This window comes from Acidobacteriota bacterium, from assembly GCA_012729555.1.
Lineage (GTDB): Bacteria > Acidobacteriota > UBA6911 > UBA6911 > UBA6911 > UBA6911.
Map to the genome: position 1 here is coordinate 1 of JAAYCX010000021.1, position 57,671 is coordinate 57,671.

Here is a 57,671-nt window from a genome sequence, read left to right on the forward strand (position 1 = left end):
GCAGGGTCTCCGAAAGGCGCAGCCGGGCCGCGGCCTGCTCGGAGGGGTCGAAGACGCTGAGAATCCGGTTGATGGTGCGCGGGGCGTCGGTGGTGTGGACCGTCGACAGCACCAGGTGCCCGGTCTCGGCCGCCTTGATGGCGATGTCGATCGTCTCCCGGTCCCGCATCTCCCCGACCAGGATGATGTCCGGGTCCTGGCGCAGAGCGGCGCGCAGCGCCTTGGCGAAGTTCTCGGTGTCGGACCCGCACTCGCGCTGGGCGATGCTGGCCAGCTCGTCCCGGTAGAGGAACTCGATCGGGTCCTCGATGGTGATGATCTTGCAACGCTTCTTGTGGTTGATCAGGTTGATCATGGCCGCCAGGGTGGTCGATTTGCCGCTCCCGGTGATCCCGGTGACCAGGACCAGTCCCCGCTCCGTCAGGGCGATGTCGCCGAGCACCGGGGGGAGCTTGAGGTCCTCGATGGTGGGGAGCACGTAGGGGATGTGGCGCAGCACCAGCGCGAGCGAACGGCGCTGGCTCGAGATGTTCACCCGGAAGCGGCCGTGCCCCTGCAGCGAGTAGGAGCAGTCGTAGTCGGTGAGGTTTTCGACGAACTCCATCACGTTTTCCCGGGTGCACTTGCGCCCGGCCATCAGGATCCCCCCCGCGATGGAGGCGATCTCGCCGGGGGCCAGGGGGTCGGGGTCGGAAGAGGGGACCAGTTCCCCCAGCATGCGGATCCGGAATCCGCTCCCGACCGTGGCATGGAGGTCGCTCCCCCCCTTTTCGATCATGTCCTTGAGGACGTTGTTGAAGCGCTCGAACGCGCTGGTCTTGATCCTGGGCCTGGGTTCCATCTGCAGGAGGTCGTTCGTCATGGCGAACACGTTATCGGCCGACGGGTCCCGGCCGTATACCCCCGGGGGCCCTTTTTTTAAGGATTTCGCCGATTTTCCCGCCCGGGCGGGCGTGTGCTATAGTTTGCGTGTCCCTCTTCGCCCATGTTTTCACAGGAATGAAGCCATGATGGACCTGCTGGCCCAGAACCCGCTGTTGCTCCTCTTCACCGTCATCGGGGTCGGATACCTCGTCGGCAACATCAACCTGTTCGGCCTCAAGCTGGGGGTGGCCGCCGTGCTCTTCGCGGGCATGTTCTTCGGGGCCCTCGACCGGCGCCTCAGCCTCCCCGAGCACATCCACGTCATCGGGTCGGTCCTGTTCCTGTACGCCATCGGCCTGCAGGCGGGGCCGGTCTTTTTCGCCTCCTTCCGCAAGCGCGGCCTCCGCTTCAGCATGATGGCCCTGGGAATCCTCGCGCTCGGGGCCGCGGGGGCGTTCGCGGTCGCCCGCCTCCTCGAGCTGCCCGAGGCGGGGGTGGCGGGCCTCTTCTGCGGGGCGCTGACCAACACGCCGGCGCTGGCGGCGGCGGTGGAGACGACGCGCAACCTCTCGGGGGGCCTCACCGGGGCGACGCGCGACCTCTACCTCGACGGGCCGGTGATCGCCTACGGCCTGACTTACCCCTTCGGCGTGTTCGGCGTCATCCTCGCCTTCGTCCTCTGCAACAAGGTTTTCAAACTCGGCCGGAACGCACGGGCGATGGAGGCGGAGGACGAGTACGCCCCGGAGCCGATCTTCAGCCGGACCTTCCGGATCACCAACCCCGCCCTGGCGGGCCGGAAGGTGGGGGAGGCGTTCGCGGCGCTGAAGGACCACGGATTCGTGCTCAGCCGGATCCGCAAGGGGGACCGGGTCGACGTCGTGACCTCCGAGACCGTCCTCGACCCGGGCGATCACGTGGTGGCCGTCGGGGGGGCGCAGGCGATGGAGCGGGCGCTTTTGATCTTCGGCGCCGCGGCCGCGGAACACCTGACCCCGGGGCAGGGGGGGGTCGGCTACCGCCGGATCTTCGTCTCCAACAAGGAGGTGGCGGGCAAGTCGATCCGCGAACTCCACCTGCTGCGCGACCTGCACGCCGTCATCACCCGGCTGCGGCGCGGGGACGTGGACATCGTCCCGCGCCCCGACACGGTCCTGGAGATGGGGGACCGCATCCGCGTGATCACCCAGCGCGACAACATGGACCGGGTGACCCGGTATTTCGGGGATTCCATCAAATCGATTTCCGAGACCGATTTCCTTTCCCTCTCCCTGGGGATCGTGCTGGGGGTCTTCCTGGGGATGATCCCGATCCCCCTGGGGCACGGGATCCGGTTCCAGCTCGGGTTCGCCGGGGGGGCGCTGGTCATGGGCCTCGTCCTCGGGCGGCTGGAGCGGACCGGCCCGGTCACCTGGGACATGCCGTTTCACGCCAACCTGGTGCTGCGCCAGGTCGGCCTGGTCTTCTTCCTGGCGGCGATCGGGACCCGGGCGGGGCAGGGGTTCGGGACTCTCTTCGAGGCGGGGGGGTGGCGCATGATCGCGGCCGGGGCGCTCCTGACCACCTTCGTCACGGCCTGCAGCATCCTGGTCGGGATCCGGTTCCTCAAGCTGCCGATGCAGGCGGTGATGGGGCTGGTCTCGGGGATCCAGACCCAGTCGGCCTGCCTGGCCTGGGCCAACCAGCAGACCGAGAGCGACCTCCCGAACATCTGGTACACGACCGTCTACCCGTCGTCGATCGTGATCAAGATCGTGCTGTCGCAGCTGATCGTGTCGGTCGTGATGATGCGGTGAGGCCCGGGAGGGGCCGGCGCCCCGGGATCCCCGGGACGCCGGCGGCGGCCGGCCCTATCGGGCCGGTTTGACCGGGCGCAGGTAGGCGCCCCAGTAGCTCATGCCGACGAAGACGGTTCCCCCGATGATGTTGCCGATGGTGACCGGCAGCAGGTTCTTCCAGAGGAAAGAGCCCCAGTTGAGCAGGCCGAGGTCGATCCCCGGGATCGCGGGGAGCGGGGCGAAATGGCCCAGCAGGATCCCGGCGGGGATGAAGTACATGTTGGCGATGCAGTGTTCGAACCCCATCGCGACGAAGGCCATGATGGGGAAGAAGATGGCGAAGATCTTGCCGATCGTCTGGCGCGCCGAAAGCGCCATCCAGACGGCGAGGCAGACCAGCCAGTTGCAGCCGATGGCCCGGACGATGGCCTCCGTGAAGGAGAGGTTGACCTTGGCGTAGGCGACCTTGACCGCCGCCATGCCGAGGGCGCCGTCCCCCGTCTTCCAGAGTCCCGAGTAGTAGAAGAGGACGACGATGAGGAGCGAGCCGACGAAGTTGGCGAGGAAGACCAGGCCCCACCGCTTCATCATGGTCGAGAAGGAGATCTCGCGCGACATGACGCTCGACACCATCAGGTTGTTGCCGGTGAAGAGCTCGGCCCCGGCGATGACGACCAGCATCAGGCCGACGCTGAACACCGCGCCGCCGAGGAATTTGCTCACCCCGGTCCCCAGCGCGGCCGCCGCGTCGAAGGTGACGGTGGTGGAGAGCAGCCCCCCGAACCCGATGTAGGCCCCGGCCAGGATCCCCAGGACCGTGACGGCGAACCAGGGGGAGGTCGCCTTGGCCACCACCACGGTCTGCGCCACCGTCTCGGCGATGTTCTTGGGCGCCTTGTCCTCGAGGGTGGGGACGGGGAACTGCAGCGACTTCAGCATCTTCTCGAAGCGCCCGACCGCCTTCGACTCCTCGGCCACCTTGCGCCGGACCGCCTTCTTGACGACGGCCGTGATCTCCTCGGGCTTGAACGGCTTGGGGAGGTAGTCCATCGCCCCCCGCTTCATCGCCTCGGTCGCGCGCCCCACCGAGGGGTGGCCGCTGATCATCACCAGCGCCGAGTTGGGCGAGCGCCGGTCGATCTCCTCCACCACGTCCATGCCGTCGAATCCCGGCATCATCCAGTCCACCAGGACGACGTCGAACGATTTTTCGGAGACCAGGTTGAGCCCCTCCTGCGGGTTCGCCGTGGTCGCCACCTCGAAGCCCTCGGCCTCGAAGATTTTCCTGCACGATTTCAGGATGATTTCGTCATCATCGATAATCAGCATTTTCTCTGCCATGATCCATTCCCTTCTTTGGTTCGGATTGTGCGAATCCCCGGCCTGGCGCGTGCGCAGGTCAGGAAAGACTGTTGGCCGCTCCCCCCGTCATCCGCTGAATCAGTTTCATCAGCTCATCGGGCCGGAACGGTTTGGCGATGAAACGGGTGGCGCCGCAATCGAAGGCGCCGGCGATCGTGCCGGGGGTCGAGTAGCCGCTCATGACGATGGCCGGCAGGGCGGGGTGGAGGCGCCGCACCTCGCGCAGGAGCGAGAAGCCGTCCCGGCGCGGCATCAGGACGTCGAGCAGGAGCAGGTCGAACTCCTCCCTCCCGAGCGCCTCCATCGCCTCGTCGGCCCCCGCCACGGCGGTGACTTCGAAGCTGTGCGACGCCAGGATGCGCGAACAGCTCCGGGCCACCATCACGTCATCGTCCACGACCAGTACCTTCATTCGACGCTCTCCGCTTCCCGTGCCGGCTCGACGGGGAGCCAGACGGTGAAGCTGCTCCCCTTCCCCGCCTTGCTCCGGACGTGGATGCTCCCGCCGTGGCGCTCGACGACGCCGTAGGAGACCGACAAGCCCAGCCCGGTTCCCTGCCCCACGTCCTTGGTTGTGAAAAAGGGGTCGAAAATCCTGTCCAGGTGCTCCGGGGGGATGCCGCAGCCGGTGTCGCTGCAGACGATCGAGACTCCCTTGCGGCGGGGGCTGCCGGCCGACATCCCGATCCCGGCCGAAAGGGAGACCTCCCCCCCCGGCTCCGTCGCGTCGAGCGCGTTGAGGATCAGGTTCAGGAGCACGCCCTGCATCTGGTTCCGGTCCAGGGTGACGGGCGGCAGTCCCTCCCCCGGCTCGAAACCGAGGCGCACCCCCTTGATGAGGGCCTGGTTCTCCACCAGGGCCAGGGTGGAGCGGCAGAGGCCGTTTACGTCGGTCGGTTCCGGCTCGATCTCGGTCTGGCGGGAGAAGTCGAGCAGCCCCTTGACGATCCTGCGCACCCGTTCCGTCTCCCGGGCGACGAGCTCGAGGTCGGCGCGGATTTCGGGGTCGAGGTCCTCCCGGCGGAGCAGCATGTGGGTGAAGGTGAAGATCCCCGTCAGGGGGTTGTTGATTTCGTGGGCCACCCCGCCGGCCAGCTTCCCGATGCTGGCCTGTTTCTCGAACTCGAGGAGCCGGGTCTCGCTCTCCGCCTTCCGGGCCTGGTCACGCCGCTCGAGCGACTCGAGCATCTCCCGGAAAGTCCTCTGGAGCACCCCGATCTCGCTCCTGGACAACGGCCCGATGTCGGGGGCCAGGTTCCCCCGGGAGACCTCCGCGCTCGCCTCGATCAGCCGGTGCACCGGGCGGCTGATCCGGCCGGCGATGACGGTGCCGAGCGCGAGCGCCAGGAGCATGCCCGCCGCGGTGACGCCGGTGAAGACCCGGAGCGCCTTGCGCCGCACGTCGGCGTACCTGGCCTCCAGGACCCCCGCGTAGAGCATCCCCACCCTGCGGCCGAAGATGTCCTCGATCGGCTCGTAGGCGGTGATGTACCAGTCGTTGACCACGAAGGCGCGGTCGGTCCAGCGTTGCCCCCCGGCCAGCACGGCGCGGGAGACCTCGCCCGACGCGGCGGTCCCGAGCGCCCGGCTCCCGTCGGGGCCGAGCACGTTGGTCGCGATGCGGATGTCGTCGAGAAAGATGGTGGAGGCGCCGACGCTGCGCCCGCGGTAGACCTCGTGCTGGAAAACCGTGTCGCGCACCCGGTCGACGATCTCCCGGTTCCCGTTCAGAAGCACCCCCCCGTAGAGGACGCCCGCCAGGCGGCCCGCCGCGAAGATCGGGACGGCGGCGCCGAGCGCCATGCCGGAGGCGATCACCCTGCCTTCCTCCCCGCCGGCGCCCCCGGGCTCGACGCCCAGCCTCGCCCGCCGGGCCAGGTCGGGGTTCTCCCGGAAGAGGGCCTCTGCATCGAGCACCACGGTGCCGGCCACGGCCGACCGCTTCTCCAGCGCCAGGCGGGCCAGCGGGTTCGGGCGCTCCCCGGCGGCGGGGAGGGAATGGGGCCCCAGCCGGCAGAGGATCCGGCCGTCTCCGGCGACGACGCCCATGAAGTCGAGTTCGGCCTCGGCGGCGACGTCCCCGAGGCGGGCGAGCACGGCCTCGAGGTCCCTGCCGCGGATGGCCGACTGCAGGACCGGGCCGGTGGAGGCCAGCGCGCAGGCGCTCCTGACGACGCGGACGCGGGAGTCGTAGATCTCGCGCGCGGCGTTGAGGTCCATGCGCACCCGGTTCGAGGCCTCGTGCATGAACGCCTGGTACAGCATCCGCCCCCCGACGGCGAGCGCGACGCCGCAGACCACGAGCGCCACGGCCAGGAAGCCGAGGATCAGCTTGGATCGGGTTGAATACAGCAGCAAGGACACCGGCCCGTCACCCCCGAACGCGGCCGAAAGAGAAGGCCCGCGAAAACCCCCAATTATAGCCTACGGCGCGCCCCGGTGTAAGGTCTCCCGCTGCGCGCGGCGCCCGGCCGGGGGGAAGGGAATTTCGGCTTGATTATTGGGGGCGGGCGCCTATAGGATGCGCGTTGCACCCAATAACCCATCATCAGGAGGAGGATTCCATGAATACCGCGTTCGAGTTTCTGAAGGCCAACCCCGTTTTCCACCTGGCCACCGTCGAGGGGGACGCCGCCCGGGTCCGCCCCTTCGGTTTCGTGATGGTGCGCAACGACGCCCTCTACTTCTGCACCAACCGGACCAAGGAGGTGTACCGGCAGTTGGAGGAGAAACCCGACGTCGAGATCTCGGGGATGGGGGCGGACGGCTCCTGGCTCCGCATCCGGGGGAAGGCCGTCGTCGACGACAGCCGCGAGGCCAAGGTCCAGGCGTTCCAGGAAGGCCCCATGCTGCTCGGGATCTACCCCAAGGGGGCCGAGGACGAGACCTTCGTCACCTTCTACCTTACCGGGGCCCGGGCGACGCTCTATTCCTTCACGGCCGCCCCGAAGGAGCTGCCCCTGGCCTGATTCCCGGGGCGCGGGTGAGGCGCTTTCCCGGCCGCGCGCGGAGCGCGGCCGGGCCGTGCTCCCGCTAGGGAAGGATTTCGCTGACCTGGAACTGGGGCTGGACATCGGTGAAGTGGACCATGTCGGCCGCCAGCTTCGGGTCGTGCTCGGCGAGCCCCCGCTCCATTTCCCCGGCCGAACGGAACACCAGGTGGCCGACGGCCATGAAGGGGGAGTCCCCCACCCCCTTGTCCACCTCCGACCGGACCAGCCCGAAGGGGTCGAGCAGCTGGTGCACCAGCTGCATGTGCCGGGTGGCGTAGTAGTCGAAGTCGAATTTCCCCCCCCGGGGGTAGAGCACACTCACGCGAATCATGGGCCGCCTCCTTTTCCGTAACGACGGCGGCGATTCTATACCGAACCGCGGCGCGTTGTCTCCCCGATTTTTCCGGATACCGTTGGCACGCGCTCCCCGGGCTGCTATAGTGCTGAATTGATTTCCGGGGGTCAGGCTATGAAGATGGTGGTTGCCGGGGGATCGGGCTTCATCGGGTCCCACGTGGTGGACGCGCTCCTCCTGGAGGGGCACGAGGTCGTCATCTACGACCTGGACGCCCCGCGTTACGATCAGCCCTGCGCCTTCGTCCGGGGGGACGTGCGCGACATCGACCGGATGACGCGGGCGCTCGGCGGCGCCGACATCGTCTACGTGCTGGCGGCGGAGGCGAACGTCAACCGTTTCTACGAAAGCCCCGTCTTCTCCAACGACATCACGGCCGTCGGCACGCTGTCGGTGCTCGAATCCGCCCGCCGGGCGTCGGTGGCGCGCGTGATCCTGGCCTCCACCGAGTGGGTGTACGGCTCCCTCCCCGAGGCGGGGGAGGAGAACATCACCGAGGAGACCCCCTACGCCGCCGACCCGGACCACCTCTACACCTCCAGCAAGATCGCGGCCGAGCTCTACTGCCGCAACTACCGGAGCCTCTACGGGGTCAACTACACGATCATGCGCTACGGCATCCCCTTCGGCGAGCGGGCGCGGCCGGAGACCGTCACCCCCATCTTCATCGGCCGGATCCTGCGGGGCGAGCCGATCACCATCCACGGGGACGGCAGCCAGACGCGGCAGTTCATCTACGTCAGGGACCTGGCGCGCGGCAACGCCGCCTGCGCCCGGCCCGAGGCGGAAAACCAGGTCTTCAACCTCAACGGGACGCGCAAGGTCAGCGTGCTGGAAATCGTCCGGACGCTCGAGGGGATCCTGGGGCGGAAGGCGGAGCTCGACTTCGTCGAGGACCGCAAGGGGAACTTCAAGGGGCGCTTCATCTCCTCGGAGAAGGCGCGCCGGCTGCTCGGGTGGGCGCCGGAACACGACTACGAGGGGGCCATGCGGCAGTACGTATCGGGGATCCTGGCCCGCGGGTGCGGCGCATGAAGTACCCCGTCCCCTGCCTGGACCGCCGGACCTCCATCCAGGAGGCGATCCGGACGATCGAGCGGACCTCCTTCGACCGGGCCTTCGTCGTCGACCCCGGGGGGGTGTACCTGGGGTGCGTCACCATTTCCGACCTGCGCCGGCTCCTCATCAGCGGCGCCCACGGCGGGGAGCCGGTCGACGGGTACCCCCTCAGGCACGGGCAGAAGCTGACGGCCCGGTCGTGCGAGGACCCGAAACTGGCCGAGCGGATGATGTCCGACATGGAACTGGAGGGGGTGCGCTACCTCCCCGTCGTCGACGACGGGGGGCGCATCGCCGACATCCTCTCCCTCGAGGACCTCGAGCGGCGGCACGGGCCCGGGCCCGCCGCGGCGGGGGACGGGCCGGGAAGAAGGGTGCTGGTGGTCGGCGGGGCCGGCTACCTCGGGAGCGTGCTCACCCGGAAGCTCCTCGGGCGCGGTTTCCGGGTCCGGGTGCTCGACAGCTTCCTCTACGGCCGCCGCTCGCTCGAGCCGCTGGCGGAGGCGAAGAACCTCGAAATCGTCGAGGGGGACCTGCGCCACATCCCCACCATGGTCGCCGCCCTGGCCGACGTCGACGCCGTGGTGCTCCTGGCTGCCATCGTGGGGGACCCGGCCTCCAGAATCCGCCCGATCGAAACGATCGAGACCAACGTGCTGGCGGCGCAGGCCCTGGCCTCGGCCGCGCGCCTGCAGCAGGTCGGCCGCTTCCTGTACGCTTCCACCTGCAGCGTCTACGGCGTGGGGAGCGCGCTGCTCGACGAGGAGGCCCCGCTCCACCCCGTTTCCCTCTACGCCCGGAGCAAGATCGAGTCGGAGAAGATCATCCTCGGCATGGGGGGGGAGTATTTCAGCCCCACCATCCTCAGGATGGGGACCCTGTACGGCCCCTCCCCCCGCATGCGGTTCGACCTGGTCGTCAACACCATGAGCATGAAGTCGTTCGTCGACGGCCGGATCCAGGTGTTCGGCGGAAGCCAGTGGCGCCCGCTGCTCGGGGTGGAGGACGCGGCCGAGGTCTACGCCCGCTGCCTGGAGGCGGATATCGGGAAGGTGGGCAACCAGGTGTTCAACGTCGGTTCCGACGGCCAGAATTACCGGATCGACGAGGTGGCCGGCATCATCAGCGGCGCGCTCGGGGGGGTCCCCATCCAGAGGGACCGGTCGAACCTGGACGCCCGCGACTACCGGGTTTCCTTTGCCAAGCTCGAGCAGACCCTCGGTTTCCGTCCCGGGCAGACGATCGCCGATGCCGCCGGCGCCATCGTCTCGAGCCTCCGCTCGGGCGCCATCCGCAACCCGGCCCAGAGGATCTACTACAATCACTTTTTCGATTCCACCGAGGAGTAAGGGCGGGCCGCCGGCGCCCGCCGTTTCTTTTTTCTCTGCATTTTCAAGCCTTTTTGCTGTAACATTTGGAAGAAGCGCCCGATCGGCCCGGGGAAAAATGCCCGACCGGGGCGCAGGAGCTCCAGATTTTCTGCTGAGGACTGTCAGGATATACGGCGCCAACCGATAACATGACCCCGAATCCATACGCATGGAACCACACCCACTCCTTCATTCAGGGAGACGCGCTGCCTGTGTTTTCCGGGGTTTTTAAAAGGGAGAACAATGTCTGTACGTTTGTTTGTAGGGAACCTTCCCTATGATGCCACCGAGGCGGACCTGAGAGGGTTCTTCGAACCTGCCGGAACCCTTTCCGCCGTGATCATTCCCGTGGATCGTGAAACCGGGAAGAAGCGGGGATTCGCCTTCGTCGAATTCGGCGACCCGGCCCAGGCCGCGGAAGCCACCCGCCGGTTCAACAACCAGCCGTTCATGGGCCGGAACATCACCATCAACGAGGCCCGCGCGCGGGGGGAGGGCCGGCCCGATTCCGGACCGCGCCCGCCGATGCGATCCCCCGGCGCTTTCCGGCCCGGTTTCACGCCGAGGCCCGCTCCCGGCGGCGATTTAGTCCCCGACTCCTCCGAGAGCGACCGTTCGGCGCGGGCCGAGAGGCGCAGCCGCAATTTCGGAGCCAACGCCAAGCCCGTCCGCAAGCGCAAACCCTCCTTTGGAAACCGGGGGGAAATGGGGGCCCGGAAAGGCCCGATCCGCGAGCGCGTCGGAGGCAGGGTCTACGGGACCCTGGAAGACGACGACCTCTTCGATGACGACCAGGACCTGGACCTCGATCTCGAGTCCATGGATTAGGCGTCATCGTCCCATCCTCATGCCCGGCGGCCGCAAGCGCCGGGTGCAGTCTTCCCGCCAGGTTTGCCGACGGCCGGCCGAAGGCCTGTCAGAATCCGGTTGGGGATCCCGCCCCCGCGCGCTATGATGGGGCGCCCATAAAACCAAATCACGGGCCAGGAGAAGCTCATGTCGAAAGTCATCACGGCGGAACAGGCGGCGGCCCTGATCGGGGACGGCGTCACCATCGGCGCCAGCACCCAGGGGATGTCGGGGTGGGCCGAGGAGGTGGCCATAGCGATCGAGAAGCGGTTTCTCGAGACCGGCCACCCCCGCGACATCACCCTGGTGCACAGCTGCACCTGCGGCGACTACAAGAAGCGAGGGACGACCCACCTCGGCCACGAGGGGCTGACCCGGCGCCTGGTGTGCGGACACACCCTCACCTCCCCGAACATGATCCGGCTGATCGAGGAGAACAAAATCGAGTGCTACCTCCTCCCGCAGGGGGTCATCTGCCAGCTCTGGCGGGCGATCGCCGGGAAGAAGGTGGGGGTCATCACCTCCGTGGGGCTCGGGACCTACGTCGACCCGCGCATCGACGGCGGGAAGGTCACCGCCGTCACGAGCGAGGACCTGGTCAAGCTCATCGAGGTCGAGGGGCGGGAGATGCTGCTGTACAAGCCCTTCCCCGTCCACGTGGCCCTGATCCGCGGGACGGTGGCCGACGAGAACGGCAACCTCAACATGGACAACGAGCCGGTGATCATGGAGGCCCTGCCGCTGGCCATGGCGGCCAAGAACAGCGGCGGCATCGTCATCGCGCAGGCCCACGACCTGGCCGAGGCCCACACGCTCCACCCCAAGAACGTCAAGGTCCCGGGCGCCCTCGTCGACTACGTGGTGATCGCCAGCCCGGAAAACCACCACCAGACCCAGGCGACCTACTACAGCCCCGCGCTCGCGGGGAACATCCGGATCCCGCTCCACGGCATCCCCCCCGTCCCGCTCGACGCCCGGAAGGTGATCGGGAGGCGGGCGGCCATGGAGCTCGCCGCCGGCGACATCATCAACCTCGGGGTGGGGATCCCCGCCTTCGTCGCCAGCACGGTGGCCGAGGAGGGGGTGAGCCAGCGCGTCACCGTCACCACGGAACTGGGGATCTTCGGCGGCGTGCCCGCGCTCGACCTCGATTTCGGCGGGGCCTACAACGCCGAAGCCATGATCGAGCACGCCTCCATGTTCGATTTCTACGACGGCGGCGGGCTGGACGCCACCTTCGTCGGGCTGGCCCAGGTCGACAGGAACGTCGACGTGAACGTGAGCCGTTTCGGCAACCGCGTGGCCGGGCCCGGAGGTTTCATCAACATCACCCAGAATTCGAAGAAGGTGGTCTTCTGCGGGATGTTCGCCATGGGGGCGGAATCGGTCGTGGAGGACGGCCGGCTGCGCATCACCCGGGAGGGGAAGGGGAAGAAGTTCATCGAGCGCGTGGAGCAGATCACCTTCAGCGGCGCCTACGCCACCGCCCGCGGGCTGCCGGTGCTCTTCGTCACCGAGCGGGGGGTGCTGCGGCTCTCCGAAGGGGAGCTCGAGCTGGTCGAGATCGCGCCGGGGGTCGACCTCGAGCGCGACATCCTGGGGATGATGGACTTCAGGCCCAGGATCTCCCCGGCGCTCAAGAAGATGGACGCCGCCCTGTTCCAGCCCGGCTGGGGGGGGCTCGAGGCGCTGCTCGAGGCCAGAAAACACTAGGAGCCTGTCCAGGAAGGGGAGTATCGTAGTCCCAATACCCAACCGCCATACCCTTGGGATAAGGAGGGAATGTGGACTCACAGCAATCAAGAAGGCAGTTTCTGCAGGCGGGGCTGGTCCTGCCGGCCGCCGGGCTCGCCTCGGCCGTCCCCGACAAGGCGCCCGCCCCCAAGGTGCCGGTCCCCCCGCCGGAGTACCGCACCCTGGGAAAAACGGGGCTCCGGGTCACGGGCGTCGGCTACGGCATCGGCTTCGTCCCGGTCCCCGAGGTCGTCGCGCGCGCCCTCGACATGGGGATCAACTACTACGACACCTCGCGCGACTACGGCGACAGCGAGAAGATCTTCTCCGGCGTCATCCGCGGGCGGCAGCGGGACCGGATCGTCATCGCCACCAAGTCCCCCTCGCGGCGCAAGGCCGACATCCTGAAGGACCTCGACACCAGCCTCGCGGCGCTCGGGACCGACTACGTCGACATCTGGCACCTGCACGCGCGCGACACCCCGGCCTCCATCCCGGACGAGGCGGTCGAGGCGATGCTCGAGTGCAAGAAGTCGGGGAAGGCGCGCTTCGTCGGCTTCAGCTGCCACGACCCCAACCGGATGGTCGATTTCGTGCTGGAGACCAGGGCGTTCGACGTCGTGCAGACCACCTACAGCTTCCCCATCGGCGGCCGCTTCCGCGACGGCGCGATCGAGCGCCTTGCCGAGGCGGGCGTCGGCGTCATCGCCATGAAGGTGGTGGTGGCCCTGACCGGGCTGAACCTGAGCTCCTTCGACAACGAACCCGCGCGCAAGGGGGACGGGCCGCTGGCCGGGATCAAGTGGGTGCTCTCGAACCCCGCCATAGGGACGACGGTGCCGTTCATGCAAACGATCCCGGAACTGGAGATGAATTTCCGGGCGATGTCGGAGCCCTACACCGCGGCCGACGAGAAGCTGCTGTACGTGCTCAACGAGCGGATCCGCCCCGATTACTGCCGGATGTGCTACGAGTGCAGCGGGAAGTGCCCCCAGGGGCTCCCGGTGACCGACATGCTCCGCTACCTGGCCTATCACGATTTCTGCGGCAACTACCACCAGGCCCGGATGCAGTTTGCCCTCCTCCCCCCGGACATCCGCTCCGTCCGGTGCGGCGACTGCGCCCGGTGCGTGATCGAGTGCCCGAGCGGCGTCCACGTCCGCGACCGCCTCGTCCGGGCGCAGGAACTGCTGGCCTGATTCCCCATGCGGCGGCCGGGCCCTTGGCGGCCCGGCCGCCCTCCCTGCCCGCCCCCTTTACCCTTTTGTGCGCGGGGCATTCACCGGTATAATATGGGCCGGTTTGGGTTGGACCGCATTTGAGAGTTCCGGGTCAGGGTTTTTCGCGCCCCACACGCACCGAGTCTCCCAATCAACAGACGCAAGAAAGGAACGAAGGTCGATGCTGAAGCCTGAAATAATCCATCGCCTGCAGGAGATTGTCGGCAAGGACGACGTCCTCTCGGCCCGGGAGGACCTGGCGACGTATTCCTACGACGGGACGACCAACTGGACCGGGACTCCCGAGGTGGTGGTCCTGCCGAGGACGACGGGGCAGATCTCCGAAATCATGAAGCTCGCCAGCCGGCACCGTATCGCCGTGACTCCCAGGGGTGCGGGGACGAACATCAGCGGCGGCTCGGTACCGACCCGCGGGGGCATCGTCCTGTGCACCGTGAAGATGAACCGGGTGCTCGACATCAACAAGACCAACCTCACGGCGGTGGTGGAGCCGGGGGTCGTGCTGCAGGACTTCAACAACATGCTCGCGAAGGAAAACCTCTTCTACCCCCCCGACCCGCAGAGCTTCCTGGGCTGCACGATGGGGGGGACGATCGCCGAGAACTCCGGCGGCCCCCTCTGCGTCAAGTACGGGGTGACCAAGCACTACGTTCTCGGGCTCGAGGTGGTGCTGCCCAGCGGCTACGTCATGAAGGTGGGCGGCTCCACCGTGAAAAACCGGACGGGGTACGACCTGGTCCCCCTCTTCACGGGGTCGGAGGGGACCCTGGGGGTGATCACCGGGATCACCCTGCGCCTCATCCCCAGGCCGGCCGCCCGCCGGACCCTGATGGCGATCTTCGACGACATGACGCTGGCGGGGGCGGTGGTCTCCAGCATCCTGGGCGCCGGGATCGTCCCGGCCAAAATCGAGTTCGTCGACAACTTTGTCATCCGGCGCATCGAGGAGAAGATGAAGATCGGGCTCCCGGTCGACGCCAAGACCATGCTCCTCATCGACGTCGACGGCTCCGAGGCCGCCGTCGAGAGCGAGGCCGACCGGATCCTCGAACTGCTCAAGGAGGGGGGGGCGCGGATCGCGCGCCGGGCGAAGGACGAGGCGGAGGCCGCCCTCTACTGGAAGGCGCGCAGCGCGGGATTCGCCGCCATCTACAGCGCCGCCCGCACCGTCATCGCCGAGGACGTCACCGTCCCGCGCGACCGGCTTTCGGAGTACATCCAGCGGCTGGACGAGATTTCGCGCAAATCGGGCTTCCCGATCGTACTTATCGGCCACGCGGGGGACGGCAACATCCACCCCAGCGTCTCCACCGACAGCACCGACAAGGAGGACCTGGAGCGGCTCGAGGACACCCTCACGGCCATCTTCGAGATGGCGCTGGAGCTGGGGGGCACCCTTTCGGGGGAGCACGGGATCGGGCTCGAGAAGAAGCGGCTCCTCAGCCGGGCGCTCGACCCCATGGCGATCGACGCGATGCGGAAGATCAAAACCATTTTCGATCCGGACAACATCATGAATCCGGATAAGATCTGGGAAAACGCATGAGCCGGACGGAATTCACGCAAGTCGGCAAGGTCGCCAGGGAGCTGGAGCAGTGCATGAAGTGCGGCTTCTGCGCCTATGTCTGTCCCGTCTACCAGGAGGAGAAGACCGAGGCGAGCCTGGCGCGCGGGAAGAACGAGCTGGTCAAGCTCCTGGTCTCCGGGGAGCTCGAAATCAACCGGGAGCTGGCCGACCGCCTCTACAAGTGCACCGGCTGCATGACGTGCACGGCCAACTGCCCGGCCCGCGCCGAGATCCCCCGCATCGTGGTGGCCGCGCGCGCCGACCTCGCCGGGGAGATGGGGATGCGCTTCCCCTACGGGCTGATCTACCGGCAGGTCCTGGCCAAGCGCGGCGTCATGGGGCTGGCCCTGGCCGCCGCTTCGCGCCTGCAGGGGGTCCTCATGCCCCGCACCAGCGGGACGTTGCGCCATATGCCCGATTTCCTCTCCGCCTTCGGCAAGGGGCGCCGGATCCCGTCGGTCGCCCGGAAGTTTCTCCGCCGCCAGCTGCCCGAAGTCACCGCGGCGGCCGGCCGCCGCACCCTGCGGGTGGGCTATTTCAGCGGCTGCATGAACGAATTCGTCTCCCCCGAGGTCGGCCGCCGCACCGTCGAGCTGCTCGCCCGGCGCGGGGTCGAGGTCGTCTTCCCCCGGGTCCAGGGGTGCTGCGGCGCGGCCGTTTTCCTCGGGGCGGGCGATTTCGAAACCGCCCGGAAGATGGCCGACCGCAACGCGGCCGCCTTCGAGGGGCTGGACTATGTCGTGACCGACTGCGCCACCTGCGCCTGCGCCCTGACCGAATACGCCCATTTCCTGGCCGACACCCCCGAAAGGGAGGAAGCGTACGCCCGTTTTTCGGGCAAGGTGCGGCACGTCGCCTCCTTCCTGGTCGACGTCCTCGAGGCCGCGGACTTCCGGGCCCCGGCCCTTTTCGACGGGAAGAAGGTCACCTGGCACGACCCGTGCCACCTGAACCGGCACCTGGGGGTCCGGGAGCAGCCGCGGCGGATCCTCGAGTCTCTGGGCGGGGTCCGCTACGTGGAGATGCCCGAGGCCGACCGCTGCTGCGGCATGGGGGGGCAGTTCAACCTCCTCCACTACGAGCTCTCGATGAAGATCGCGAAAAGGAAGAGCGAGAACATCGAGGCGGCGGACGCCGACGTCGTCGTCACCGCCTGCCCCGGCTGCCAGCTGCAGCTGGCCGATTCGGCCTCCCGGCTCGAGAAGCCGCAAAGGGTGGTGAGCCTCATGGACGTGATCGAGTAGCCCGCCCTCCCCGGGTCTCGTAGATCCCCCCCCGGGCCTGGAGCGCGGCCACGGCGCGCGCGAAGGCGCCCTCGACCGATCCGGGCGCCGCGCCCGCCATCGCCGTCTGCGGCAGCGGGGCGAACAGGTGCGGGTGCACCCTCCCCCCGAGGCGCACGATACGTTCCATGGCGCCAAGGCTCGCGCGCCGGTCCTCCTCTTCCTCCCCCGGAAGTCCGAAGATGAAGTCGACGATCACCTTGTACCCGCGCCGGCGCGCGAGCGCCACCGCGCCGAGCACGTCCTCCACGGTGTGCCCACGGCCGCACGCCTCGAGCACGCGCGGGCTCCCCGACTGGGCGCCGATGACGATCTCGTCGTTGTCGGCGAACTCCCGCAGCAGCGCGAGGGTCTCCTCCGTGACGTGCTCCGGGCGCGCTTCCGACGGGAAGTGGGCGAAGAGGATCTTCGCCCCCCTCCCGACGGCCGCCCGCAGCGCCGCGAGCAGTTCGCGGAGGGCCGCGAGGTCGACCCGCCGCCCGTCGGGGGAGCCGTAGGAGAAGGCGTTGGGGGAGAGGAGCCTGACGACCTTGCGGTCGATGGCCTGGAGGGTGAGCGCCTGCCCGACGATCCGGTCGACGGAGCGGTGGCGCAGCCGGGTGCCGAACAGGTGCGAGGTCTGGCAGTAGCCGCAGGCGAAGGCGCAGCCGCGCGTGATCTCGATCGGGCCGAACATCCCGCGCGCCGGGGAGATCGAGGCGGCCGCGTCGAGGTCGACCGGCGCCTCCCCGCGGAGGACGTCCCCCCCCGCGAAGGGTCCCGCCGCGCCGCCGGCCAGGATCGCCTCGAGGGCCTGGGGAAAGGTCCCTTCCGCCTCCCCGGCGAAGACCGCGTCCGCCCCGGCCCGGAGCACCTCTTCGGGCCGGGCCGAAGGGTGCGGGCCGCCGGCGAGGAGGAGGACGCGCTCCCCCCACCGGGCGCGCAGCCCGGCCATCAGCCGCGCCGATTCCTCGAACTGGCACGTCATCATCGACAGCGCCACGACGGCCCGGCGTGCGGTGCGGAGCCGCTCGGCGGTGACGGCGCAGAGCTCGGCCGGAGTGCGGGGGAGGTCGATCCGCAGCCGTTCGAAACCGGGGGCGGCATCGAGCGCCCCCGCGAGCGCGTTGAAGCTGTAGGTGTTCAGGCGGTGATAATGGAAGACCACGGCCGTGTCGTTCGGCATGATGGGCCTCGCCATCCCGGGCGGCAGGTCTAGACCCAGCCGCGCAGCTTGCACGCCTGAGCCACGCGCGCGACGGCCACGAGCATGGCCCCCAGCCTCGGGTGGATCCCCCGCTCCTCGGACGCGCCGTGGACCGCGTGGTAGGCCCGGGTCATGGTGTCGTCCAGGCGCGCCAGGACGGCCGGTTCGTCCCAGTAGTCGCCGTTGCGGTTCTGGACCATTTCCAGGTGGGACGCGGCCACCCCCCCGGCGTTGGCCAGGATGTCGGGGATGACGTGGATCCCCTTGGCGAACAGGACCTGGTCCGCCTGCGGGGTGGTGGGGCCGTTGGCCAGCTCGCACAGGACGCGGGCCCGCACCCGTTCGGCGTTCCCCACGTTGATGGCGTTCTCGAGCGCGGCCGGGTAAAGGACGGCCAGGTCGAGCTCGAGCACCTCCGCGGGGTCGATCGGCTCGGAGCCGCCGAAGCCCTTGACCGACCCGGTCCGGAGCTTGTGGTTGCGCAGCTCGATGGGGTTCATCCCTTCGCGGTTGTACACCGCGCCGCTCGAATCGGACGCGGCGACCAGCCGCCCGCCCCCCAGGATCTCCTGGTGCAGGATGGCCGCGCGCTGGCCGTTGCTGCCGAAGCCCTGGACGGCGTAGTCCCCGCGCGGGTCGATGCCGCAGGCGCGGCACGCCTCCCGCACCACGACCACCCCGCCGCGCGCGGTGGCGCTGCGCCGTCCCTCGCTCCCCCCGAGGGCCAGGGGCTTGTTGGACATGACGCCCGGCTGGTGCCGGTTGGTGATCGTCTCGTACTCATCCATCATCCAGGCCATGGTCTGGGGGTTGGTGTAGACGTCGGGCGCCGGCACGTCCCGGTCCGCGCCGATGTGGGGCCAGAGGGCGCGCACGTAGGCGCGGGCCGTGCGCTCCAGCTCCCGCTCCGACATCTTCCGGGGGTCGCACACCACCCCCCCCTTGCTCCCCCCCAGGGGGAGATTGGCCACCGCCGTCTTCCACGTCATCCACCCGGCCAGGGCCCGGATCGTGTCGAGCGTTTCGTCGGGGTGGAAGCGGATCCCCCCCTTGGCCGGGCCTCGGGCGAAATTATGCTGGACGCGGAAGGCGTGCAGGACGCGGGTCTCGCCGCCGTCCATCCTGACGGGGAGGGTGAAGGCGAACTCGCGCTGCGGCCAGAGCAGCAGGTCGAGCGTGGCCCGGTCCAGGTTCAGAAGCTTCGCCGCCGCCGTGACCTGCGCCTGCGCCACCTCGAAAGAGTTGTACGATTGCATCCCCTGCTCCTTCCTTTCCGTCGGCTCCCCCGGTTTCCCTCCCGACGGCCGGCTGTGCCCTGTCCCTCCCCGCGATTCCCGAAAAGGCTCCCGGCTAGTCCTTTCTTTCCGTCGGCTCCTCCTCTTCGGAGACGTCGAGGATGATGCGGTACCAGCAGTTGCGGCAGACCAGGGCCCGGTCGATCCGGAGCAGGACCTGCTGCCAGGGGCTCAGCTCGCGGCCGCAATGCGGGCAGGCGTCGCAGAGGCTGCGCGAATTCGGGGAAGCGTTTCCGGTCTCTTCGGTCTTCTCGGCCAACGTCCTACTCCGGTTTGAGAATGATGCCCTGGTTGCGGTGCCCGTCGACCTTGGCCACCACCGGCCGGTCGAGCCGCAGGTGGCGCACGAAAGGTTTTTCCTCCGCGACCGGGATGGAGCGCAGCCAATCCCAGTCGACGAAGCCGTCCCCGGTCAGGGAGTTCACGGTGAAATAGCTGATGCGGAAGGAGGTGATGTTGTGGAAGAAGTGGGACCCCTGGGAGGGGTCCACCTCCATGTCGCGGAACCCCGCCTCCACGATCACCCGGGCGCCCGAGATCTGGTCCCACCTGACCGGGATGCCGAGCCACGGGTCGAGCGACCCCCAGCGGCCGACCCCGACGAGGAGGTAGGGCCTCCCTTCGTCCGCCAGCTTCCGGTTGAAGTGCATGACCTCGAGCGCCGCGTCCTGGCTCCGGGCGCGCTCGAATCGTTCGATGTCGACGTAGACGATGTCGAGGATGCCGCCCGAGATGCCGTGCCCGAGCACCTGGCCGCTGCGGCAGATCAGCCGCTCGCGCGGCACGTCCCCGATCTCCAGCGGGTCGGACTCCTTGCTCAGCCCCATGGGGCGGAGCTGGAGCATGGCGAACTCCTTCGGCTCTCCCGGCGGGACCGAGAGGTCCGCGGCGAACTCCATCTCCACCGGCGACCCCATCCCCCAGCTCCCCATGTCGAGCAGGAGCTCCACGATCCCCGGGAGGGGGAAGACCCGGTTGCGCAGGATGGGGGCGAAGGTGACGATGCGCTGCCCGGCGCGGGAGGTGCCGTCGTAGAGGGCGTCGTTTTCGGCCGAGTAGGTGGAGGCGAGGTTGTGCAGGGCGCCGTCCGTTTCGGCGTCGTCGAGGCCGTACTGCTTCACGCGCATGTCGCAGGTATCCTCGTACTGGATCGGCGGGGAGTCCAGGTCGAGGGCGAAGAAATGGGTCTGGCTGTTCTGCAGCGCGTCGGCGGCGGAGAAGAACTGCAGCAGGTGGTTGGGGTATTTGGGGCAGAAGCGGACCGTGACGCCGCCGTCGACGATGGTCTTCCCGAGCCCGAGCGCGACGCTCACGATCCCGTCCTGGGCCTTCTGGGGGGCGATCGGGTAGTAGTTGTACGACTTGGCCACCCCGGCGAAATCGGGGTAGAAGCGGGCGCCGTGCTCGGTGCCGACCATCTTCTGGATGATGACCGACATCTTCTCTTCCTCGAGCTGGTAGTCGGTGATCCGGAAGTACTGCTTGGCCCCCTGGTAGAAGGTGGAGGCGTACACCCGCTTGACCGCCGTCACCAGCTGCCCCAGCCGGACGAAGGGGTCGGGGTGGCGGTTGGGGATCATGTAGGTCTGGTAGACGCCGGCGAAGGGGTGGTACTGCGAGTCCTCCAGCATGCTCGAGGAGCGCACCGCCAGCGGGGTCCGGATGATGTGCAGGAAGGAGGCGAGGTCCCCCAGCAGCTGCTCGGGGAAGACGGCGGCGAGGAAGCGCCGGGTGATCTCCACGTCGTCGTCCGATTCCAGCGCGAAGCGGCGCAGGTTGTTGTTGTCGAGGAAGCGGTCGAACACGTCGGCCCCGAGGACGACGGCGGGGGGGACGGCGATCCGCACCCCCTCGAAGCGCCGGCGCACGTCGTAGTTGTTGATCAGGGTGTTCAGGAACCCGAGCCCGCGCGCCTTCCCCCCGAGCGAGCCCCCGCCGATCCGGGCGAAGCTCGACTCCGGGTCGAACGCGTCTTTCCGGAACTCGGTGATCAGCCCGCGCTGCTGCAGCTTGCTGTAGTCCCCCAGGGACTCGATCAGGTTCTCGCGCAGCCCCTCCACCGTGGGGAAGTCCGACACCTTGCGCGGCCGGACGCGGTGCGCGAGCCAGAACTCGGTGCGCGCCTTGAGCCAGTTGGAGAAGTGGTTGCGCTCGGCGTGGAAGCGGATGCTCTCCCCCGGGACGTAGCGCAGCATCTCCCGGAGGCTCCTGAGATCGGCCGCGCGCCCCACCTCGTGCCCGTCCGGGGTGCGGAAGACGAAGTCGCCGAAGCTGAAGTACTCCACCATGAACCGCCGCAGCTCGAGCGGGAGGTTGGGCGCGTCCTTGGCGACGAAGGTGAGGTCGAGTTTCCGGGCCTCCTCGGCGTATTCCGGGGTCAGCGACTGCAGCAGGACCGGCAGCTCCGGGTTTTCCTCCCGCACCGCCCGGGCGAAGCGGATGCCGGCGCCGTGGTCGGGCCGCCCCCCGCGCGGGAAATCGACGTCGGAGATCACCCCCAGGACGTGCTCGCGGTAGGTCTCGAAGTAGTCCCACGCCTCCTCGTAGGTCTGGCAGAGGAGGATCTTCGGCCGGGCCACCGTCTTGAGCACCTTGTGCGAGAGGTTGATCCCCTCGGAGATCAGCCGCTGGCTCTGGTTGAGCAGCTCGGTGTAGAGCATCGGCAGGAGGCGCGACAGGTGCTGGATGTTGTCCTCGATGAAGAGGATCGACTGGACCCCGACCAGGCGCGTGTCGTGGTCGACGTTCATCCGGTCTTCCAGGTGCTTGATGATGCCGACGATGAGGCGGAAATCCCCCTGCCAGACGAAGACGCGGTCGAACGCCCCGGTGTAGTTGTGGGCCTTGAGGTCCTTCAGCTCCTTGCTGTCGTAGGCCAGCAGCACGATGGGGATCGTGATCCCCGCCGCGCGCGCCTCGCGGGCGAGCCGGACCGCCGTCATGTCCTCCACGTGCATCGTGGTGAGGATGAGGTCGAAGCGCCGCTCCTCCCGGGCCAGGACGATGGCCTCCTTCCCGCTCGAGACGCGGGTGATTTCGGGGGAGTGGCTCAGGTTGAGGCCCTGGTACTCGTTGCTGATCAGCTCGTCGAAGCGGCCGTCTTCCTCGAACAGGTAGAGATCGTACAGGCTCGAGACCAGCAGCACGTCCCTGATCCTGTGGCGCATCAGGTTCTGGAAGCCCTGAAAGCGCGTCCCGTACCCGTGTTCGATCCAGAGCGGATCGAGATGTTTTTCGGCTGGCATGCGTGTCCCCGAGACCGGCTACAGGATAGCAGAAGCCGGAGGATGTGCACAACCTGCCCGCGCACGGGTTTGTCACCCCGGCCGGGCGGGCAGGGCGAACGCCTGCTCCCGATCTGCCGGCCCGGGCTTCCGGGTGCGAAGGAATCCGCCCCGGGTTTTTCGGCCTGGGCTTCCGCGCAAAAAAAACCCCGCCTCTCCCGGGGGTGACCGGAAGAGGCGGGGGGGTAAAAGACAGGGCGGGGTTAGACCAGGCCCTGGTCCATCATGGCGTCGGCGACTTTCAGGAAGCCGCCGATGTTGGCGCCGTTGACGTAGTTGCCCGGCGTGCCGAAGCGGTCGGCGCACTCGACGCAGGTGGCGTGGATGCTCTTCATGATCAGGTGGAGGCGGTTGTCGACCTCGTCGCGCGTCCAGGGCATCCGCATGCTGTTCTGGGCCATCTCCAGCCCCGAGACCGCGACCCCGCCGGCGTTGGCCGCCTTCCCCGGTCCGTACAGGACCCCGGCGTCGAGGAAGAGCCGGACCCCTTCGAAGTGGGTGGGCATGTTGGCCCCTTCGGCGACGACGTAGACCCCGTTCTTGAGCAGGTTGCGCGCGTCCTGGGCGTTGATCTCGTTCTGCGTGGCGCTCGGGAAGGCGCAGTCGGCCTTGTGGTCCCAGAGCGGGTTGTAGTCCTTGGAGCGGTCGGAGGCGGTGTAGACGGCCGACTTGTACTTGTCGGCGTAGGTCTTGATCCGCCCGCGCTTGACGTTCTTGAGCTCCATGATGAAGGCGAGCTTCTGGGCGTCGATCCCCTCCTCGTCGTAGATGTAGCCGTCGGAGTCGGAGACGGTCACCACCTTGCCGCCGAGCTGGAGGATCTTCTCGATGGTGTACTGCGACACGTTGCCGCTTCCGGAGACGAGGCACGTCTTCCCCTCGAGCGACTGGCCGCGGGTGGAGAGCATCTCGGAGGCGAAGTAGACGCAGCCGTAGCCCGTCGCCTCGGGGCGGATGAGGGAGCCCCCCCAGTTCAGCCCCTTGCCCGTCAGCACGCCGGTGAATTCGTTGCGCAGCCGTTTGTACTGTCCGAACAAGTAGCCGATCTCGCGCCCGCCCACCCCGATGTCGCCCGCCGGGACGTCGGTGTCGGGGCCGATGTGGCGGCTGAGCTCCGTCATGAAGCTCTGGCAGAAGCGCATGACCTCGTTGTTGCTCTTCCCCTTGGGGTCGAAGTCGGACCCCCCCTTCCCCCCCCCGATGGGGAGGGTCGTCAGGCTGTTCTTGAAGACCTGCTCGAAGGCCAGGAACTTCAGGATGCCGAGGTTCACCGAGGGGTGGAAGCGCAGCCCCCCCTTGTAGGGGCCGATGGCGCTGTTCATCTCGATCCGGAAGCCGCGGTTGACCTGGATTTCCCCCTGGTCGTCCATCCAGGGGACGCGGAACATGAGGACGCGCTCGGGCTCCACGACGCGCTCGAGGATTTTCGCGGAACGGTATTCCGGGTGACGGTCGAGCACGAGGGAGAGGGATTCGACCACCTCCTGCACGGCCTGGTGAAATTCGGTCTCGCCGGGATTCTTGGCCTGCAGACGGGCCATGAAAATATTGACGTAATCAACCATGGAATGCTCCTTTATCGATCAGAACACCGGCGCGAGACTGGGCGTCGCCGGCCGGCGTTGAATCCAATACGGGAAGAGCCCCGCCCCCACGGGCCGGGACCCGCGCAACTGTCTGCGCCATCGCCACCGGGCATAGGCATGTGCGAGACCAGGTGCACAACCTTTCAAAAACCGCGTAAGCATACCACAGGGCCCGGTCCCCGAGATTGGCAAAATGGGGGGAGCCGAGTCCCGGCGGCCGGGGGACCGGCCCCGAAGATCCGGGGGGACGGACCAGGAGGGTGCCCGAAGTCCCCCGCGCGGCGGTGCCATGGGGCCGGTCCGCCCGGGGTCGAATCATCGATCGGATCGCGATGATGGGGGATGTCCGGGGGGCGTCAGCGGTTGGCGCTCTGGGGCTCCTCGCCGGTTTCTTCTCCGGCCTCTTCCCACCAGAGGTCCATGATGCGGCGGGCGCCAAGATAGCGCTTTTCGTACCAGAGCTTCGTGAGGTCGCTGACGATGACCTTCTTCGCCTTGCGCGCCGCGTGGAGGAACTTGTTGTCCCCGATGTAGATGCCGACGTGGTTCGGCGTCTTCCCGCCGGAGGAGAAGAAGACCAGGTCTCCCGCCTGGAGGTTTTCCCGGTCGATCTTTTCTCCTTGCTGGTACTGCTCCCGGGAGGAGCGGGGGAGCTGGAGGTTGAATTTGGAGAAGAGGTTTCTGACCAGCGCGGAGCAGTCGAGCCCCGTCTTCTCCGAGGTGCCGCCGTACCGGTAGCGGATCCCCAGCATCTTGAAGCCCGCCTCCACCAGGCGCAGGCGCGCCGGAAGGTTCCCGGCCTCTTCCTCGGCTCCCTCCTCGGCCTCGGCCGCACTCTCCCCGGGAACGTAGGTGGAAAAGTCGATAGCGGCGGGCGTTTTGGGGGTCGGCGGGGCCGGGTGCGCCTTCGCGGCTGCCTGGACGGCAGGGATCACGAGCGTCTGCCCGATCGCGAGCCGGCTCCCCTTCAGGCGGTTGGCCGCCCGGAGCTCCTTCAGGGTGGTATCGTGCCTCCGGGCGATCTGAAAGAGGGTATCCCCCTTGCGGACGGTGTAGGTCTGAACCGTCTCCGGCTTTTCGGCAGCCGCCGGTTTTGACGCCACGGCCTCGATTTCCGGCTGCGCCCGCCCGGCCGGAGCCTCCGCCGGCCCTGCCGGCTCCATCCCCGGATCAACCGGCGCTGTCGCCTGATGGACCGGCGCTGTCGCTTGATGGACCGGCGCTTTTGCCTGCCTGGCCGGCGCCTCCGATGGCTTTGAGGGCACCGTCGAGGGATCTGCAGGCAGAGGAGCCCGGCCGGGGGAGGTTCCCGATTTGGGTTCGTAGGGGACGACGGCGTAGGCGGCCTGGTCCGGTGCGGAAGGCAGCTGCAGCGTCTGTCCGATCGCGAGCCGGCTCCCCTTCAGGCCGTTGGCCGCCTGGAGCTCTTTCGGGGTGGTGCCATGGTCCCTGGCGATCTGGAAGAGGGTGTCCCCCTTGCGGACCTTGTAGGTCCGGGCCGCCGCCCCTGCTCCGCTCGCAGCGGCCGCCTTCGGCCGCGTCGGTTTTTCCGGTCCCGCCGCCGGTTTCTCAGGCATGGCCGGTCGCGCGGAAGCCGCGGGTTCCGGAGAAGCGGCAGGGGCGGGAAGGGGGGGGATCGTGAGGCTCTGTCCTGCCTTGATCCGGCTGTTTTTCAACCGGTTGGCCGCCTGGATCTTCTCCGGCGTGGTGCCGAACTGACGGGCGATCTTCGAGAGGGTGTCCCCCGGGAGGACCTTGTAGTTTCGGGTCATCGGCTGTTCGGTGCCGGCAGCGGACGCGGGGCGCGAAACCCCCTTCGCGTGGACCGGCCACGGCGCGGAGAAGGCGGCCATAAATGCCACAACAGCGGCAGCCCGACGGAACGTGTGCTTCACCTTCTTTTGTCCACCTTTTTCACGGTGACCGTTATCCGCTTTTTCAGGCCGCAACGGACGGCGCGCGCGGTTGCTTCCTCCCCTATCGGCACGCCGCCGGGGGAAATCGCGTTTCCATCATATAAAAGTTTTTCCAAAAGGCAACAGTATTTCGTGAGTAATTCGCTACCATCATTGGGCTTACGATGACACTATCCATGTTTTTGCGCGCGGGGCGCGATGGTATACTGTCGGCTCAATATTCCCGGGCGGAGCCCCGGGCCAGGGAGATCGGCCGCGTGAAAACAAGAAGAGTATGGGTGGGTTCGGTTCTGATGGTATGTCTGCTGTTTTCGGGCTGCATGCGGCGTGAGCCCCCGGCCGTGGGGGCGGCGGAGATCGGCCGCCCGGCTCCCGCGTTCGAGCTGCCCGATCTGGAGGGAAACCTGGTATCGCTCGAGGAATTCCGGGGGAAGATCGTCCTGGTCGATTTCTGGGCGAGCTGGTGCGGCCCCTGCCGGATGACGATGCCGATGCTCGAGCGGCTGGGGCGGGAATACGCCGATTCCATGGTGCTGCTCGCCCTCAATCTACAGGAGACCCCGGAAGTCGTCGCCGAGTATGTGCGCTCCCAGTCGATCCGCACCCGGGTCCTGCTCGATGAAGAGGGCTCCGCTGGAATGGCCTATGGGACCGAGTCGATCCCGATGCATTTCCTGATCGACAGGGAGGGGATCCTCCGCCAGGTCCACGCCGGTTACTACTCGGGGATGGAGGCGGACCTGCGCAACGAGATCGAGGCCCTCCGCCGCCAATAGCGGCCCCCCTCGATCCTGGACATCCACCATTTCTCCCATTCGGTGGATGTCCACAATTCGCCTAATCCCGGACATCCACTCTTTTGCCCGGCGCCCGGTCGTGGGCGCCTTCAATCATGGACATCCACCTTTTCCCACGATTGGTGGGTGTCCATGATTTCCTCCATCAATTGGTGGATGTCCACGATTGCTGTCGCCGGATTTCGTGGATGTCCGCTATGGCTGTTTGATTTTGCCGTGGGTGTCCCGGATTTCGAGCGGGCCGAGGCCCAGCTTTTCAAGCCCCGGCTGGATCTGTTCCCGGTCCCCCACTGCGACGACCACCGCTTCCTGCGGCCGGATATGATTTCGAGCCGCTCGCTGCGCCTCGGCTGCCGTAACCCCGTCGATCTTCTCCGGGAGGAAATGATAGTAGTCGGGCGGGAGGTCGTGGACGAACAGCTGCCCGATGCTCGACGCCGCCTCCGGGGTTGTCTCGAACATGCCGGGGAGGGAACGCGCGATCGAGTCTTTGGCGGTCGCGAGCTCGCTTGACGTCAGGTTCACCGCGCACAGCCGTTCGATCTCGCGGAAGATTTCCTTGACCGCGGGGGCGGTGGCTTCGGTGTGGACCGAGGCGCCGACGAGGAACGGACCCGGGCCGCGGCGGAAGGAGAAGACCGAGGAGGCCCCGTAGCTGTAGCCATGTTTTTCGCGCAGGTTACGGTTGATCCGGCTGGTGAAGAGCCCCCCGAAGGCGGTGTTCGCGACATCCAGCGCGGCGTGGTCGGGGTGGGAGCGCGCCACCCCCACATGTCCTATGCGGAGGACGGTCTGGGGCGCCCCGGGCCGCTCGACGATCACCACCCGGCGCGCGGGGTGCGACGCGACTTCCGGCGGACGGCATTGGACCCCGGAGCCGGTCCAACCACCGAAATAGTTCGCGGCGATCGCCCGGAGCCCCGCTTCGTCGATGTCTCCGGCCACCACCAGCGCGGCGTTGGCGGCGAAATAGCCCTCCCGGTAAAACTCCCTGAGCAATTCCGGGGTGACCGCCCGGTTGGAGTCCTCGGTGCCCAGGTCGTTGTGCCCGTAGGGGTGCCGGGGCCCGTAGACGCAGTCCAGGAACACCTTCAGGGCCAGGACCGCGGGGTTGTCCCGCTGCTGCAGGATCCGGGTGATCCGGTCGTGGCGCACCCGCTCGATCTCCCCGGGGGCGAAAGTGGGGTGGAGCAGGACATCGGAGAGCAGCTCGAATGCGGCTTCGACGTTGCGGGACAGGGTCCGGATGGCCGCAAAGGAGAGATCGGTTCCGGACCCGGTGGAGAGGGAGGCCCCGATCCTGTCGGCGTCCGCGGCGATTTCGAGCGGCTGGCGCTTGAGCGTCCCCTCGTCCAGCATCCCCGCCGTGAACGAGGCCAGCCCGGGATGCTCCGCGGGGTTGCGGTCGCCCCCGCCAAGAACGATCACGTTGGCTGACACGATCGGCAGGCTGTGCCTTTCCGCCAGCATTACGGTCAGGCCGTTCGGCAGGCGGAATATTTCGGGGACCGGCAGGTTGAACGAGGGTGCGGGGCCCGCGGCTGGGGGGGTGCGCCTCCATTCCTGGTCCGGGATGACGGGCCCCGGTTCGGGAGACGGTTCCCCGGTGGAGGGTGATTTCGGGACGTCGTGAATGACCCTGGTCCCGTTGACGCCCCAGACGGTAACCCCCCGGTTGCGCTCCAGGCGGTCGGATGCGACCGCGCGCAGCGACTCCAGGGTGCATTTCCGGTACCGGCCCATGTCTTCGGCCAGGAAGCCGGGAGTTCCCGTGTAATGGTTGTAGAGATTCAGCCGGTCGGCGAGCCCACCCAGGTTTTCGAGCGAACGGATGACGCCCGATTCCATGATGTTGCGTGCCCTTTCCAGTTCCTCGTCCTCAGGTCCCTCTTTTTGGAAGAGCTCCAGTTCCCGGCGCAGCGCCGCCTCCAGCCGCTCCGGGTCCACCCCCGGCTTGGCCGTCGCCTCGATGGCGAAGACAGACCCCAGGGCCATCGACGCCTGCGCAGCGCTCACGTCCTGCGCCAGGCGCTGTTCATATACCAGTTTCCGGTAGAGGCGGCTCGACCGCCCTCCCCCCAGGATCCTGGCGACCAGGTCGCACTCGGCGTCCGCCTGGGTGAAAATGGGATCGGTGATCCAGGCAAGGTACACCCGGGGCAACTCGACCTGGTCCTCGACGACCACCCGTCTTTCCTCCCGGATCTGCGGGGTGTCTACCGGGGCGCGGGACACCGGCTTTCCTGCCGGGATCGGCCCGAAATAGCGCTCCACCAGGGAGCGGGTGTTCGCCGGGTCGATGTCCCCCGCGATCACGAGGCTTGAGTTGTTGGGGGCGTAATAGCGCTGAAAGAACTTCCTCACGTCGGCGAGGCGGGCGGCCTCGATGTCGGCGTGCGACCCCATGATGGAGGCGTAGTACGGGTGGTTCTGGGGGAAGAGCTGGTGGAAGATCGCCTCCTGCACCAAACCGTAGGGGGAGTTTTCCACCACCTGCCTCCGCTCGTTGCGGACGACATCGCGCTGTGTCTCGAGTTTCCGGCTGTCGAGGACTTCGAGAAGGAACCCCATCCGGTCGCTTTCGAGCCAGAGTGCCATTTCCAGCTGGTTGGAGGGGAGCGTTTCGTAAAAGTTGGTCCGGTCGAAGTCGGTGGTGCCGTTGATGGTGCTGGCCCCGGCGGATTCCAGGTGGAGGAAGTGGGCCTTCTCCCCGACATATCCGGAGCCCTCGAACATCATGTGCTCGAACAGGTGGGCGAACCCCCGCAGCCCCGGCCGCTCGTCGGCCGGTCCCACGTGGTACCAGATGTTGACCGCGGTCAGGGGGAGTCGGTGATCCTCAACGAGCATCACCTCCAGACCGTTAGCCAGCCTGTATTTGTCGCACTGAATTTCCGGAATCGGCGTGTTTTTCTGCTCCATATCCCTTCCTTGTCTGCCCCATCCAATCATGGACACCCACCAACTGATTCAATCATGGACATCCACCAACTGAAAGGCACGGGCATCCCGTCGCCCGGCCCTGCTGGTTCCCGCATAAAGACTACCATGCGAACAAATCATGGACATCCACCATTCACCCATTCTCCGGCCCGGATCCAATCCTGGAGATCCAATTGTGGACATCCACCATTTTGCTCGTTTGGTGGGTGTCCACAAATTCGGCTACCCAATCCGTGGGTGTCCATGATTTGTTTAATGAGTGGATGTCCACAATTGGATCTCACAATTGGGTGGTTGCGCCGGGCTGCAGGATGCGTATACTCCCGGATATGGACACGCATATTCCGACACGGCGGGAGGCCTGGGGCCTTCTCTGCCGGTACAACGAAAGCGAAAGCCTCCGCCGGCACGCTCTGGCCGTGGAGGCGGTGATGCGGCATATGGCGCGCAAACGGGGAGAGGACGAGGAGATGTGGGGCATCATCGGCCTGGTTCATGACCTGGATTACGAGCGCTACCCCGAGGAGCACTGCCGCAGGAGCGCCCGGATCCTGCGGGAGGCGGGGTGGCCGGAGGAATACGTGCGCGCCGTGGTAAGCCACGGCTGGGGCATCTGCTCCGAAGTCGAGCCCTTGAGCCCGCTCGAGAAGACGCTCTATGCCGTCGACGAACTCACGGGCCTGGTCGCCACCTCGGCCCTGGTCCGGCCGTCCAGAAGCATCCTCGACATGGAGGCGCCGAGCGTAAAGAAGAAGTGGAAGGACAAGCGCTTCGCGGCCGGGGTGAACCGCGGGGTGATCGAGAAGGGGGCGGAGCTCCTCGGCACCGATCTCACCGGTCTTATTACCGACGCCATCCTGGGGATGCGGTCCGTGGCGCGCGAGATCGGGCTCGAGGGGAACGCCTGACCTTTCCAGTCGCCGTGCCAGCCGACGGCTACGGTACCGGGGAGAACCCCTGCCTGCGCGCCTCCCGGTCGACGACCTTCAGAAAGTCATTGACCCGCTCGAGCGGCTTTCCGTTGACGTAGACCGAGGGGGTGGAGTCGACACCGAGGCGGTTGGCCTCGGCCACCTCCGCGTCGAGCGCCGCCCGGGCCCCGGGGTCCTCGAGGCAGCGCCGGAAGGCGCGGAGGTCGAGCCCCGCTTTGCGCCCGATCTTCACCACATCGTCCATCTGCGGGTCGTCGATCCCGGCTTCGAACGCCCGGTCTTGGTAGGCTGAAAACCTTTCCTGCCGGCGGGCACAGACAGCGCCCAGGGCGAGCCGGCAGGCGCCGGGATGGGTCGAGCGGGAGAGGACGGGGTTGCACTCGCGGTCGAGCGGGTAGTTCTTGAAGTACACCCTCACCTTCCCCTTCGATTCCGGAACGTAACGCAAAAGCGCCGTGGAGAGCTGACGGCAGTAGGGGCAGAGGAAATCGGAGTATTCCACCACGGTGACCGGCGCACCTTCATCCCCTTCGCCCGGGATGCCGGTAAGATCGATCTCCTCCGCTCGTGCCTCGTCGAATTCCCTCAGCGCCTTTTCCGACCAGTAGGCCTCCGTCCGGCGCGGGTCGTCGAGAATGCCCTCCAGGCGGCGCGCCCGCTTCTGCCAGTAGGAGGGATCGTCGGGGTCCCCGTCTTCCGAGTTCTGCCCATCGGCTGAGGAGCCGAGGAGCGAACCTTCACGCGCGTCGGCCCGGCTCTCCAGCATCCAGTTGAAGGAGCCGACGGCGAGGGCGACCGCCACCACGGCCAGCGCCCACCCGGCCAGGGCGAGTTTCCCCTCCGGCGGCGCGAACCGGGCGAATAGTCGCCTCGGGTTCCCGCGGAAGGGGAGAAGAACCAGGAGGGCGGCCAGGCCGAGGAGGTAGGTGGCGATGCAGAAGGCGCACCATGCGTGGAGGACGAACGCCTGCAGCATGAGGAGAAGGAGGTCGAACGCCAGCCCGACAAGGAGGCAGGGGATGAGGATGGAGCCGATCAGGGCTTTCCGGAGCCCTGCCGGGGCGAAGAGGGCCAGGGGAGCGAGAAGCGCCAGGGAGGTGTAGAAGGCGAGCCCCAGCGCTGCGAGCGGGATCCCGGCGAAGGCGGACCAGGCGCTTTGCGCCACCTCCCCGCAGCTGCCCGATTCAGCGTCGCCGCAGCGCTCCGTGACCGTGGACACCGCCCAGGGCTCCCCATGGTGCTGTCCCAGGAGGATGCCGGAAATCACCCCCGCGCCCAGGCAGAGGGCCATGGCCAGAACGATTCGGGTGCGGCCCTTCGTTTCCACGCTTTTCCCCTTTCGACTGAATTTTTTACCGGGCCCAGGCGAAGCGTGCGGATCCCGCCGCGCAGGCACCCTGGAGGCATCCGTGCCGCGTTTCCACACCTCGAGCCGCGCCCCCGGCACAATCCGGGTCAATGGAGGATTTTACGGAATATCGGGGAAGAAGAAAACAGCCGCGTTCGGGGCTTCATGGTACTGTTTGGGGATGGCACTGGTCACGCTGGACAGAATATCGATTGCCTACGGCTCCCTGCCGCTGCTGGATAGTGCAGCGCTTCAGATCGAGGAGGGGGAAAGGGTCTGCATCCTGGGACGGAACGGGACCGGGAAGTCGACGCTGCTCGCGATCCTGGGCGGCTCCCTGGAGCCCGATTCCGGGTCGGTCTACCGGCAGCCCTCCATGCGGACGGCCCTGCTGAACCAGGACGCGGCCCTCGGGGACGACCGTCCCGTTTTCGACGCCGTCGCTGATGGACTCGGGGATCTCGGGCGCCTGGCGGCCGAGTACCATCACGCCGCCGTCCGGGTCTCGGAGAGCACGGACGCGGCGCTGCTTGACCGGCTGGGGCGGCTCCACCAGGAGCTGGAGGAAAGGGACGGGTGGCGGCTCGAGCAGCGGGTGGAGACGATCCTTTCCCGCCTGGAACTCCCCCCCGACGCGATCGTGGACACCCTCTCGGGAGGCTGGCGCCGCCGGGTGCTGCTTGCCAGGGCGCTGGTGGCCCAGCCGGAGCTCCTCCTGCTGGACGAACCGACCAACCACCTCGATATAGGCGCGATCGCCTGGCTCGAAAGCTTCCTGGTGGAATATGCGGGGACGGTGGTGACTGTCACCCACGATCGGGAATTCCTGCGGCGGCTGGCCAGCCGGATCGTGGAGCTCGACCGGGGGCGGCTCACTTCGTGGGAGTGCGGCTACGGCGAATTCCTGCGCCGGAAGGAGGAGTGGCTGGCCAACGAGGCGCTCGGGAGGGCAAAATTCGACCGACGGCTCGAGGAGGAGGAGACATGGCTCCGCCGCGGGGTCAAAGCCCGGCGGACCCGGAACGAGGGGAGAGTGCGCGCCCTGATGGCCATGCGGGCCGAGCGCGCCGCCCGCCGCGAGCGCACGGGAACCGCCCGGCTCGAACTTCAGGCGGCCGATCCCTCCGGCCGCCTCGTTTACGAAGCCGACCACGTCTCCAAATCCTTCCCCGGCAAAATCGTGGACATCCACTCTTTGCCCGAGGCGGGCCCAATCATGGACACCCACCAATCGTCGGGGCCAAAAGGTGGATGTCCACAATTTGTGATTCGTGACTTTTCAATCCGGATCATGCGGGGAGACCGGATCGGCCTTCTCGGCCCGAACGGGGCGGGCAAGACCACGCTCCTGCGGCTGCTGCTGGGCGAACTGGCCCCCGACTCGGGCTCCATCCGGGTCGGCACCAATGTTCAGCCCGCCTACTACGACCAGCAGCGGGAGCAACTCGACCCTGAAAAGACCGTGCTGGAAACGGTGGGGGCGGGGAACGAAGTCGTAACCATCAACGGCCGGTCCCGCCACATCAACGGCTACCTGCGCGATTTCCTCTTCGCGCCCGAGCGCGCCCGCTCACCCGTGAAGGCGCTCTCGGGGGGGGAGCGCAACCGCCTCCTGCTGGCGAGGCTCTTTACGCGCCCGGCCAACGTGCTGGTGCTGGACGAGCCGACCAACGATCTCGACCTGGAGACCCTGGAGCTGCTCGAGGCGCGGCTGGTCGATTTTCCCGGCACGATCCTTCTGGTCAGCCACGACCGCGCCTTCCTGGAAAATGTCGTCACCAGCATGCTGGTGTTCGAGCCGGGCGGCCGCGTCGAGGAGCACATCGGCGGGTACGCGGCATGGGCCGAACGGAAGGCCGCCGCAGAAGCGAAGGAAAAGCTCGCGCCGAAGCCCCGCGCCTCCGCCCCTCGCGGCGAGGAGGTGGAACGGAAGAGCGCGCGCCGGAAGCTCTCCTACATGGAGCAGCGGGAGTATGACCTCCTCCCGGGACGGATCGAGGAGCTGGAGGCGGAACAGGAGGGGATCGACGCCCGGATCGCCGCCGCTGATTTCTACCTTGAGACCCCCGACGAAATCGCCCGGGTGCTCGAACGGAAGGAGATCCTGCATCAGGAACTGCTCGACGCCTACACCCTCTGGGACTCCCTGGATTCCCGCACTCGATGACGCGTGCGGCCATCCCCTGGTCCCCAAGGCTGAAAGGTGGATGTCCACTCCCTCCACAATAGGTGGGTGTCCATGATTTCTGATCCCGCGCCCCCCCTGCCGCCTCATTTGGTGGATGTCCACAATGGGCTTTTGGTTTACAATGAAGTCCGGAACCTGCCTGTAAACAGATCTCTCGAGGGTGCGTCTATGAGCCGAAACCTTGTCATTGTCGGGGGGGGGGCCGGGGGAGCCTCAGTTGCCGCGGAGGCGCGCCGGCGGGATCCGTCGCTGGGGATAACCATGATCGAGAAGGGACCCCATGTGTCCACCGCCGCCTGCCCCATGCCCTACTACATCCAGGACCTCATCAAGGACGAAAGGAAGCTCATCGCCCGGACCCCGGAAAAGTTCCGCGAATCTGGAGTGGACGTGCGCCTGGAGATGCGTGTGGAGGAAGTGGACCGGAGGCAGGGGGTTGTCCGGCTCCAGGACGGGATCATGGTTCCCTACGACATCCTGGTCCTGGCGACCGGCACGGTCCCCATCGTCCCGAAAGTCCCCGGGGTGGACCTCGAAGGGGTTTTCACGCTCAAAACCCTCCCCGACGCGGTGGCCCTCAAGACCTACATCCGGGAGAAGGAATGCCGGAAGGCGCTCGTGGTGGGCGCCGGCTTTATCGGTCTCGAAATGTGCGAGGCCCTGCGCGGGCATGGCATCGAAACGGAGATGATCGATCTGGCCCCGCGCACCGCGGCCATGTGGGATCCGGAACTCTCCACCATGATCGAGGAGGAACTCGCGCGCCAGGGCGTGACATTCCGCCCCGACACCGGGCTCCAATCGATCGAGAAGGGGGCCGACTATGCGCTTCGGCTCCATTCGAACGGCGGCCCGCTGGAAGCCGACTTCATCCTGATCGCCATAGGGGTGAAACCCGATTCCGCCCTCGCCGCGTCGGCCGGGCTGAGGCTCGGCCAATCGGGCGCCATCGGGGTCAATTTTTCCCAGCGGACCTCGGAGGAGGCGATTTACGCTGTCGGGGACTGCGCGGAGGTCTACCACCGCATCAGCCGCAAATGGACTCACATCCCGCTCGGCGATATCGCCAACAAGCAGGGGCGCGTGGCCGGAATAAACATAGGCGGCGGCGAGATGGTGTTTCCCGGGGTGGTCGGTGCGCGCTGCTTCAAGGTCTTCGATCTTGAGGTGGCGGCGACAGGGCTCGATGAAGCTGAGGCGGCCGAAGCGGGATACCATCCCGAAAGCGTGCTCATCTGGGGAAACGCCATCGTGGCCGCCATGCCGGGGGAGAAGAAGCTGGGGCTGAAACTGGTGGCCGACCGGCCGACGGGAAAGCTCCTGGGGGCCCAGGCCGTCGGAGCACGAGGGGCCGTGGAGAGGGTGAACGCCCTTTCGGTCGCCCTGGCTGCGGGGATGACGCTGGCGGACATCGGGTACCAGGATTTCGCCTATTCGCCCCCCTTCAACACCGCCTGGGACCTGATCCACATCGCGGCGCAGAAACTGGCGAAATCGATCGGTGACTGACCGCGACGACCCGACCGCGAATCGCGGACATCCACCAATCGGCCTGGGCCGCCCCAATCGTGGACATCCACCAATTGTCGGCCCGCCGGAAAATGGCGGATGTCCACCCACGTTCCTTCCGCGTTCAATGCGTGGATGTCCAGGATTTCACCAAATAGTGGATGTCCACGATTGAGGTCTACTTCCTTTTAGTTGGGGCCTTCCTGGCAGGTGTTTTCTTCCCTCCGGTTTTTGGGGCCTTCTTGGCGGGGGTGGATCCCGCGGCGGCCTTCATGCTGGCCGCCTGCTTTGCCGGGGCCGCGTTTGCCACAACTTTCTTTTCCGTCCCCTTCCTGCCGGTTTCCTTCGCTCCCTTTAACGTCTGCTTTTTCGCGGCCGGGGCTTTAGCGACGACCTGCGATGTCGCCCGGGTCCCGTTCGTCCCGGCGGCGATGCGTTTCAACTCCCCGTACCCCTTCTTTCCCAGGATCAGGATGGCCTCGTCCCGGTAGATCTCGAACATCGGGCGCTTTTCATCCGCCTTATGGCGGCAGAGGGCCGTCTCTTCGTCCAGTTCGGTGGTCTCGTCGATGGAGAAGACATCGTTCTCCAGGTAGAGAGGATAGATGGAGCAATAAAAAGGCTTGATGCCGGGCCACCCTAGTTTCCGGTCTCGCGAAATCACCTGCAGTGCGCATTTGCGGTCGGTCCGGAGGAAGATGCAGCAGGTCTCGTCCTCCCGCTCCGGGTCTTCGACCGTGTTGGTTCCGGTCTCGATTCCGCTCGGCGTGTCCTTGGACTTGCGCGTCACGAACCATTGCGTTTCGTCGTGCCGGTCCTTGGGCAGATGGCGCTTGATGGTCTTGGCCCATTTCATGATGCGGGGAGGCTCGTCATCCGTCATCCAGACGCCGCCCGAGCAGCAGTCGGCAAGGCAATCGGGCCCGCAGGGGCGCAGCGCCACTTTCCTGAAGACGCTCTTGTCGACGCGGATACCGTTGATGACGATCTCTTTTCCGTTCTTCTTCATAAACCTCTCCCGTTCTCCACTGGATGGGCGGCTGTGCCGAAGGCCGCATGCGTGAAAATTTTTGACGCGGCATTGTAAGCCGAAACAAGCGAGGCTCACAGGAAAAACTGTCTTTTTTTGAACATCCCTTCCCGCGCCGCGGCCCCAGGCCCGTGAATGTCTCACCCGGGTCATCCGGGAATCGTCGGCTGCGTCGGCGCCATCCGCCAAATCTACGGAGTTCCACCCGGCTGCGTATTCCGCGATGAAGCGCCGTGAATTATCCGCTTCAGGGGGCAGGGAGTCGGGCCGACGGATGTTTCGGAGCTCGAATTGTTCGTGGCCGCCCGCTTCCCGTCAGCGGCCGCTCCGCGGGCCGGACGGAACCCCAGTTATGGCGGCCCCGAATCCCGAGCCATTGGTTGGCAAACTAAAAGTTGAGAGAGAGTTCGAACAGCCAAGGCCAGTATTTGCCGGTAACGAAAAGCCGGTTTTCGGCCTCGTCAAAGGCCAGGCCGTTCATCACGTCGGCCTCGGGGGTTCGATCGTGTTGGGGGTACAGGGCCGAAAGGTCGAGCCATCCCGTGACGAATCCGGTGGCGGGATCGATCCGTGCGATCCGGTCGGTCAACCAGACATTGGCCCAGATCTCCCCCCGCACATATTCGAGTTCGTTCAGCCGATCGACGGGGATGCCGCGGTAGAGCACCGGCAGGCGCCGCACCGCCTTGAGCGTTTTCGGGTCCAGGAAGGCGAGGGTGGAACTCCCGTCGCTCATCACGAGGCTGCGGCCATCGTGGGCGAGCCCCCACCCCTCCCCTTCGTAAGCGAAGCTTCCGACACGACTGAAATCCCTCGTTTCGTAGATGAAACCGGTCTTTTCGCGCCATGTCAGCTGGTAGAGCCTCCCCGCCCGCTCGGCGAGTCCCTCGGCGAAGTACTCGCGCCCGAGGGCTTTTTTCCTGAGCACCCTTCCCGTGGCGATCTCCACCATGCGCAGCATCGACTCCCCATACTGCCCAGTGCTTTCGTAGAGCGATCCGTCGAGGTAAACGAGCCCCTGGGTGAAGGCGGCGGGATCGTGGGGATGGCGGGCGGCAAGCCGGTAGGAAACGGAGGCGGATGCCTGGGGCTTCTTCCCGGGTACGAGGGCCGCTGCCAGCCCAACCGCGCAGAGCGCCGCGGTGGCCACCCAGGGCCAGAGTCTTTTCCGCTTGTTGCGTGCCGCGAGCTTTTTCATCCTCTCCCGCCGAATCCCAAGGAAATCATTATACATCAGCCCACCGTGAGGTAGCGGGAGGATCCCACGCAAGGGCCCAGACTCGCATTTGAGGGCACCCTAAAAGAGAACAGAAGGGGATCCCTGATTCCCATATCGAATTGCCCGGAATCCGGCGTTCCGATGAAGCCCCAATCATGGACACCCACCAGTTTTGCAATGATGGACACCCACCGCTTTCACAAAAAGTGGATGTCCAGGATTTGATTCCGGGATTCACAATCGGCGGATGTCCATGATTGGGGGGGGAACGGGAATGCCACTAGCGGTGGCTACGGTCAAGGTTTCCGGTCCGAATCGGGTTTTCCCGTCTGAGGTGATTGGTCGGCAAGCGGGCTGTCCGGGCCGAGGATCCATTCCTTGATGGCGTCCCTGATGGCGCGCACGGTGACCAGGCGCTCCCCGTGCGACCCGCTCGCGGCGGCGGGGTCCGGGAATGGGTGATGTACCCGCCGGGTGATTCCGGGGTAAACAGGGCATTGAGACTCGGAGTCGTCACACACGGTGACGACGATGTCGAACAAGGCGCCCCGGCGGAACAGTTCGAAGGCGCTCCGGGGCGTCTTGCCTGACAGGTCGATCCCCTCCTCCTGCATCGCCTCGACAACCAGCGGGTTGACCTTTTCGGCGGGCTCGAACCCGGCGCTTGACGCCTCCCACCGGTCCCCTGCGAAGCGCCGGACATAGCCTTCCGCCATTTGGCTCCGGCCGCTGTTGTGCCGGCAAATGAACAGAATACTCTTTTTGGCCACACCCCCCCCTTTTCCGGTTCCACTTTCAAGTTAAGCGCGCCCTCGGTCCGAATCAACCGGGCCACCCCGATTTCATGAAAACTTCATTTGGGCGACAACCCGCAGGGCCCGGGGCGGACCGCAGGCACCCGCCGGGCCAAAGGTGTTACGCAGGATTGCGCTGCCGGGACGGGCCCGGACGCCCGCACGGTTCTGCTCTCGCTACCCTGAGAACGACCGGGCAGGTGGATACAGGACCAGGGGCGGGGAGTCCGCCTGGTAGTTCCCCGGGCAGCGAATCCGGCGCGTCGATGAACCCAGAATCGAGGGCGTCCACCAATTTGCAAATCCTGGACATCCACTGATTTTCACAAATGGTGGATGTCCAGGATATTTCTCCGGGATTTCCACAAAAGGTGGATGTCCATAATTCTCCGGTAACTTCTGCCCCGATGACGGCCCGGCAGACTCCGCGGGTGAGGCGCCCGAGAGCGGAGGCGATCCTTAACCGGAATTTCACACAACCGCAAACGATCCCTAACAAAGAAAAGGTATTCATTCAATCGTGAGGGAAGGAATGAAAGGACAGGGTCCGATCTGATGTCACCCGGATTGATTTTTATCGCGATCCTCGCGCTTTCGTCTGCGGGCTACTGGGTGGGGCTCCGGCGCTCCCACACCGTCGCCGGTGGGGGGGTGAGAGCCGTGAGGCTGCATTCGCGGCCCGCCTACTACGGCGCGCTCGCGGCGCTGGCGTGCGGGATTCCGGCCCTTCTGCTCTTTGCCCTCTGGCAGGTGTCGGAGGAGAGGGTCGTCACGAGCCTGGTCGTTTCCGGGCTTCCCGAGTCGGTTCGCACGCTCCCGGAGAGCAGGCTCGACCTGGCGGTCAACGACATCAAGAACCTCGCCTCGGGCAACATCGTGTCGGGAGCCGTCGATGCCGATATGCGCGCGGCGGCCGACCATTACCTGCGCCTGCAGTCGATCAGCCGGATGGCGCTCACGGTCTGCGCGCTCGCCCTGGCCATCGGGGCCATCCTCCTGGTACGCAAAACCATCACCCCCAGGCTGAGGGCGCGCAACGCCGTGGAACGGGTGATAAGCGGCCTTCTCGTCGTCTGCTCTTCGGTCGCCGTCTTCACGACGGTGGGGATCGTGCTGTCGGTCCTGTTCGAAGCCGTGCGGTTTTTTCAGGCCGTCCCCGTGACCCGGTTCCTGTTCGGGCTCCAGTGGAGCCCCCAGACGGCCATCCGCTCCGACCAGGTCGGATCCTCGGGCGCCTTCGGCGCCGTCCCCGTATTTGCCGGCACCCTCATGATCTCGGCCATCGCCATGGCGGTGGCGATCCCGATCGGCCTCCTGGCGGCCGTCTACCTTTCCGAATACGCTGCGGCCCGGGTGCGGTCGACGGTCAAGCCGTGCATGGAGATCCTGGCCGGGATCCCGACGGTGGTCTACGGTTTCTTCGCCGCCCTGACCGTCGCCCCCGCCATCCGCAGGGCGGGGGGGGCGTTGGGCCTGGACGTTTCGAGCGAAAGCGCCCTGGCCGCCGGCCTCGTCATGGGCGTCATGATCATCCCCTTCGTCTCCTCCCTCTCGGACGACGTGATCCACGCCGTGCCGCGCTCGTTGCGCGACGGCGCCTGCGCCCTCGGTTCCACGCCGAGCGAAACGATCCGGAAGGTGGTGCTTCCCGCCGCCCTCCCGGGCATCGTCGGGAGCATCCTCCTGGCGGTTTCCCGGGCCATCGGCGAAACCATGATCGTGGTGATGGCGGCCGGACTGGCGGCCAACCTGACGGCCAACCCGCTCAAGGCGGTGACGACGGTGACGGTCCAGATGGTCACCCTGCTGGTCGGGGACCAGGAATTCGACAGCCCCAAGACCCTGGCGGCCTTCGCCCTGGGCCTGGTCCTTTTCGTGGCCACCCTCTGTCTCAACGTGATCGCGCTCTCCGTGGTCCGGAAATACAGGGAGCAGTATGAATAGCCGGAGCAATCCCGCCCCCGCAGGCGGGGCCAACGTGAGGGCGCGGCTCTCCCGCTGGCGCGACTCTTTTGTGGCCCGATGGTGGAGGTCTCAAGGCGATTTCGTGCGGCTCCTGGAACGCGCCTGCGGCGCCACGGCCGGCCGGCGGATGGAGGGGAGCGCGCTTTCGGGTGAAGAACGCGACCGCGCCCTGCGGCGGTCGCGAATCGGAGGAGCGGCATGAATAACCTGACGGAAGGAAAAGCGATCGCGGGCGGCCGGGCCATGGACATCGTGCGGCGGGGGCTCGCGCGGCGGCACGCCGCCGAGCGGCGGTTCCGCCTGTACGGCGTCGCCGCGGTCTGCCTGAGCCTCCTCTTTCTTTCGGTCCTCTTCATCTCCATCTTCCAGAGCGGCATCGGGGCCTTCCGGCAGACGTTCCTCCGGCTCGAGGTTTTCTTCGACCCGGGGGCCATCGACGCGGGCGATCCCGGGGCGGGCGACTACGGCGCCCTGGTCAAGCGCTCGCTGCGGGGGATGTTCCCCGACGTGACGGGCCGCGGCGAGCTGCGCGAGCTCTACGCCCTGGCCAGTTCGGGCGCCGCCTTCCAGCTGCGGCGCATGGTGCTCCAGTCCCCCGACCTCATCGGCCGGACGGCGGCGGTCTGGGTGCCGGCCGACGACGACGTGGACATGCTGGTGAAGGGGGTTTACGATCGCCGGCTCCCCGAGACGGAGCGGCGCACGAGCGACCGTCAGCTCGGGTGGATCGAGCGGCTCGAGATGAAGGGGAGGATCGCGAAACGCTTCAACTCCGCCTTCTTCCTCAACGGCGATTCCCGCGAGCCGGAACTGGCCGGCATCCGGGGAGCGGTCATGGGGTCGCTCTACGCCCTCGGGCTCACGCTCCTGCTCTCCTTCCCGGTGGGGATCGCCGCGGCCGTCTACCTCGAAGAATTCGCGCCCAGGAACCACTGGACGAGTCTCATCGAGGTCAACATCAACAACCTCGCGGCCGTCCCCTCGATCGTCTTCGGGCTCCTGGGTCTGGCCGTGTTCATCAACTTCATGGGGCTCCCGCGTTCCGTCCCGCTGGTCGGCGGTCTGGTGCTGGCCCTGATGACGCTTCCCACCATCATCATCGCCGGGCGCGCCAGCCTGAAGGCGGTCCCCCCGTCGATCCGCGAGGCGGCGCTGGGCGTGGGCGCCTCCAAGATGCAGATGGTGCTGCACCACGTGCTGCCCCTTGCCATGCCCGGCATGCTCACCGGGGCCATCATCGGGATGGGCCAGGCGCTGGGGGAAACCGCCCCTCTGCTGATGATCGGCATGGTCGCCTTCATCGTCGATGTACCCGGCGGATTGACCGATCCGTCCACCGTGCTGCCGGTCCAGATTTTCCTCTGGGCCGACAGCCCCGAACGCGCCTTCACCGAACGGACTTCGGCCGCGATCATGGTGCTCCTGGCGTTCCTCATCCTGATGAATGCGGCGGCCGTGCTGCTCCGGAGGAAGTTCGAAAGGCGTTATTGAGTGTTCATTCTCAAGGAGAAGAGTACATGTCGAAAATAACCATTGTTTCACTGGCCGCCCTGCTCGCGGCCAATATCCCCTCGGGTTTCGGCCAGTCGGGGCGGGATCACATCAACATCGTCGGCTCCTCGACCGTCTACCCGTTCGCCACGGTGGTGGCGGAGCAGTATGGCAAAACCACCCGCTTCAAGACCCCCAAGATCGAGTCGACCGGATCGGGGGGAGGATTCAAGCTCTTCTGCTCCGGCGTGGGGGTGGAGCACCCGGACATCACTAACGCCTCGCGCGCCATCAAGTCGTCGGAAGGCGCGACCTGCGCGAAAAACGGGGTGAAGGACATCATCGAGGTGAAGATCGGTTACGACGGGATCGTGCTGGCCAACTCGAAGAAGACGGCGGCGCTGCGCCTATCGGCAAAGGACATCTTCACGGCGCTGGCCAAGCAGATCCCGGACGCCTCGGGCAGGCTTGTCCCCAACCCGAACAGAACCTGGAGCGACGTCAACCCCTCGCTCCCCGCCGTCAGGATCGAGGTGCTCGGGCCGCCGCCGACCTCGGGAACGCGCGACGCCTTCGTGGAGCTGGCCATGGAATCGGGCGCCAGGAAATTCCAGTCGCTGGCCGACCTCAGGGCCAAAGATGAAAAGGCATTCACCGCCATCGCCCACAACATCCGCGAGGACGGGGCCTACGTCGAGGCGGGGGAGAACGACAACCTGATCGTGCAGAAGCTCCAGGCTAACGCGAACGCCCTGGGGATCTTCGGGTTCAGCTTCCTGGACCAGAACAGCGACAAGCTCCAGGGATCGTTCGTCGACGGCGTCCAGCCGACGTTCGAGGCGATCGCCGCCGGCAGCTACGGGCTTTCGCGCCCCCTCTACTTCTACGTGAAGAAGGCGCACGTCGCCGTGATCCCGGGGATGAAGGAATACCTCGCGGAGTTCACGAGCGAAAAGGCCTGGGGGCCCGATGGCTACTTGTCCGACAAGGGGCTGATCCCGATGCCGGACGCCGAGAGGAAGGCCGTGGCCAGGGCGGTGAAAGAGTTGACGCCCATTCAGTTCAAGTGATACGCGGTGGGGAGAACCATGTCGCAGAGTGAAAGCGGCGCGGCTCCGGTCCTGGCGGCCGGGGCCCGCCGCATCGGCAGGGAAGATCGGAGGACGGTCGGGTCCCCCCTGGTCGCGGATCCGCGAATGACGTGCCGCGACGTCGACGTCCACTATGCGGAGAAGCATGCCGTCCGCGGGGTTTCGCTCGACATCGCCAAGAACGAGGTCCTCGCCCTGATCGGGCCCTCGGGCTGCGGCAAGTCGACCTTCATCCGCTGCCTGAACCGGATGAACGACCCGATCGAGGGGTGCCGGGTGACGGGCGACATCCGGCTCGACGGCGCGGACATCTACGACAGAAGCGTGGACGTGGTCCCTCTGCGGGCGCAGGTGGGGATGGTGTTCCAGAAGCCGAACCCCTTCCCGAAATCGATCTGGCACAACGTGGCCTACGGGCCGAAGATCCACGGCCTGGCCCGGGACCGATGCGAACTGGACGGGATCGTCGAGCGCTCGCTCCGGCGGTCGGGGCTCTGGGAAGAGGTGAAGGACCGGCTCGGTCAGCCGGGGACGGCCCTTTCGGGGGGGCAGCAGCAGCGGCTCTGCATCGCGCGCGCCCTGGCCGTGGAGCCCGAGATCATCCTGATGGACGAGCCCTGCTCGGCCCTCGACCCGATCGCCACCGCCCACATCGAGAACCTGATCGACGAGCTGCGGGCCAGTTACTCCATCGTCATCGTGACCCACTCGATGCAGCAGGCTTCGCGGGTGTCCCAGCGCACGGCCTATTTTCATCTCGGGGACCTGATCGAGGTGGGGCGGACCGAAATCGTCTTCACCAACCCGCTCCACCCGCTGACGGAGGACTACATCACCGGCCGCTTCGGCTAGCCCGGCAAGGTCCCGGGAGCTCCCGGTGACCAATCCTGGACATCCACCAATCGGAGATGAAATCCTGGACATCCACCCATTGCCTCAAAGGACCGCAATCCTGGACATCCACACTTTCACCCAATCAGCGGATGTCCAGGATTTGCCCAGGATTTGTTCCTTGGGTTTGGAAGGGGCACCAAATGGTGGATGTCCACGATAGAGGAATGTGGAAATGGTGGGTGTCCAGGATTTGAGTTGGACGGGGGCGGGAGGGGCCGGCAATGCTGGGGGGGGAGGATCATGCATATGGAACATACCGTAAAAACCTATGAGGCGGAAATCAGGGAGCTCAACGCAGCGGTTCTGGAGATGGCTCGACGCACCAAGGGGCAGCTCGAGACGGCCGTGGGTGTGATCGAGTCGGGGGACGCGGGCCTGGCCGCGAGACTGGTTTCGGAAGACCAGGGGGTCGATGAGCTCGAGATGGAGGTGGATGCCCTCACCGTCAGGCTCCTGGCCACGCGCCAGCCCATGGCCACAGACCTGCGCATGACGGTGTCGGTGCTGAGAATCGCCGCCGAACTGGAGCGGATCGCCGATTATGCCGCGGGGATGGGGAAGCTGGTGCATTGCCTCGACGGCGAGACACCGGTCGAGCTGATCCGCTTGCTTCGCGGGATGCTTGATATCGCCCTCGGCATGCTTTCGGAGCTGGTTGTCGCCTACCAGGAACTCGATTCCGGACTCGCCGTCGCCGTCTGGCGCCGCGACGAGGGGATCGACCGGCTCTATGGCGACTTTCTCAACCAGTTGCAGCTTTTCATGAGCCGATCCCCCGACCGCGTCCCGAGTGGCACCGGCCTCCTGCTGATGGGGCGCCACTCGGAACGGATCGGGGATCACCTGACCAATATCGCTGAAAATATCTACTTCATCGCCACGGGCGAGAACCTCCTGCGTCCGGCTAGCGAACCTTGATCCTCCAGGCGGCGATGAGGCCGACGATGCAGATGGGGATCATCCAGTAGCCCGCGGTCGCCCACCCCTGGGCTTCCTGGATCCGGCTGAAGAGGCTGGGGCCGATGTACATCCCTATATTCTGGCCCAGGGCGGCCACCGACATTCCGATCCCGATGAAGGCGGGCTTCGTGGCCACCTCGGGCACCGAGGCGAGCAGGATCGGGGCGACCGGACCCCCCACGATCCCGAACAGGAGCATGTAGACGGGGATCATCCACCCGGTGACCGTGAAGGGCATCAGGAAGGTCAGGGTCATCAGGATGAAGCAGGCCACGACGATCCCCTTGCGCTTCCCCATTCGGTCGGAGAGATGGCCCCCCGCCGGTCCGGAGAAGATGGAGGCCAGCATGATGAAAGCGGTCACGAAAGAGGCGTTCATCATGAATCCCTGATCAAACGTAATCGAGTAGCCGCGCTCCAACTCGAGAAACGCCGGGAGGAAGGAGCACATCGCCATGACGACGAGGTTGTAGACGCCGAAAGCGATGCTGATCATCCAGAAGTTGACGTTGGCCATTCCTTTTAGCAGGCTGGGGGATTCCGGTTCCCCGGCGGTCGGCGGAGGGAGCGGGGCTTCCCGCATCTCCTCTTTCTTTGGGAGGCGGAAGAGGATGGCGAACAGGACGAAGGCAACGGCCGAGAAGATGGCGCCCGCCCACCAGACGGCGCGCCAGCCCTGTGCCACGGCCAGCGACGGAGCGAGGACCAGGGTGGCGATGTTGCCGATTCCCACACTGCTGGCCCAGAGCCCCGTGGGGAGGGCACGTTTTTCGGCGGGGAACCAGAGGCTGATGGCCAGGGGCGCGGCCACCATGATCAAGCCCATCCCCACCCCTTCAATGAACCGGCCGACGAAGAGCATCCGGGCGGTGTCGGCCATGGCGCCGAAGGCGGCTCCGATGGTGACGCTCCCGACCGCGAACAGCCCCGTCAGCTTGATCCCGAACCTTTTCAGAATGAATCCGGCGGGGATGGCGAGCACGAAGCCCATGATCGAAAAGATGGACATCAGGTCGCCCGACTGGCTCATGCTCAGGTTGAACGCCTTCTGGATCGTCGTCATCACCGGCGGCAGCTTGAACAGGTTCAGCGGCGCCGCCAGCGTCGCCATGTAGAGGGCAAACAGGACCACCCAGGCGTAGGCGGGCGCCTTGACGGGAGTCGATATCGCGGCATGTTTCTGGCTCATCAGAGTCTCCTCCTGCTAGCGAATGCACGGCGCATTCTCCAGAGATATCACTACTTATGGTCGGATCGGATAACGCCCCGATCATAGTCCAAAAAATCCTGGACATCCACCATTTTGAATCCTGGACACCCACGTATTCGCCGAAACCTGGACACCCACCCATCTGCGGAATCCTGGACATCCACCGGAAGAGAGCCGGGGACGCAAATGGTGGATGTCCAGGATTCAGTGTCCGGGATTCGGTTGCGTTTTCGGCTGACCGGCCGTGGCTCAGACAATCCTGGACATCTACCAAAGGCCCGTTTTGGGCTTAAATGATGGATGTCCACCAGCTTGGCGAGGATGTCGGCGCTCTGGCCGCTGTTTTCAGGACCTGAACGATTTCCGGGCCGAACGGACGCCGTGGACCCAGCGCTTGCCGATCCGGTCGGCGTAACTGCGGAGGCTGGGTTCGGATCCCACGGCCTGGCCAAACCTCGATTCGTAGCTGCAGATGGTGTCGACCCACTCGTCCGGCTTGATGCCGACACGCTCCAGGATCGGTCGCATTGCTGATGGGATGGAACCGCGCTTGTCCGGATGCAGCATGCGCCCCATCTCGTCCACCAACTCGATATATTCGGTTTCGGTCATGTTCAGGATCCCCCGGCGCAGGGGATTCGAGGCGATCGGGCAGAGGTAGCTGGACCCATCGTCGAGGAGGCCGGGCGATCCCGTCGGTCCCATCCCTAGCTTCATGCGGCGGATGCGCTCCTGCACTCCGGTGAAGTCGCTGGCTTCGGGGGTCGAAGCTATTCCCGCGCGAATGGGATTCAGATCGACATACACCATGCAGGAAATGATGGCGCCTTCGTCAAGCAGCGGGTGGCATTCATAGCGCGATTCCCAGAACCTCCCCCTGGTGCCGTCCTCCGCGTTGGCCGCGCGCGAGATAGGTTCGTTGTGATATTTCATGAACCAGCTGAGGTCGCAAAGCCTCATGCGCAACTCCTCGATCCGTTCAGGCCAGGACAGCAGGAACGCTCTCGCGGTATCCATGCCCTCGGCACCCGCCGCCTTGCCCCTGGGGGGGGCGAGCGTCAGCCAGCGATCGGCCACCTCGTCTCTGGTCCAGCCGGCCACGATATCGGGGCGTGTGCGCAGGACATTGTGTTGGTGCGTATGCAGGACTGCATGGTTGCAGACATCGACCGCGAAAATGCCGGCGAGATAGCGCAACCGGTTGACGATCCACTCCCTGCGGTGAGACAGGTCACGGTTGGTCACCCTGTCCCGTCCGCACAGGTACGCCTGGCGCACGCACCGGGTGGTGCAGTGATACACTCCTTCCTCCCCTTTTTTGACATACAGGCTTCTTGCCAATCCCATAGTTCGCTCCTTTCAAAGTAACTAATGAAGCTCCGGCAGAATGAGCAAGAAAAAGTTCATGAAATCGTGGACATCCACTCTTTTGCCAAAATGAAACATCTGCCTGGGGATCGGGGTTGCCCACCGATTGGATGCTTCCGGATTGCCAAATCGATAGGTGTCCAGGATTTGTCGGTGGGTGTTTCCCGAGATAGTGGATGTCCAGGATTTGAGAGATTGTGGACATTCACAAAATGTGCTGAAATGGGGACACCCGCAAATTTTAAACGCAGAGCAATAGGTGGATATCCCGAACTGTCGGAGTCAGGGATCCAAAAAAGGGGAGTAAACATGAAATCGGGACGGATCGTCTTTTTCCTTTTCAGCCTCGTTTTCGCTGCGGCGCCGCTGTCGGCCTATGAAGCCATCACCGGCCCCACGGGGGTCCTCCTTTATGATAGGGTCGGGGCCTACGACGGCTATACCCTCTTTTCGCCGATGGGGGGGAAGACGGTATACCTCATAGACATGGAGGGATACGCGGTGCATTCCTGGAAAACGGATTACGCCCCGGGGAGCTATGCGGTTCTGCTCGAGAACGGAAACCTGCTGCGCGGGGGGATCCTCGAGGGCGCACCGGTCCCTTTCGGCGGTGCGGGGGGGATCGTGCAGGAGATTGACTGGAATGGTGAGGTCATCTGGGAATACCGGCTGATGACCGAGGATGCCGTGCAGCACCACACCTTCGACCGCATGCCGAACGGCAACACCCTGATCCTTGCCTGGGAGCGGCGAAGCGTCGACGCTTTCCTCGAAAAGGGGCGCGATCCCAAAAAAATTCCCGTGGCGGGGCCGGGCGCGAATGGAAAGATCACCGCCGATTTCTGGGTCGATTTCGTGCGTGAAGTGAACCCGGCCGGGGAGACGGTCTGGGAGTGGCACGTGTGGGATCACGTGGGGACGGGACCCTTCAGGTTTGACATCAACTACGCAATTCCCGACACCATGGCGGGTGCCGCCGGTTCCTATGACTGGACCCACTTCAATTCGGTGCAGTACCTTCCCGAAACCGACCAGTTGCTGCTGAATTCACGCAATTTCAGCGAGTTCTACCTCATCGACCGCAAAACCGGCCGGATGGTCTATCGCTGGGGAAACCCGAGTGCTTACGATCAGGGCAGGCCCCCGGGTTGGCTCGACAATGGCGACCAGAAGGTGTTCGGCAACCACAACGCCACCTCCCTGGGGAAGAACCGCTTCCTCCTTTTCGACAACGGCAGCGAGCGGCCGGAAGGGAACCGCTCGGCCGTCATGGAGGTGAACGCAGTGACCGGGGAGATCGAATGGGAGTACACCGCTCCGGTCTCCAACAGCTTCTACACCGCCCGGCAGGGAGCGGCCCAGCGCCTCCCGAACGGCAACACCCTGGTGACCTCCTCCAACCACGGGCACCTCTTCGAGGTCACGCGCGAAAAGAAAGTGGTCTGGGAGTACGTCAGCCCGGTCGTGGGAGCCGACGATATGCGCTGCTTCCTCGGCGGTGAAGGCCCCGCCTTCAACATGCTCCACCGCGCCTACCGTTACGGAAAGGATTATGCGGGGCTGAAGGGGAGGGACCTGAGTGCGCGCACCCCACTGGTAAAAGACTGCCCCGAATTTTTCAGGCTCTACCGGACCGACACGCCCCCTCCGGCCAAAGAGCCCCTCCCGAAGCCATAAATCCTGGACATCCACTCTTTGCCCTCCCGCTATCCGTGGATGTCCAGGATTTAGATGGGAAGCCCTAATCAATCCTGGACATCCAATTTTTGTATTCCTGCAATTGGTGGATGTCCAGGATTTATCACTGGGTTCTGGTGCGTATCCGAAAAAAATTTTGCTCGCCGGGCAAACCCATGTATTCTTACAACCTTTATTTACTTGCTTTTGCCCCTTTTGCGCCGGAAACATAATTCCATGGAAACCGCGGGTGTCGTCAACGAAACGGAATACGTCCCGGGCGCCTGGCGCCAGGAGATCCTGCGACGGCGCACTTTCGCCATCATCTCCCACCCCGATGCGGGGAAAACGACACTGACCGAGAAGCTGCTGCTCTTTGCCGGAGCCATCGACCGGGCCGGGTCGGTCCGCCCCAAGAAGCAGCGCAAGGCCGCCACATCCGACTGGATGGCGATGGAGCAGGCGCGCGGGATCAGCATCACCTCGACCGTGCTGCAGTTCGAGTATGAGGGGCGCCTGCTGAACCTCCTCGACACCCCGGGGCACCAGGACTTCAGTGAGGATACCTACCGGACACTGACGGCCGTTGACTGCGCCGTCATGGTGCTTGACGCGGCCAAGGGAATCGAGCCGCAGACGCTGAAGCTGTTCGAGGTCTGCCGCCTGCGGCGCATCCCGATCCTCACCTTCATCAATAAGATGGACCAGCCGAGCCTTGAGCCGGTGGAGCTCTTCGACTCGATCGAGCGGGTGCTGGGGATCTCTGCGTGCCCGGTAAACTGGCCGGTGGGGCTGGGGGCCGATTTCCGAGGGGTGGCCGAACTCGAGTCGCGCCGCTTCATCCCCTATCTCCGCATGGGGGAGTACCGTTCCGGGGAGGAATTGGCGCTCGACAGCGAAGAATTTGTGCGGGACGCCGGCGCCGGCAATGTCCGGCAGCTCAAGGAAGACCTGGAACTTCTGGGCGGGGTGGTCGCCTCTTTCAACCGGGAGCGTTTTCTGAAAGGGGAGCAGACCCCGATCTTTTTCGGCAGCGCCCTGCACGATTTCGGAGTGGAAGTCTTTCTGGAGGCACTGGTGAAGCTGGCGCCCCCGCCCCAGGCGCGCGCGGGCCGGCAGGGGCCGGTGGATCCCCTCGAAGCCGGTTTTTCAGCCTTCGTCTTCAAGATCCAGGGGAACATGGACCCCAACCACCGGGACAACATGGCCTTTTTGCGCATCTGCTCCGGGCGCTTCGAGCGCGATATGCAGGTCTACAGCGCGCGCCTTGGCAAGAAGATCCGGATGACGCGGATGCACAGGCTGTTTGCCCGGGAGAGGGAGACGCTCGAAGAAGCCTTCGCAGGGGATGTGGTGGGTGTGGTCAACCCCGGTATGTTCGTGATCGGGGACACCCTGAGCGCGGAGCCGGGGGTCGAATACGGGGGAATCCCGAGCTTTCCACCGGAGCATTTCGCGGTGCTGCGGTGCCTTGACATGAGCCGCAACAAGCAGTTCCGCAAGGGGATCGCGCAGTTGGCCGAGGAGGGGGTGGCGCAGCTCTACCACGACCCCGAGGCCGCCCGCTGGGAACCGATCCTGGGCGCCGTGGGCAAGCTGCAGTTCGACGTGATGCAGTCCCGTCTGCTTCAGGAGTATGGGGTTACGACCACGGTCGATTTTCTGCCCTACGAGTGTGCCTGCTGGCCGCTGGGAAGTGCGGAGGCGCTGGCGCAGGTCCGCTGGCCGAGTTTCGGGTTCGCCCTCGTGCGCGATCATCAGGACCGTCTCGTCTGCCTCTTCCGCTCCCGCTGGGACATGGAGCATTTCACTCCCGACTACCCCGAAATCGCCTGGAGTGAGATGGGCTGAATCCTGGACATCCACTATTTGCTGACCTCAAATAGGTGGATGTCCAGAATCGTGTCCAGGATCCCCTCTTCCCAATCATGGACACCCACGGTTTGCTGACCGCGAATGGGTGGATGTCCACAAATGAGCTGAAGTGTGGATGTCCAGGATTGCGGCAATAGGTGGATGTCCACTATTTGCGGGAACGCCACCACTCGACGGAGCGGCGGATCCCCTCCTCCAGGCCTACGGTGGCTTTCCACCCGAGAAGCCGCTCCGCCTTGCCGGTGTCGGCCCAGGTGGCCATGATGTCCGCCTTGTGAAAGGGCTTGTGGTCGATCCGCGCCTTCTTCCCGGTGTACTTCTCGACCAGGCCGATCATCTCGTCCAGCCGGTGCGGCTCGCTCCCCCCGAGGTTGATCACCTCGAACCCGAGCGGGCGCAGCGCCCGCACCGTCCCCTCGGCGATGTCGTCGACATAGGTGAAGTCGCGGCTCTGCGACCCGTCGCCGAAGACCTCGAGCGGGGTCCCCTCCTCGATCCACTTGATGAAGCGGTAAACGCTCATGTCGGGCCGCCCCGATGGCCCGTACACGGTGAAATAGCGCACGACCGTAACGTCGATCCCGTATAAATAATGATACGAGTAGGACATCGCCTCCGCCGCCTTCTTGCTCGCGGCATAGGGGCTGATCGGGGTGTTGACCGCCAGGGTCTCCGAAAAGGGCATCTCCTGCCCGGCGTAGAGCGAGGACGTCGAGGCCAGCACGAACTTGCCGATCCCGCGCTTCCGGCAGAGATCCAGGAGGTTCAGCGTCCCCATCGCGTTGGTGCTCATGTAGATGAACGGGTTGTCCATGCTGTAGCGCACCCCGGCGCGCGCCGCCAGGTTGACGACCGCGTCGAAGCGGTATTCGGCTGCGAGCGCCTCGAGAGCCCCGAGATCCTCGATGTCCAACTTCCTGAAGGTGAACGCCCCGAACCGCGTCAGCGCCTCCACCCGTTCCTCCTTGAGCCGCACGTCGTAGTAGTCGTTCATGTTGTCGATTCCGACGACGGCGTCCCCGCGCTCGAGCAGCCGCTCGGCCGTCTTCGACCCGATGAAGCCCGCCGCCCCCGTGACCAGGTACGTTCCCATCTATTGCTCCCTCATTTCATAATTCCGCTCGATCCAGCGGCGATACTCCCCCGAGCGCACCTCGCGCACCCAGTCGGCGTTCCGGAGATACCAGTCGACCGTGCGCGCCAATCCCTCCTCGAAGGTCACCGACGGGCGCCAGCCGAGTTCCCGACCGATTTTCGCGCAGTCGATGGCGTAGCGCCGGTCGTGTCCGGGCCGGTCGCGCACGAACGTGATCGTCGCCCGGATTGCCTCCGCCTCCATCCCCGCCTTTTCGGCTACGATGTCGGCCAGGCGCTCGACCAGGCGGAGGTTCTCCCACTCGTTCCCGCCCCCCACGTTATATTTCTGTCCCGGCCTTCCCGCGCGCACGATGTCCCACACGGCGGCGGCGTGGTCCTCGACGTAGAGCCAGTCACGCACGTTGCGCCCGTCGCCGTATACCGGCAGCGGCCGCCTTTCGAGCATGTTCAGGATCATGAGGGGGATCAGCTTCTCGGGGAAGTGGTACGGCCCGTAATTGTTCGAGCAGTTCGACAGGGTCACCGGCAAACCGTAGGTGTGCCAGCAGGCCATGACGAGGTGGTCGCTCGCGGCCTTGGAGGCGCTGTAGGGGGAGCGGGGGTCGTAGGGGGTCTCCTCGGTGAAGTAGCCGGTCTCGTCGAGCGATCCGTAGACTTCATCGGTGCTGATGTGGTGAAAGCGCACACCTTCCCGGAATCCCTCGCCCGCGCCCCAGGCCGCCCGCGCCGCTTCGAGCAGGGTGAAGGTCCCCGTCACGTTGGTTCGGACGAAGGCCTCCGGCCCCACGATCGATCGATCGACGTGGCTTTCGGCCGCGAAGTGCACGATGGTGTCGATCCCGTGCCCGGCGAGCACCCGGTCGACCGCCTCCCGGTCGGCTACGTCCCCTTTGACGAAGACGTAGCGCGTCCCTCCCCACTCCCGCTCGATGTCGGCCAGGCTTGCGGGGTTGCCGGCATAGGTCAGCGCGTCGTAATTGATCACGCGGCCGCGGAAATCCCCTCGGCCGAAAAGGTACCGGATGAAGTTCACGCCGATGAACCCGGCTCCTCCGGTGACCAGCACCGCTTCCGGTGCGCGCCGGGCGCTTCCCGCTCCACTCATGGTTCAAGCTCCCGCAGGGTAGGGTAGCGCCGGTCCTTCTCCGACAGGATCGGCGCGACGCCCGAGTCGGGCCAGGCGATGCCGAGGTCGGGGTCGTTCCATGCGATCCCCCCCTCGTCTTCCGGGTGGTAGAAATCGGTGCACTTGTAGGCGAACACCGCCTCCTCCGAAAGCACCAGGAAGCCGTGGGCGAAGCCGGGGGGGATGTAGAACTGGTTGTGCCGCTCCCCCGAAAGGGTCACCCCGTGCCAATTCCCCCGGGTGGGGGAGCCGGGCCTGAGATCGACGGCGACATCGAACACCTCTCCCGCCACCGCGCGCACGAGCTTCCCCTGCGGGTGCGTGCGCTGGAAGTGGAGCCCGCGCAGCACCCCGCGGTGCGAGCGCGACTCGTTGTCCTGCACGAAGCGGATCGGGAGGTCCCGCTCGGACCAGGTCTCGAGGAAGTAGCCGCGCGCGTCGGCGAAGACGTGCGGCTGGATCTCGACGAGCCCCTCGATGGCGGTGGGAACGATGGTGGCCGGCATCACCGTTTCTCCGCGACCCACCGGAGGTACTCTCCGTACTCGGTCCGGTATTCGCCCGCGAGCGCCAGGAGCGCCGCGCGCCCGATCCAGCCGTTGGCGAAGGCGATCTCTTCGATGCAGGAGACGTACATCCCCTGTCGCTTCTGGATGGTTTCGATGAAATTGGCCGCCTCGAGCAGGCCGTCGTAGGTGCCGGTGTCGAGCCACGCCATGCCGCGGCCGAGCACTCCCACCGACAGACGCCCCCGCTCGAGATAGGCGTTGTTCACCCCGGTGATTTCGAGTTCCCCCCGCGAGGAGGGCGCGAGGCCGGCGGCGATGCCGATGACGGAGTTGTCGTAAAAATAGAGCCCGGGCACGGCATAGTGCGAGCGCGGGAATTCCGGCTTCTCCTCGATCGAGAGGGCGCGCCCGGCCGGGTCGAACTCGACCACGCCGTACGCCTTGGGATCGCGCACGTAATAGCCGAAGATGCGGGCCCCTCCCGCCTCCTCGACGGCGCGCACCGACTCGCGCAGGGTGGAGGAAAAGCCCTGGCCGTAGAAGACGTTGTCGCCCAGCACCAGGGCGCACGCATCCGCGCCGATGAAGTCCTTCCCGATGAGGAACGCCTCGGCCAGCCCGCGCGGCGCCGCCTGTTCGGCGTACTCGAACCGCATCCCGAGCCGCTCACCGGTGCCGAGCAACTCGCGGAAGAGCCCCAGGTCGCGCGGCGTGGAGATGACGAGGACCTCCCGGATCCCGGCCAGCATCAGCACCGAGAGCGGGTAATACACCATCGGTTTGTCGTACAGTGGCAGGATCTGCTTCGACACCGCCCTCGTCAGGGGATAGAGCCGCGTGCCTGCTCCCCCTGCCAGAATGATTCCCTTCATCGGTTTGCGCTCCGCTCATTATCGGGGACGGACTAGACTATATCCTACATCCAAAAGGACTTGCTGGGGTTGGTCTGCCCGTAACCCGCTCTCCCCGCCTGCGCGCGCTTTCCCGTTGCGCGCCCCCGCCGGAGTTTACGCCCATCGCCTGTGTTGGTGCGCCGGAACCGCTGGCCGCCCTCGGCTCGTGGAAAACGCGTAACCAATATATCCCCTATCGACCGCGATACAAAGATCGTTTATCAACCGCGGCCGGACCGGCAAAATCCTCGATAAAATCATGGACATCCACCATTCGGAGATGCAATCCTGGACATCCACTTTTTGATCCATGGACCGCAAATGTGGACACCCACCAATTGCTCCGGTTGTGGCCCCCCACCTGCCTGCTCAATCAGTGGATGTCCAGGATTTGGGTTAGAGTCAGGATGTCGCGGCCCCCTTCGACAGGATGCAGCTTGTGGCAACCAGCGGGGGAAGGACCGGTCCAGGTCGAAAACGGCAGCGGGTGCTGCCTGTCCCCGGGAGAGAACAATGGCTGAACCAAGACCGCTCGCGCTGGTCACCGGCAGTTCGTCGGGAATCGGCCGCGCATACGCAAAAGCACTGGCTGCCCGCGGCCACGATCTGCTTCTTGTCGCCCGGCGTCGGGATCGCCTGGAGGCGGTGGCCAAAGCCGCAACAGAAGCGTATGGAATAGAGGCCGAGATCCTGGTCGCGGATCTCTCCGATCCTCAGAGTCTGGGCCGGGTGGAGACACGCATCGCCGGGGAAGGACGTCTGACGATGCTTGTCAACAATGCCGGAATCGGGGGCATCAAGCCTTTCCTGGAGATGGATCACGCGTACATCCAGAAAATGATTGCGGTGAATGTCACGGCTGTTACCTTGCTGACATACGCCGCCCTGCCCGGCATGTTGCAGCGCGGAGGAGGAACCATCGTCAATCTGGCTTCGGGGCTTGCCTACGCCCGCATGCCGGGGGTAGCCGTCTATGCTGCGACCAAGGCCTTCGTCGCCCAGTTCACCCGCATCCTGAACGACGAGTATGGCACCCAGGGGATCCGTTTTCAGGCGCTCCTTCCGGGACTGACCCGAACGGAGCTGGGAACCGGTCAACAGCCTCCCGATCTGATGGAGCGCGTTCCCGCAGGTCAGATCGGCACTCCTGAAAACGCCGCCAGGGCCTCGCTCGCCGGCCTGGAACTGGGCGAACTGATGTGCATTCCAGGGCTCGGGCATCTCGAGGAATTTGTCCGTGCGGACGAGGCGGTACAGGAGGCGCTCCGGAAGGTCACGGCGGAGGTAGCGCCGCGCTACCTTCCCCATGATGGATGATGGGCGCAAATCCTGGACATCCACCCATTGTGTTGATAGGTGGATGTCCATATCTGCGGTCCTCTGGCTGAATAAGTGGATGTCCAGGATTGCGGCTCCCTCTGGGTGAAATAGTGGATGTCCAGGAGTGCGGCTCCAGGATTTTTCTCGAGGTGCCGGGGACGGACCGTAGCCTGTCTCACTCCAATAAGGGCCCATTGCGGTCCGTCCCCGGCGCGTTCCGGAGAATGTCCGGGGGAGCGCTCATTGCCCCTTCAGCTTCAGCTCCTCGAACCAGTTGAGGACGATGTTGATCTTGTGGGGGGTGGTAGCGGCGGGGCCCGCCTCCTTCATCATGAGGAAGCGCCGGCTGCGGGGGTGGATGTCCCAGGCCTGGAGCCCCAGCGACCCGACCCAGGTGTCGGCGGTCACGTAATCGCCCCGGAAAAGGCTGTGCGCCCGGTCGTGGCTGAAGTGCGCACCCGCGCTCACCGAAACGGCCATGACTTCGTCCCCGCAGCGGTAGAACAGCGCCTCCCCGTCCGGGGACCAGAGCGGGCTGTTCCCCCCCTTTCTGGAGATCTGCGTACGGCCCGTATCGACGGCGGGGAAGGGGCACACCCAGACCTCCTCCGCGCCCGACGCGTCCGAGGTGTAGGCCAGCCACCGCCCGTCGGGGGACAGCCGGGGCTGCAGCTCGTTGTGCTTCTCCTGCAGCAGCGGTTTCCAGTCCGTGCCGCCCTGCAGGGACAGGGCGGCGATATCGAAGTTGGAGCTGCCGACCAGGTCCACCGTCACCAGGAGGGTCTTCCCGTCCCCGCTCCAGCACTCCGGCATCAGGGCCATGTTGCGCCGCGCGTAGAGCCCCGTCAGGTTTCCGGGGCCGTCGACCGCGATCCTGCCTATGGACATGTCCGATTCCATCTGGTGGTGGAAGGCGATCCACCGGCCGTCGGGGGCCCAGAGGGGCGAGATGTTGACGCTTTGATCGAAAGTGCGCGGGACCAGGGCCGCGCGGACCGGGTCCCAGATATGAATATTGTAGGCCGAAAGCGAGCCGGCGAGGCACAGGGCCACCCTGCTCCCGTCGGGCGATATCCTCGGGTTGGTGTAGGCGTCGGGGGGTGCGCCGAGCGGCTCCTCCCCGCCGTTTTGGTCGATCCAGTGAAGGGTGCGGCTGAACGAGGCCTTGCTCGAACTCCCGTGCATGTATACCAGCGTCCCCCCCGCTGCCAGGGCATAGTGGGGCGCGCCCCACTTGTGGGAAACGTCCTCCACCATGGAGACCTGACCGCCCTTGATTTCCAGGGTGTCGGCTTCGAACGGGACGGCGACAAGGTTCTTCTGAAACAGGTAAACGAGGTGGCCCGTCGGGCAATACCAGGCGTCGCTTCCGACGGCCAGGATCTTCCGCTCGCCCGAGACCAGCGATTGCGCGACGACAAGGTACCGGCCCGCGGCACTGCCGAGGGTGAAGATCACGTGCTTGCCGTCCGGCAGCAGGCGCGGGGAGAAGAAAGGCACCTCTTCCGACCGGATGAGGGTCTCGGGCTTCCCGCCCGCGGCCGGAATCCTCGTGATGCCCCGGGGGCCGGCATAGAGGATCGTGTCGTCCCCGTTCCAGCTCAGATAGGATACGGGCGCCTCGTCGGTCAGCGATACGGGCGTCCCCCCGTCGACCGGGATCTTCTTCAGGAGGCCGTCCGCTTCGGACCAGTAGCCGATCCACCGCCCAT

45 protein-coding genes (1 of these 45 running past the window's edge) are annotated in these 57,671 nt (G+C 65.9%); 22 read left to right on the forward strand and 23 right to left on the reverse strand.

The features are described from left to right. On the reverse strand, nt 1-778 hold a 778-nt coding region (gene tadA, locus GXY47_06060; protein NLV30705.1), incomplete at its 3' end, for a Flp pilus assembly complex ATPase component TadA. Between the two features lie 229 nt (nt 779-1,007). Here tadA and GXY47_06065 point away from each other — a divergent pair. Beyond that, nucleotides 1,008-2,660 (forward strand): transporter, encoded by a 1,653-nt coding sequence (locus GXY47_06065; GenBank protein ID NLV30706.1) that lies wholly within the window; start codon nt 1,008-1,010, stop codon nt 2,658-2,660. Nucleotides 2,661-2,714: 54 nt separating this feature from the next. Here the strand turns inward: GXY47_06065 and GXY47_06070 are convergent, their stop codons facing one another. From GXY47_06070 to GXY47_06080, 3 genes are read right to left on the reverse strand one after another with little or no spacing between them, the layout of a single operon-like run. Further along, nucleotides 2,715-3,983: a response regulator gene (locus GXY47_06070; GenBank protein NLV30707.1), complete on the reverse strand. Its 1,269-nt coding sequence runs from the start codon at nt 3,981-3,983 to the stop codon at nt 2,715-2,717. 58 nt (nt 3,984-4,041) lie between these two features. After that, the gene (locus GXY47_06075) at nt 4,042-4,416 is read right to left on the reverse strand and encodes a response regulator (protein NLV30708.1); all 375 of its coding nucleotides are present in this window, start codon (nt 4,414-4,416) and stop codon (nt 4,042-4,044) included. Beyond that, the gene (locus tag GXY47_06080) at nt 4,413-6,269 is read right to left on the reverse strand and encodes a HAMP domain-containing protein (protein NLV30709.1); all 1,857 of its coding nucleotides are present in this window, start codon (nt 6,267-6,269) and stop codon (nt 4,413-4,415) included. The genes GXY47_06075 and GXY47_06080 overlap by 4 nt, the downstream gene beginning before the upstream one ends. Before the next feature lie 299 nt (nt 6,270-6,568). On the opposite strand from GXY47_06080, the gene GXY47_06085 reads away from it, so the two are divergent. Then, entirely contained in the window at nt 6,569-6,973 is a 405-nt protein-coding gene (locus GXY47_06085; GenBank protein ID NLV30710.1) for a pyridoxamine 5'-phosphate oxidase family protein, read from the forward strand. 64 nt (nt 6,974-7,037) lie between these two features. Here the strand turns inward: GXY47_06085 and GXY47_06090 are convergent, their stop codons facing one another. Then, nucleotides 7,038-7,328 (reverse strand): EthD family reductase, encoded by a 291-nt coding sequence (locus GXY47_06090; GenBank protein ID NLV30711.1) that lies wholly within the window; start codon nt 7,326-7,328, stop codon nt 7,038-7,040. Nucleotides 7,329-7,466: 138 nt separating this feature from the next. On the opposite strand from GXY47_06090, the gene GXY47_06095 reads away from it, so the two are divergent. The 7 genes from GXY47_06095 (at nt 7,467) to GXY47_06125 (ending at nt 16,416) form a co-directional block, all read left to right on the forward strand. Next, nucleotides 7,467-8,387 carry an NAD-dependent epimerase/dehydratase family protein gene (locus GXY47_06095; protein ID NLV30712.1) on the forward strand — a complete coding sequence of 307 codons (921 nt, stop codon included), beginning with the start codon at nt 7,467-7,469 and terminating at the stop codon, nt 8,385-8,387. After that, entirely contained in the window at nt 8,384-9,760 is a 1,377-nt protein-coding gene (locus GXY47_06100; GenBank protein NLV30713.1) for an NAD-dependent epimerase/dehydratase family protein, read from the forward strand. The genes GXY47_06095 and GXY47_06100 overlap by 4 nt, the downstream gene beginning before the upstream one ends. 264 nt (nt 9,761-10,024) lie before the next feature. Beyond that, nucleotides 10,025-10,609, forward strand: a complete 585-nt coding sequence (locus GXY47_06105; protein ID NLV30714.1) for a hypothetical protein — start codon at nt 10,025-10,027, stop codon at nt 10,607-10,609. Between the two features lie 168 nt (nt 10,610-10,777). Continuing rightward, a complete protein-coding gene (locus GXY47_06110) occupies nt 10,778-12,343 on the forward strand; it encodes an acyl CoA:acetate/3-ketoacid CoA transferase (GenBank protein NLV30715.1) in 1,566 nt (521 codons plus the stop codon). 71 nt (nt 12,344-12,414) lie between these two features. Continuing rightward, nucleotides 12,415-13,563: a hypothetical protein gene (locus GXY47_06115; GenBank protein ID NLV30716.1), complete on the forward strand. Its 1,149-nt coding sequence runs from the start codon at nt 12,415-12,417 to the stop codon at nt 13,561-13,563. Nucleotides 13,564-13,768: 205 nt separating this feature from the next. Further along, the gene (locus GXY47_06120) at nt 13,769-15,151 is read left to right on the forward strand and encodes an FAD-binding protein (GenBank protein ID NLV30717.1); all 1,383 of its coding nucleotides are present in this window, start codon (nt 13,769-13,771) and stop codon (nt 15,149-15,151) included. After that, nucleotides 15,148-16,416: a (Fe-S)-binding protein gene (locus tag GXY47_06125; protein ID NLV30718.1), complete on the forward strand. Its 1,269-nt coding sequence runs from the start codon at nt 15,148-15,150 to the stop codon at nt 16,414-16,416. Before GXY47_06120 ends, GXY47_06125 begins: the two co-directional genes overlap by 4 nt. Here the strand turns inward: GXY47_06125 and GXY47_06130 are convergent. The 6 genes from GXY47_06130 to GXY47_06155 all read right to left on the reverse strand — a co-directional run bounded on the left by GXY47_06130 (nt 16,397) and on the right by GXY47_06155 (nt 25,578). Next, nucleotides 16,397-17,620: a TIGR04013 family B12-binding domain/radical SAM domain-containing protein gene (locus tag GXY47_06130; protein NLV30719.1), complete on the reverse strand. Its 1,224-nt coding sequence runs from the start codon at nt 17,618-17,620 to the stop codon at nt 16,397-16,399. The two genes, GXY47_06125 and GXY47_06130, sit on opposite strands and share 20 nt — an antisense overlap. A gap of 29 nt (nt 17,621-17,649) precedes the next feature. Then, nucleotides 17,650-18,897 carry a Glu/Leu/Phe/Val dehydrogenase gene (locus GXY47_06135; GenBank protein ID NLV30720.1) on the reverse strand — a complete coding sequence of 416 codons (1,248 nt, stop codon included), beginning with the start codon at nt 18,895-18,897 and terminating at the stop codon, nt 17,650-17,652. Between the two features lie 94 nt (nt 18,898-18,991). Beyond that, entirely contained in the window at nt 18,992-19,195 is a 204-nt protein-coding gene (locus tag GXY47_06140) for a hypothetical protein (protein ID NLV30721.1), read from the reverse strand. A 4-nt stretch (nt 19,196-19,199) separates the two neighbouring features. Then, nucleotides 19,200-22,103, reverse strand: a complete 2,904-nt coding sequence (locus tag GXY47_06145; protein NLV30722.1) for a histidine kinase — start codon at nt 22,101-22,103, stop codon at nt 19,200-19,202. Between the two features lie 320 nt (nt 22,104-22,423). After that, a complete protein-coding gene (gene gdhA, locus GXY47_06150) occupies nt 22,424-23,785 on the reverse strand; it encodes an NADP-specific glutamate dehydrogenase (GenBank protein NLV30723.1) in 1,362 nt (453 codons plus the stop codon). A 377-nt stretch (nt 23,786-24,162) separates the two neighbouring features. Further along, complete coding sequence (locus GXY47_06155) at nt 24,163-25,578, reverse strand: LysM peptidoglycan-binding domain-containing protein (protein ID NLV30724.1); 1,416 nt, start codon at nt 25,576-25,578, stop codon at nt 24,163-24,165. A gap of 401 nt (nt 25,579-25,979) precedes the next feature. On the opposite strand from GXY47_06155, the gene GXY47_06160 reads away from it, so the two are divergent. Further along, nucleotides 25,980-26,498, forward strand: coding sequence for a TlpA family protein disulfide reductase (locus tag GXY47_06160; protein ID NLV30725.1), 519 nt, complete (start codon nt 25,980-25,982; stop codon nt 26,496-26,498). Nucleotides 26,499-26,714: 216 nt separating this feature from the next. Here GXY47_06160 and GXY47_06165 read toward each other — a convergent pair whose 3' ends face one another. Next, nucleotides 26,715-29,441 (reverse strand): insulinase family protein, encoded by a 2,727-nt coding sequence (locus tag GXY47_06165; protein ID NLV30726.1) that lies wholly within the window; start codon nt 29,439-29,441, stop codon nt 26,715-26,717. Nucleotides 29,442-29,791: 350 nt separating this feature from the next. On the opposite strand from GXY47_06165, the gene GXY47_06170 reads away from it, so the two are divergent. Next, nucleotides 29,792-30,370, forward strand: a complete 579-nt coding sequence (locus tag GXY47_06170; GenBank protein ID NLV30727.1) for an HDIG domain-containing protein — start codon at nt 29,792-29,794, stop codon at nt 30,368-30,370. A 28-nt stretch (nt 30,371-30,398) separates the two neighbouring features. Here GXY47_06170 and GXY47_06175 read toward each other — a convergent pair whose 3' ends face one another. Further along, entirely contained in the window at nt 30,399-31,721 is a 1,323-nt protein-coding gene (locus GXY47_06175) for a thioredoxin domain-containing protein (GenBank protein ID NLV30728.1), read from the reverse strand. Between the two features lie 202 nt (nt 31,722-31,923). Here GXY47_06175 and GXY47_06180 point away from each other — a divergent pair, with 202 nt between their 5' ends. Together GXY47_06180 and GXY47_06185 are read left to right on the forward strand one after the other, a co-directional pair. Further along, nucleotides 31,924-33,909, forward strand: coding sequence for an ATP-binding cassette domain-containing protein (locus GXY47_06180; GenBank protein ID NLV30729.1), 1,986 nt, complete (start codon nt 31,924-31,926; stop codon nt 33,907-33,909). Nucleotides 33,910-34,098: 189 nt separating this feature from the next. Further along, entirely contained in the window at nt 34,099-35,439 is a 1,341-nt protein-coding gene (locus GXY47_06185; protein ID NLV30730.1) for an FAD-dependent oxidoreductase, read from the forward strand. Between the two features lie 178 nt (nt 35,440-35,617). Here the strand turns inward: GXY47_06185 and GXY47_06190 are convergent, their stop codons facing one another. From GXY47_06190 to GXY47_06200, 3 genes are all read right to left on the reverse strand, one after another. Beyond that, nucleotides 35,618-36,448: a hypothetical protein gene (locus tag GXY47_06190; protein NLV30731.1), complete on the reverse strand. Its 831-nt coding sequence runs from the start codon at nt 36,446-36,448 to the stop codon at nt 35,618-35,620. Between the two features lie 409 nt (nt 36,449-36,857). Beyond that, the gene (locus tag GXY47_06195) at nt 36,858-37,667 is read right to left on the reverse strand and encodes a glutaminyl-peptide cyclotransferase (protein ID NLV30732.1); all 810 of its coding nucleotides are present in this window, start codon (nt 37,665-37,667) and stop codon (nt 36,858-36,860) included. Between the two features lie 317 nt (nt 37,668-37,984). Further along, entirely contained in the window at nt 37,985-38,404 is a 420-nt protein-coding gene (locus tag GXY47_06200) for an arsenate reductase ArsC (GenBank protein NLV30733.1), read from the reverse strand. A gap of 633 nt (nt 38,405-39,037) precedes the next feature. On the opposite strand from GXY47_06200, the gene pstC reads away from it, so the two are divergent. The 6 genes from pstC to phoU all read left to right on the forward strand — a co-directional run bounded on the left by pstC (nt 39,038) and on the right by phoU (nt 44,841). Continuing rightward, a complete protein-coding gene (gene pstC / locus GXY47_06205) occupies nt 39,038-40,426 on the forward strand; it encodes a phosphate ABC transporter permease subunit PstC (protein NLV30734.1) in 1,389 nt (462 codons plus the stop codon). Continuing rightward, entirely contained in the window at nt 40,419-40,649 is a 231-nt protein-coding gene (locus tag GXY47_06210; protein NLV30735.1) for a hypothetical protein, read from the forward strand. Before pstC ends, GXY47_06210 begins: the two co-directional genes overlap by 8 nt. Nucleotides 40,650-40,690: 41 nt before the next feature. After that, entirely contained in the window at nt 40,691-41,938 is a 1,248-nt protein-coding gene (gene pstA, locus GXY47_06215; GenBank protein ID NLV30736.1) for a phosphate ABC transporter permease PstA, read from the forward strand. Nucleotides 41,939-41,964: 26 nt separating this feature from the next. Next, a complete protein-coding gene (locus GXY47_06220) occupies nt 41,965-43,008 on the forward strand; it encodes a PstS family phosphate ABC transporter substrate-binding protein (GenBank protein NLV30737.1) in 1,044 nt (347 codons plus the stop codon). 18 nt (nt 43,009-43,026) lie between these two features. Beyond that, nucleotides 43,027-43,881 (forward strand): phosphate ABC transporter ATP-binding protein, encoded by an 855-nt coding sequence (locus tag GXY47_06225; GenBank protein NLV30738.1) that lies wholly within the window; start codon nt 43,027-43,029, stop codon nt 43,879-43,881. Between the two features lie 288 nt (nt 43,882-44,169). Further along, a complete protein-coding gene (gene phoU, locus GXY47_06230) occupies nt 44,170-44,841 on the forward strand; it encodes a phosphate signaling complex protein PhoU (GenBank protein NLV30739.1) in 672 nt (223 codons plus the stop codon). On the opposite strand, the gene GXY47_06235 is transcribed toward phoU, so the two are convergent. Both GXY47_06235 and GXY47_06240 read right to left on the reverse strand, forming a co-directional pair. Then, nucleotides 44,828-46,072 (reverse strand): MFS transporter, encoded by a 1,245-nt coding sequence (locus GXY47_06235; GenBank protein NLV30740.1) that lies wholly within the window; start codon nt 46,070-46,072, stop codon nt 44,828-44,830. The genes phoU and GXY47_06235 overlap by 14 nt on opposite strands. Nucleotides 46,073-46,438: 366 nt before the next feature. After that, on the reverse strand, nt 46,439-47,440 hold the full coding sequence (locus GXY47_06240) for a transposase (GenBank protein ID NLV30741.1): 1,002 nt from the start codon (nt 47,438-47,440) through the stop codon (nt 46,439-46,441). A 330-nt stretch (nt 47,441-47,770) separates the two neighbouring features. Here GXY47_06240 and GXY47_06245 point away from each other — a divergent pair, with 330 nt between their 5' ends. Further along, on the forward strand, nt 47,771-49,138 hold the full coding sequence (locus GXY47_06245) for a hypothetical protein (protein NLV30742.1): 1,368 nt from the start codon (nt 47,771-47,773) through the stop codon (nt 49,136-49,138). A 237-nt stretch (nt 49,139-49,375) separates the two neighbouring features. Further along, on the forward strand, nt 49,376-50,989 hold the full coding sequence (locus tag GXY47_06250) for a peptide chain release factor 3 (protein NLV30743.1): 1,614 nt from the start codon (nt 49,376-49,378) through the stop codon (nt 50,987-50,989). A gap of 172 nt (nt 50,990-51,161) precedes the next feature. Here GXY47_06250 and GXY47_06255 read toward each other — a convergent pair whose 3' ends face one another. From GXY47_06255 to rfbA, 4 genes are read right to left on the reverse strand one after another with little or no spacing between them, the layout of a single operon-like run. Then, a complete protein-coding gene (locus GXY47_06255; GenBank protein NLV30744.1) occupies nt 51,162-52,106 on the reverse strand; it encodes an NAD-dependent epimerase/dehydratase family protein in 945 nt (314 codons plus the stop codon). Next, entirely contained in the window at nt 52,107-53,216 is a 1,110-nt protein-coding gene (rfbB, locus tag GXY47_06260; protein NLV30745.1) for a dTDP-glucose 4,6-dehydratase, read from the reverse strand. Continuing rightward, a complete protein-coding gene (rfbC, locus tag GXY47_06265) occupies nt 53,213-53,743 on the reverse strand; it encodes a dTDP-4-dehydrorhamnose 3,5-epimerase (protein ID NLV30746.1) in 531 nt (176 codons plus the stop codon). Before rfbC ends, rfbB begins: the two co-directional genes overlap by 4 nt. Continuing rightward, complete coding sequence (gene rfbA / locus GXY47_06270) at nt 53,743-54,618, reverse strand: glucose-1-phosphate thymidylyltransferase RfbA (GenBank protein NLV30747.1); 876 nt, start codon at nt 54,616-54,618, stop codon at nt 53,743-53,745. Before rfbA ends, rfbC begins: the two co-directional genes overlap by 1 nt. A gap of 534 nt (nt 54,619-55,152) precedes the next feature. Between rfbA and GXY47_06275 the strand changes: the two genes are divergently transcribed. After that, the gene (locus tag GXY47_06275; GenBank protein ID NLV30748.1) at nt 55,153-55,956 is read left to right on the forward strand and encodes an SDR family NAD(P)-dependent oxidoreductase; all 804 of its coding nucleotides are present in this window, start codon (nt 55,153-55,155) and stop codon (nt 55,954-55,956) included. Nucleotides 55,957-56,199: 243 nt separating this feature from the next. On the opposite strand, the gene GXY47_06280 is transcribed toward GXY47_06275, so the two are convergent. Continuing rightward, nucleotides 56,200-57,671, reverse strand: partial view of a protein kinase gene (locus GXY47_06280; GenBank protein ID NLV30749.1) — the 3' portion only. It continues 1,201 nt past the right edge of the window; only the last 1,472 of its 2,673 coding nucleotides appear in the window; its start codon lies beyond the right edge, outside the window — the gene reads right to left on this strand; it ends in the stop codon at nt 56,200-56,202.

Coding starts and splice junctions, on each gene's coding strand:
- GXY47_06085 (NLV30710.1), top strand. CDS start 6,569: ATGAATACCGCGTTCGAGTTTCTGAAGGCCAACCCCGTTTTCCACCTG.
- GXY47_06195 (NLV30732.1), bottom strand. CDS start 37,667: ATGAAAAAGCTCGCGGCACGCAACAAGCGGAAAAGACTCTGGCCCTGG.
- GXY47_06135 (NLV30720.1), bottom strand. CDS start 18,897: ATGCAATCGTACAACTCTTTCGAGGTGGCGCAGGCGCAGGTCACGGCG.
- GXY47_06235 (NLV30740.1), bottom strand. CDS start 46,072: ATGAGCCAGAAACATGCCGCGATATCGACTCCCGTCAAGGCGCCCGCC.
- GXY47_06070 (NLV30707.1), bottom strand. CDS start 3,983: ATGGCAGAGAAAATGCTGATTATCGATGATGACGAAATCATCCTGAAA.
- GXY47_06095 (NLV30712.1), top strand. CDS start 7,467: ATGAAGATGGTGGTTGCCGGGGGATCGGGCTTCATCGGGTCCCACGTG.
- GXY47_06200 (NLV30733.1), bottom strand. CDS start 38,404: ATGGCGGAAGGCTATGTCCGGCGCTTCGCAGGGGACCGGTGGGAGGCG.
- GXY47_06250 (NLV30743.1), top strand. CDS start 49,376: ATGGAAACCGCGGGTGTCGTCAACGAAACGGAATACGTCCCGGGCGCC.
- gdhA (NLV30723.1), bottom strand. CDS start 23,785: ATGGTTGATTACGTCAATATTTTCATGGCCCGTCTGCAGGCCAAGAAT.
- GXY47_06255 (NLV30744.1), bottom strand. CDS start 52,106: ATGGGAACGTACCTGGTCACGGGGGCGGCGGGCTTCATCGGGTCGAAG.
- GXY47_06090 (NLV30711.1), bottom strand. CDS start 7,328: ATGATTCGCGTGAGTGTGCTCTACCCCCGGGGGGGGAAATTCGACTTC.
- GXY47_06210 (NLV30735.1), top strand. CDS start 40,419: ATGAATAGCCGGAGCAATCCCGCCCCCGCAGGCGGGGCCAACGTGAGG.
- rfbB (NLV30745.1), bottom strand. CDS start 53,216: ATGAGTGGAGCGGGAAGCGCCCGGCGCGCACCGGAAGCGGTGCTGGTC.
- GXY47_06080 (NLV30709.1), bottom strand. CDS start 6,269: ATGCTGTACCAGGCGTTCATGCACGAGGCCTCGAACCGGGTGCGCATG.
- GXY47_06165 (NLV30726.1), bottom strand. CDS start 29,441: ATGGAGCAGAAAAACACGCCGATTCCGGAAATTCAGTGCGACAAATAC.
- GXY47_06100 (NLV30713.1), top strand. CDS start 8,384: ATGAAGTACCCCGTCCCCTGCCTGGACCGCCGGACCTCCATCCAGGAG.
- pstA (NLV30736.1), top strand. CDS start 40,691: ATGGACATCGTGCGGCGGGGGCTCGCGCGGCGGCACGCCGCCGAGCGG.
- GXY47_06155 (NLV30724.1), bottom strand. CDS start 25,578: ATGACCCGAAACTACAAGGTCCTCCCGGGGGACACCCTCTCGAAGATC.
- GXY47_06065 (NLV30706.1), top strand. CDS start 1,008: ATGATGGACCTGCTGGCCCAGAACCCGCTGTTGCTCCTCTTCACCGTC.
- GXY47_06225 (NLV30738.1), top strand. CDS start 43,027: ATGTCGCAGAGTGAAAGCGGCGCGGCTCCGGTCCTGGCGGCCGGGGCC.
- GXY47_06245 (NLV30742.1), top strand. CDS start 47,771: ATGAAATCGGGACGGATCGTCTTTTTCCTTTTCAGCCTCGTTTTCGCT.
- GXY47_06170 (NLV30727.1), top strand. CDS start 29,792: ATGGACACGCATATTCCGACACGGCGGGAGGCCTGGGGCCTTCTCTGC.
- GXY47_06130 (NLV30719.1), bottom strand. CDS start 17,620: ATGCCGAACGACACGGCCGTGGTCTTCCATTATCACCGCCTGAACACC.
- GXY47_06240 (NLV30741.1), bottom strand. CDS start 47,440: ATGGGATTGGCAAGAAGCCTGTATGTCAAAAAAGGGGAGGAAGGAGTG.
- phoU (NLV30739.1), top strand. CDS start 44,170: ATGGAACATACCGTAAAAACCTATGAGGCGGAAATCAGGGAGCTCAAC.
- GXY47_06190 (NLV30731.1), bottom strand. CDS start 36,448: ATGAAGAAGAACGGAAAAGAGATCGTCATCAACGGTATCCGCGTCGAC.
- rfbA (NLV30747.1), bottom strand. CDS start 54,618: ATGAAGGGAATCATTCTGGCAGGGGGAGCAGGCACGCGGCTCTATCCC.
- GXY47_06185 (NLV30730.1), top strand. CDS start 34,099: ATGAGCCGAAACCTTGTCATTGTCGGGGGGGGGGCCGGGGGAGCCTCA.
- GXY47_06125 (NLV30718.1), top strand. CDS start 15,148: ATGAGCCGGACGGAATTCACGCAAGTCGGCAAGGTCGCCAGGGAGCTG.
- GXY47_06105 (NLV30714.1), top strand. CDS start 10,025: ATGTCTGTACGTTTGTTTGTAGGGAACCTTCCCTATGATGCCACCGAG.
- GXY47_06145 (NLV30722.1), bottom strand. CDS start 22,103: ATGCGCCACAGGATCAGGGACGTGCTGCTGGTCTCGAGCCTGTACGAT.
- GXY47_06220 (NLV30737.1), top strand. CDS start 41,965: ATGTCGAAAATAACCATTGTTTCACTGGCCGCCCTGCTCGCGGCCAAT.
- rfbC (NLV30746.1), bottom strand. CDS start 53,743: ATGCCGGCCACCATCGTTCCCACCGCCATCGAGGGGCTCGTCGAGATC.
- GXY47_06180 (NLV30729.1), top strand. CDS start 31,924: ATGGCACTGGTCACGCTGGACAGAATATCGATTGCCTACGGCTCCCTG.
- GXY47_06075 (NLV30708.1), bottom strand. CDS start 4,416: ATGAAGGTACTGGTCGTGGACGATGACGTGATGGTGGCCCGGAGCTGT.
- GXY47_06110 (NLV30715.1), top strand. CDS start 10,778: ATGTCGAAAGTCATCACGGCGGAACAGGCGGCGGCCCTGATCGGGGAC.
- pstC (NLV30734.1), top strand. CDS start 39,038: ATGTCACCCGGATTGATTTTTATCGCGATCCTCGCGCTTTCGTCTGCG.
- GXY47_06275 (NLV30748.1), top strand. CDS start 55,153: ATGGCTGAACCAAGACCGCTCGCGCTGGTCACCGGCAGTTCGTCGGGA.